Origin of the sequence: Pseudarthrobacter defluvii, assembly GCF_030816725.1 — a bacterium.
GTDB classification, from domain to species: Bacteria; Actinomycetota; Actinomycetes; order Actinomycetales; family Micrococcaceae; genus Arthrobacter; species Arthrobacter defluvii_A.
The window spans coordinates 2,397,826-2,455,496 of sequence record NZ_JAUSYG010000001.1 but is presented as its reverse complement, the minus strand read 5'-3'; the positions used below and the strand labels follow the sequence as shown (position 1 = coordinate 2,455,496).

The following is a 57,671-nucleotide window of genomic DNA, read 5'->3' as shown; positions in this document are numbered from 1 at the left end:
TGGTGGCGCTGTCCTTCGTGCGGGATGCTTCGGACATCACCCGCGTGCACGAGATCATGGACGAGGAAGGCCGCCGCGTGCCGGTCATCGCCAAGATCGAAAAGCCGCAGGCCGTGGAGCAGCTGCCGGAGATCATCGACGCGTTCGACGCAATCATGGTGGCCCGTGGCGACCTCGGCGTGGAACTGCCGCTGGAGGAAGTGCCGATCGTGCAGAAGCGCGCCGTGGAACTGGCACGCCGCTGGGCCAAGCCGGTCATCGTGGCCACCCAGGTCCTCGAGTCCATGATCGACAACCCGCGCCCCACCCGGGCCGAGGCCTCAGACTGCGCCAACGCCGTCCTCGACGGTGCGGACGCCGTCATGCTGTCCGGTGAGACCAGCGTGGGCAAGTACCCGGTCGAGACCGTCAAGGTCATGGCCCGGATCATCGAATCCACCGAGGTCCACGGGCTGGAGCGCGTCCCCCCGCTGGGCACAAAGCCCAGGACCCGTGGCGGCGCCATCACGCGTGCCGCCGTCGAGATTGCCGATCAGCTGGACGCCAAGTACATCTGCGCGTTCACCCAGTCCGGTGACTCCGCCCGCCGGCTTTCCCGCCTTCGCCCCATCAAACCGGTCTTCGCCTTCACCCCCGTGGAGCAGGTGTGGAATCAGATGGCACTGACCTGGGGCATCCAGCCCGTGCTGGTGCAGATGGTGGACCACACCGATGCCATGACCGCGCAGGTGGACCGCAGCCTCGAGGAGATGGGCCTGGTCCAGGATGGTGACCTGGTGGTTATCGCCGCGGGTTCGCCTCCCGGAAAGGCCGGCTCCACCAACTCCCTGAAGGTGCACAAGGTGGGTGACCTCGCCGACTCCACCCGTGCGGGAGAAGTCACCAGCAACCGCGAGAAGCTCGGCCCCTGGCCGGAAAAGAAGAAGAAGAACCAGGCTGCCGAGGCCTAGTCTTCAGACAGAAAAGGACCCCTGCCTTTCGGCGGGGGTCCTTTTTGCTGTGGCTTGGTCGCTTTGGCGACCGTTGCTGGCTGGGCGGCCGGGCCGCCGTCGTACTCTCTCCGGGGCCCGGCCGGCGCGCTAGTTGACCTGGTTGATGATGGTTTCGGCGACTTCGCGCATGCTGAGGCGGCGGTCCATGGAGGTCTTCTGGATCCAGCGGAAGGCTTCCGGTTCCGTCAGGCCCATCTTGGTGGTGAGCAGGCTCTTGGCGCGCTCCACGAGCTTGCGGGTGGCGAACTGCTCCTGCAGGTCCGAAACCTCGCCCTCCAAGGCCTTGATTTCCTCGTGGCGGGAGAGTGCGATCTCCAGAGCGGGAATGAGGTCCGCGGGCGTGAAGGGCTTGACGACGTAGGCCATGGCACCGGCGTCGCGCGCGCGCTCCACCAGTTCCTTCTGGCTGAAGGCGGTCAGCAGCACCACGGGCGCGATGCGGGCCTTGACGATCTTCTCCGCCGCGGAGATGCCGTCCATGACGGGCATCTTGACGTCCATGAGGACCAGGTCCGGCTTCAGTTCCTCGGCAAGCTGGACGGCCTTCTCGCCGTTGTCCGCCTCGCCCACAACGTCGTAACCTTCGCCGCGCAGGATCTCGATGATGTCGAGGCGGATGAGGGTTTCATCCTCTGCCACAATGACGCGGCGCGCCGGCTGGGATGTGGGCTTGGACTCCGTCTGTTCAGTCACGGGATCTCCTTGAAAAGGTACGGCGGGACATCACTATCTTAGGTGCCACCGCGGCTGTACTTGGCTTGCAGGGTTCGTTTGCGGCGACGGCGGCGCGATTCTGGAATTCAGCCTATCTGCATGTAGAGTAATTCCGCGTACGTGAAGCGATCGCGTTGCTCACAGTCAGCTGTGGGCGTAGCGTTTTACTCCGCGTATTCCGCGCCCGAGTGGCGGAATTGGCAGACGCGCCGCACTCAAAATGCGGTATCGAAAGGTGTGTGGGTTCGAGTCCCACCTCGGGCACAGTGTTTCCGCAGGTCAAACGGCACTTGCCACTTTGTGTGTTGACAAAAACGCCCAAAGTGTTGACAGCGGCGTACCGTTTTTGATGTGGCAAGCATCCGTAAACGCACTAAGAAGGACGGTTCCTCGTCCTACATGGTGCTGTGGCGGGACCCAAAGAGCCGCGAGCAGCAGGGACTGACAGTCGCTAGTCTCGTCGAGGCTGAAACCCTGAAGAGGCTGCTGGACGCTAACGGCCAGTCGTTTGAGATCGCGCAGCACGCCATCCTGACAAACGAGAAGCGCCCGCCGACTGTGGCGGAAGTCATCCAGGAACATATCGATCTGTTGGTCCGCCCGTCGAGCGGGACAGTCAAGACGTACCAGACCATGCTTGAATTCCACATCCGGCCGGTCATCGGCCACGTTCCTGTGGACAAGCTCGACTACCGCGTCATTGCCCATTGGGTGAAGTCGATGATGGCCAAGGGCAAGGCGCCGAAGACCATCCATAACGTACACGGCCTAATTTCGGCAGCCATGAATACCGCGGAGATGCTCGGCTACATTTCGCGGAACCCATGCCGCGGCGTGCAGCTTCCCGGCATTGAGAAAGCCGAGGACGAGGCAATGTTTCTGACCCACGCCGAGTTCAGCCTCATCATGGAGGGCATGGGGGAGCGGTACAAGGCTTTCACCAATTTCCTTGTCATGACTGGCACCCGCTTTGGGGAGGCCACCGCGCTGACTGTGGCCGACGTTGATCTGCTGTCCAAGCCGCCTACCGCCCGGATCAACAAGGCATGGAAGCGGGACGGCCAGAATCAGTTCTACATCGGGGCGACGAAGACAGGTGCCGGTAAGCGCACCATAGGACTTAATCCTGCCTTGGTGGAGCTGCTGATCCCGCTGGTCGCGAGCCGGCCCGGAAAGGAACTTGTGTTCACGACGCCCAACGGCGGGCGCATTATCCACAAGCTTTACTGGCACCACTACTGGGTCCCAGCCGTTCGAACGGCCCAGGGGAACGGCCTAACCAAAGATCCTCGGATCCACGACCTCCGCCATACTCACGCCTCTTGGCTGATCCAGGATGGGGTCCCCCTGTTCACCATTTCACGCCGGCTGGGTCACGCGTCCACCAGGACCACTGAGCAGGTTTACGGGCACCTGATGCCGGAGGCGCTCCAGGCTGGTGCTGATGCCACGGAGCGCTCGGTCACCGCCTTCCAGAGGTGACCGGCGTCAGGTCATGTTGGAGGGTCTTCCTGCTCGCATGAACATGGAAACAGGTCCCATTCTGTCGGAGGTTTTCCGTGGATATCGAGTTTTTTGAACCGGCCGAAGCTGCCGCTCTCATGCGCTGCACGGAGTCATGGCTTCGGGACGGCGCAACCAGCGGACGCTTCCCCCACGCGTGCTGGGGCAAAGGAAAGATCATCTTCACCTCGGAGCACATCCTCGAAATTGCCAAGCTCAGTGAGATCCTTCCCGGCGGCACTGGTTCGCCTTCTGGCAGTCTGCCCGTGACAAACGAACGGTTGATCGGTACCCGCTCTAAAGTCAGGCTGGCTACAGCCAACTGAATATGCGTGATTGATTCCTGCCAAGGATGTGCGTAGTGCTCCAAAGCGGATGCTCACGGATGGTAACGGGCGCCGGGTGTGTGGCAAGCACCACGGTGACGGTTACCCGCGGCAGGCGTGGGCCGAAGTTAGCGTGGAGCGAAAGCGACCCCTATGACCCAGAGGACTATGAAGACCACCTGCTCGCCCGCCAAAGTTCTGACCGCCGCCACCGCCTTGATGCTGGCTGCGTCATTAGTAGGTTGTGACGCCAACTCTTACGCCTTCGAAGCGGTCGGTTCTGCTCCAGGCCTCCCTGGTCGAACGACGGCAGATCCGGAAGCTGCCGGTGACGCGGCCAGTGCGCTCGTCCAACTGGAGACCATCCCGGTGAAAGGTCGAGCTCCAAAGACAGGCTATACCCGCGATGAGTTCGGGCCAGCCTGGGCGGACGTTGACCACAACGGTTGTGATACCCGCAATGACATTCTTGCCCGGGACCTAACCGACAAGACCTTCAAAGCTGGCACCAACAACTGTGTAGTCGCTGGAGGCACCTTGGCCGACAAATACACCGGCACAACGATCACCTTCGTCCGTGGCCAGGACACGAGCTTAAAGGTCCAGATCGACCATGTTGTGCCCCTGAGTGATGCTTGGCAGAAGGGTGCACAGCAACTCAGCGACGAGCGGCGTAAGGAACTAGCCAACGACCCGCTGAACCTCATGGCTGCTGATGGACCCACCAACGCCGCCAAGGGCGATAGTGACGCGGCGACGTGGCTACCGCCGGACATAGCCTTCCGGTGCGAATACGTCGCCCGCCAAACTTCCGTCAAGGTCAAATACAGTCTCTGGGTCACCCAGGCCGAGCATGATTCTATTGCTGGCATCCTCGAGGGCTGTAAGTAGAGGAAGAACGCTCATCTTCAACGGGGCCTATCTAATGAGGACAAACCGCCACGCTTTGCCACTACAGATATTTGCTACCGCCGATGGGATGCGTACGAAAAAGCGTGTACCGGGTGGACGAAGCCGCCGGCGACACCGACCGGCGAGGGTATATCTGAACATGGACAGCTTCGGGCCGAGTCTGCGGTGGAGGTCGGTCAGCCGCCGAGGCGGGTGGGCGAGCTGAAAGCGTCGGCACCGCAGGCGACCGAACTGGCCCCGCGCACCTGGAGGGCCACAGACGAGAGGCCTTGCAGACGCCCCGCAGACGCATCGGCCCCCAGCTACCCGGGTCAGAGTCTTAGGCCTGTGCGCACCCCGGCGTATATCCGCCGCAGGGCCAGAGGGCTGCCGTCCCGGGGAAGCCCGCGTCCCTTGGCTATCGGATCTTTGGTTCCGGGTAGGATGCGTCCTGGAAAAGTCCCTATGACGAGAGAAGGGTCATGCCGGATTCGCCTGGCGCCATGAAGGAGTCCCTGCGCGACGATGAGTCCGCTTTCCGGCAGGACATCGAAAAATGGGCACTAGCAGCCGTGCCGGTGCTCCAGGAAGTTGCCGGATCGTACGGAGGCTTCATCACCTACAAGGCACTTGCCACCCGGGTCTTCGAGGAAACAAAGACCAGCACACGGATGCTCGTTCCGAACTTTAGCTCAAGGCTGTTGAACCGGGTCATCCGCCTTTGCCTGAAGAACAATCTGCCGGCCTTGACGTCGCTGGTGGTCAGTGCAACGGACGGGACGGTCGGAACCGGTTTCGACGCAGTGTTGCGGGCCTCCGGACGGGAGGTCCCGGATACCGCACTGGAACGGGAACGTATTGCCGCGGCCGAGCGACTGGAATGCTACAAGAAGTTCGGCGCTGACGTGCCTATTGACGCCAAACCTCAGCTGACACCCAAGTATGAGGCCCGGGTGAACCCGCCGAAGCAGGAAGCACCCAGACCGAAGCCGGTGTGCAGCGTTCACGGGATCCAACTGCCGGCCACGGGAGTCTGCGACGACTGCGCGTAAACGGGGTGAACGCCCGGGGAAATGATGCTGGCCGGGACGCTCAAGGCGGCTCTACCCAATAGGCCGTGTCGCGGTCTGCGATTCGCACCGCCCGGTCGCCCATGGTGCCCACGGCTGGTACGTGCGCGGCGTCCAAGCGGCCCTCGCACTTGAGGAAGTAGGCCTCCAGGTCGAAGCGGCACCAATCCGCCGGTCTGTCCTTGTCAGCCTGGGCGGCTACCGCGTCGGTGACCTCGCCGAGGTCACCCGGCACCGGTAATTGGTCGAAACGCCAGCATTCCTTGGGAGAAATTGCGGGATCCTTGAGCCGGGTTGCCCGGCGGTGGACGTAGCCTCTTGTGACGCACACCGATCACTGGGGGAGACCGATGTTGAAGCTGCGCTTTGCGACATTCGTGCTGGGATTACTCACCGCAGCGGCCGGCGCCGCGGGCGGCTTCCTGCTGCCCGTGGCCCAGTCCTGCCCTTCCGCGTTCAACTACGCGCAGGAAGTGCTCACGGGCCCGAACGCCATGGCCGTCCGAACGAGCTGCCGGGCCAGCGCCCAGCAGTACGCCCCAGTCTGGACGGCTGTCATTATCGTAGGAAGTGTCGTCCTCCTGGTCGGCATCATCTGGATTCTCAGCTCGAGAAAGAAGGCGACAGCGGCCACAGGATCTGGGGCGAAAACCGAAGCCAGCGTTCAGCCCGCATCGGCTAGGCGGAAGGCCGCGCCTCGACCGGCACCCGCTTCAGCGGCCGAACGCGTACGTTCTGGGCCCGCGTGGCCGCTATTCCTTGGCGTAGCGATCATCGCCGTGGGCATCTTCCTCGGCTATACGGTCAGTGTCGGCCCGTACTGCGACGGAGCCTTCACCAGCCAGACTTCGGCCGCCGGAGCGGACATCGCTAACGCCATGCACGGGCGGACAGCCAATTACTCGGGCGCCTGCCGGGCAGCTGCCGGCCAACAGTCGGCGATCTACTGGGGCATCATCGGTTTCGGGGCCGCGGTCATCATCCTCGGGCTTGTTCTGAGAACTGTCCTTGGCCGCAGGCCGCAGGTAAACCCCAGTCGCAACGTAACCGCTGAGCTTGAACAGCTCGCCAAACTGCTCGACCGCGGCCTGCTCACTCAAGACGAATTCAACCAACAGAAGGGAAAGCTCCTCGCCCAGAGCTGACGAAGCCTCGGGACGGCCACTGTACCCGTACGACTTGGCGGATTCAGTTGGGGCCCCACGCAGGCAGGCTGACCCCGACCTTCAGAAGAGACGTTCCAGCTCGCCACAAGCCCGCCGGTCCGGGCGGTGGCCAGTTCACCAACGCGGAGTGGCGTCGAGGCAACCGTCGCGCTGGGCGCCCTATGGCCGGTCGAGACCCAGTGGAAACGCCGCGGCCACGACTCTTACCCGCCGGCCGAGGAGGTGACCTCCTGGCCCGCGCTCTACGCCACGGACAACGACGGACCCATCGGGGACAAGCCCATCCGGGCGCACTACTTCCAGGCGGCATGGACCGGTACATCGCCGAATACGACCCCAAGGAAAACGAGGCGTTCGGGTACTCCGACCTCGGCTTGGGCCACGGCGAGTGGGGCTACATCCCGATCGGCGACGTCGAGGAGCTCCGCGGACAGTTCGGGCTGCCGATCGAGTGCGACCTGGACTTCAAGCCCGGCACGCCGGCCAAGGAATGCATCCCACGGCACATCGCCGACGACGCCGCAGCGGACGGCGACAAGGCAGCCATTGAGACTGCGCAGGACCAGACGGTCGATACCATGATCCGGAACGCCGTCGATGGTGAAGCCGTAGCTGCCCTGGCCGCCACGTCCGCGGAAGCCGATGAGGGTAAGACAGGGAAGCCGGTTTAGTACGGGGCGCCACCGGGCAGTATTCTTCCTAGATCGCTAGCTGCAGTTACCTGGGGGGACAAGCATGACCAGCACGCAGATCGAGGATCGCAAGGACATATCTGAGCGAAGCACGCATGCAAGACCGTCTGGAATCATCGATTTCTGGCGGTCCGCATTCGTTCGTTGGTTCCTGCTCGTGGCCGCCATGTTTTTTGCCACGGCATGGTTTGCCAGCCTCGTACCGTACAAGCCCGAATGGGGTGACATCGCAACTTGGATTGGCGCCATTGCAACTGGTAGCGGCCTGATCTTCACTGGAAGCCAGATCCGTCACCAGATCCAGCAGCGCCACGAGCAGATTGAGAAACGCCAAGAGGATGACAAGCTGCTCCGCGAAAAAGATGCGCGGGCAATCGGGGTCAGATCGACGTGGGTTTCTTCGAATTCATCCCAGCCATACGTACTGGGTCAGACGACGCACACTGTTAAAGTGACTATCCAGAACAAAAGCGCTAATCCGATTACCAGGCTCAGCATCGCTGTCTGGGATCTCAGGGAAGGTAGCGACTGGCGGGACCTGGCACCGGAGGGGTTCGAGCAGGAACTGGCAGGAGCAACCGCTAATGGGCTCATCACCGCCCAGAACGACGTTTGCGTCGATCGCTACGTCGGCACCTTCATGGCCGACGACAAGGAGACTTTCTATCTGTCGATAAGTCACCCACTGGCCGGCCCGAGCGGAAGCGTTGGCGCCAACCCTCTGGTGCTCGTCTCCTTCACCGACACCTGGGGGCAGGCCTGGGTGAACAGTGACGTCGATGGATGGCGAATGTAGAGCTCGTAAGCACGGCTGCCGCCTCGCCTGGCTTTTGCGCTGCGGCGGGTTCAGATACCGGGTCCGCGGGCCATCGTCAGGGCCTGAAAGGGTTCTGACCAAGAATGTCGGACGTAGCCAGCCGGTGTAGGAGTTGGCGGTGGCGCTGCTGCAGTTCCGTTAATTTCCTTGGTCGAAAGGCCGGTGAAGATGAGGTACGTTTCCGGCGGACCGCGAGCCCGTCCGGTTTGAAAACTTCCTGAGGCCAAGTCCTTCGTCCACAACAGCTTTACGGTCCGCACGAAGCTCGGACCGACCCTACCGCCTTGCGATTGGTCCTTGAAGTTAAACGGGCTGCCTTGGATATTTCGAGATTGGCTGCGACTATGCCTTCTTGCTGAAAGCGGCTCCATTTGACCCCAAAGAAGGCCCAGTGTCGGCGGTGGGCCGTTTGTTCGCATCAACGGTGGCCAATGTGGTTATGATGACCGAGCAACGGAACTGGTAGTCGGTCAAAGTCATAAGATGAAATTCACAATAAACTTAGCGATCGATACTTAACACCGGCTCCGGCTCACGGGGTGACGTCATCGAGGCCGGGGAGCAGCACAAGCGGGGTTGGGCTGTGTAGGCTCCTGCCCGTGGGCATTCAATCAGAGGAGTCAAAGTGAGCCGTAGCGACCAAGGCGATGAGTGGGTCAATAAGGATGTCCGAGTCCCAGAGGGAGCGTATCTGGCGTCATCGCATGAGACTCCAGGTGCAGAACGTGCGCTCCTTTTCGACCGTGAATCCGGCAATAACTTGGGCCCGGCGGAAGTCAGGGATTCAGAGCGCCTGACCGATGAAGAACTACGGCAGCTTATGGCTATTTGCCTTGCGGTGGGCGTAGCGGTTGGCTCTGCGGTGACCTTTGTTGTTGCCAAGGCCCCGGACATCAAGCGCGGGTGGAACGAAAAGGTGCTGCCGGCCGTGAAGGCGAAGTGGAACGGTGTCCGGAGTCACGGGGCCGACAGTCAAGTGGGTGGAAGTGGAGACGAGCCTGCAGATGAACCCGGTCAGGAGATTTCCGCCAGACCGCGGCTGACCTTGGTGAACCCCGAAGCTGACAAGCCAACTTCGGGATCCGCCGCGCCTGCAGCCTGAGTAGCGGGTCGGAGCGCCGCAGGAAGCCTGGCCGTGGAGTGTGACTGGGGAGCCACTGCGGTCCGTCGACTGGCGCAAGTCAGGCGACGGAAGCATCGGGCACTTGCACCCCTGCAAAAGCCAGCGGACCCTGCACTGCAGTGCCTGCCGCCCCGGGAACTGCTGACACCCCCGGAAGGGGGCTGCTCTTCCGGCCGACATCCCCGGTTCCGTCGATTCCTCGCCGCCGCAGGCCACAGCGCTCTTCTACAGCGTCACGAAGGACCTGACGGGGCTCAGTGACCCCGAGGTGGCCGAAGCCGGTATGAGCTAGTGCCACCAGCGGGAGTCGGAACGTGTATCCTCTATCTGAGGTTACGAGCAACCGTAGACACCAGCCCCCCGACCGGGGTTGTCTGCCTAAAAAGGGCCCCAGTGGCTAACGCTCGACTTTTCCTTAGCGGTTTCCATGGTTGTGTGCATCTTCTGATTCCTGGGTCGGCAGGACAAATCGGAGGATTTCCGTGGCCATTCCAAAAAACCTTAAGAAGACAACGCGCCTTGTGGCTCGAGCTACGGGGCAGACATATCTGCAAGCACTCAGACTCCGCACCGCCCATGGCTTTCCAATCGTCTGCGCCCCTACCCCTCCTCAGGAGGAGTTGGAAGGGGCCTTGCTTTCCAGAATTGGCGACCTTCTTCCGAATGAGATGGACGGGTCGGATCACCTCTTCGGGTTTGGAAAGGTTTTGCCGACCCCAAATAGTCTGATTCTCGGGCCCGTTGCTTCCGCTTTGCCTCCCAAGTTATCCCTCGACCTAATGCCCGTACTCGATTCCTCGCGGGTGTCGCCGCAGCTCTACGGGGTTCCTGGCCTGAGAGTGCGACCACATCCCCTTGGCCTTAGCCTCTTCCGGCCTGAACTGGACGCCGAAATCATCATCACGGGCACCACTGCCCAGGAATGGGAACTGGACCACCAGTCTGGGCTCGCTGAGGAACATCGGCTCGGTACATGCCTGGCCACCCGCTATCCTGCAAGCTGGACGAGCCTGGAGTTGGAACATTACAAGGACGGCCTTCCACAGGATCCTGTGTGGCAAAGCGCTCTACTGCGTCGGATCGGTCTGATAGGTGCACTGCGTCCTCGTGTGATAAGCACCTATTGGTCACACGGACAGGGCGTCGTCGTCGAGGTTCAGCAGCCACGTTTTGATGCCCCCGCCTTAGATCAGTTCATTCGGGACTTCACCTGGCCAATGCTGTCGCCCGAAGTTGCTTACGTCCCCGAGGGCGATATTACGAGCCGTGGAGGCTTGAGCCATTCGATCCACTTCAGGACGCCACGGAGCCTGCACCTCCTGACGATACGCTTCGTTCAATTGCCGCGCTCTTAGCCTCGGGAGCAAGGAGGTCAGCCGCCGCGGCCATGCCTGCATAGATAACAAGCATGATCAATCGTCGAGAGGGTGAAAACGCCCGCGCCGCCATCTACACCCGGATTTCCAAGGACCTGGCACTGGAAGGTTTGGGCGTTGCCCGGCAACTAAAGGACTGCCGGGAACTGGCAGAAAAGTATGGCTGGACCGTCGTTGCGGAGTTTGAAGATAACGACATCTCCGCTTCCGGCGGGAAGAACCGTCCCGGTTACGAGCAGCTAAAGGCGCTGATGGAAGCGAAGGCTGTCGACGTGGTCGTCGTATACGCGGCGGATCGATTGCACCGAAACCCAAGAGAGCTCGAAGATTGGATCGACCTGGCCGCACGGACGGGAATAAACGTCCACTCGGTCACGAGTGGAACAATCGATCTCAGTTCTCCTGACGGCAAGACCATTGCACGTGTGGTCACGGCCTTCGCAGCTGGCGAGGTAGCGAAAACCAAAGCCAGGATAGCCAGGAAACATCTTGAGCTGGCAGAGTCGGGTGCATGGCCCGGGCGGGCCTGTTACGGATACACCGCAGAAGGCGAGATAGTCGAGGAGGAAGCCGCAGTCATTCGAGAGATGGCTGCTCGTGTCCTGCATGGTGAGAGCTATAACGACATAGCGCGAGATCTGACAGCGCGTGGAATACCTACTGCTCGTGGAGCAAAGTGGCGGGCAGCGAGCATTCAAGGCATCCTCAGAGCACCCCGCATAGCGGGACTCCGCGTTCACCACGGAAAGATCTCAGCCAAGGGTCAGTGGGATGCCATCATCTCTGAAGAAACACTAGCGATGCTTAGAGCTAAACTCGCCCCGGGCCGTTCCGAAGGCAAAAAGAGGGGAGGTGCCAGAAAGCATCTGCTCACAGGATTGCTGGTGTGCTCTAAGTGCGGCACTGGAATGGTGAAATCCATCAATGGGAAGTCAAAGAAGCCTTCCTACAGATGTCCTCGCAACGCCGGAGCAGCGGCGTGCGGCGGAACGACTATCGTCGCAGCAGAGACTGAAGCTTGGTTAGCCGAGGCTGCCTTTCAGTTTCAAGACGCCCGAGTCGTGGACGAGGAAGAGATGACGGGGGAGTGGTTGGAGAAGGTCGGCGCCCTGGATGCCCGACTGGAAGAGCTCGCAGCGGATTACGGTACCGGTATCATCTCGCGGAACGAATGGCTGGCTGCGAGGGCCGCCGTGGAGCGACAGAAAGCCCAATACCCTGTCCCTATAGTGAGGCCCCGGGAGCTTACGACAGGCGCCATGCTGAGGCGATGCCTGGCCCGATATGCCAACAAGTGCCCGCCGAGCCGTTCTGGACGACATCTTCGTCAGAGTCGTGGTCACGCCAAGACGCCAGGTGACCGGCTTGAAGACCTTCGATTCCGATCGACTCGTCCCCGAATGGAGGGCTTAAACCTCCGCCGACCGCTGTGGCGGGCGTCCTTGCATAGAGAGCAAGCATGGACGTAAACCAGCAAAGCATCACCAAGTGGATCGCAACTACCAGGACCGCACAAGGCCTGACCGGAACAGTTTCGCTCGACCCAGCACTCCACGCTAGGACTCTCGGCGCCGTAGACCGCGTGGCTGGAGAAAAAGCACGGGGAGACGCCGCTCAAGGAGGTCCCGCGGCGTGAGTACGCGACAGCCCTGCTCGTCGTGGCCCGGCATACCCGCCAACCGCAGTCGCATCACCGTCCGCAAAGAACTTAGCCGGACCTCCTCGATGAGGACTGCCGCCGGAACGAGTAGAGGGCTTCCTCACCAACTGTTGATGGATTTTCGGCGAAGATGGTTGTTCGGCTTTAGACGGTTAAGGCAGCCGATCCTTCTAGCTGGTGAATCCGTAACCTAGATCCGCCACGAGCCCCTCAAGATTTTAGGACATGCAGAAGATCCGTGCTTGTGGCCTCAGCCACCTGCCTCCGCATTCCGGAAGCGGCCCAGCAATCCGGCCGCGCCTGTCTTCCTTGGCTGGATCCCCGCCGGGAGATTCCGGTTCAGGTCCCAGGACTTCACTTCCTCTGCCTCCCAGATGTCGAAAAGGTCGTCGGACCGGTTGCCGTGCCTGTACTGGGCCTCCTCCCAGAAGACCGGCAGGGCGTCGAGGAAGACCACGTGCAGCCCATCGGGCAGGTCCAGTTGCGGGATCAGGTCATCGAAACGTTCGGTCAGGACCCAGCCCGTGAACTCTCTGCCTTTGATGACCTTCCAGTCGCCGGCGACGAAGACTCCATGCTGCGGCACGGTACCGCTCTTGAGGACACTGAGGGCCATGTCCGCGAAGCCTTCCAGGACGGCGTCATCCCCGGGCCTTACTCCGACGAACAGCTCCACAGCGTGGTGGCGGGCATCTGGTCCGTAGTGGCTGGCGCCTGCTGAGGCGTAGAAGTGGACACCGAGGCGGGTGGTTCCTGCCGGCCATTCGAAGACGCCTATGGCGCGGCCGTCACGGGTGCGCATCTCCCGCAAGACTGGCTCAGCCCCGACGACCTTGGTGTAGTGCTCGCGCAGCTGCTCAACGATCACCGGAGACCTCCCCCTCCATGTCCCGGCACTGGATGTGGACGCGCTCCGGCTGCCCCGGGTCATCGCCCCAGATGCAAATATCGGCGCCATCCGAGGTGGTCCGGAAGCGCGCGACGCAGTCGAGGTACACGGTTTGGACTTCGATCAGTCTGCGGCTCGTGTGCAGCACGCCTTCATGCAGCATAACCAGGGCAGGGTCGTCCGGCTTCCCGTGCCCCGATAGTCACCCTCACCGGGCCATCGACGTCGTGCTGGACGGCCACGCCCCATGCGTTGTAGCTGGTCCAGAAGTTGGCAATCCCGTCGATGTCGGGGATGACCAACTCCTTGTCCGCTTCGGACATCAGCCACATCAGGGCATTGGGGAACGGGACGGTAGCGCTGAAGACTGTGCTCATTCGGCCGGCTCGATCAGTTCGGGGCCGTTGTTCCGGACACTGTTGACCCGCGGGCTGACAATCCTCGGCACCAGGGTCGGCTCGGGAAGGGAATCGAGCAGGTGCTGGACGTCCCTTCTATCTGACAGCTCTGGGTCCAGCCACTCCTGAAAGCGGTCACGCGGAATGATGACCGGCGACCGGTCGTGGACATGACTTATCTGGGGGTAGCCAGAGGGTGAGACACATGGGCGTGGCGCCCCAAAAGGGCCGTGCCTTCCTTTTATCCTCGGGGTGTGAGCGACGTTGCTCAAGCTTCTTTGATTGGCCGGTTCCGAGCCGAACGGGCCGTGGCGTCCCCTGAGGAAACGGCATGGGTCATCATCGACGCTGACTGGAACTTGCACGTAGAGGCCTGCTCGTACCTGGCTTCACTACGGGCTGCGGACCGCTCGCCAAACACGGAACGAGTTTATGCAGGCCGGGTAGCGCTCTTTCTGAACTACTGCGAGCTGGCCGGGGTCGACTGGCATGACCCGGAGTTCGCACAGCTGCACGCCTTTCTTCGCTGGCTGGTGACTGAGCCTGTTCAACGGCCGGGCGCTGCAGGTCCAGGGCGGCTGAGGTCAAAGGGCACAGCGAACGCGATCGTGACCACTACCAGTGAGTTCCTCAAATTCGGCGCGAGGCTCGGGTGGGTTGCAGTCCGTGTGCCGGGCATGCTGTCACAACCGAAGTACCTGCACTTCGTCCCTCCCGGGTTCGATACCGGAGAGCGGGATCAGTTCCGCACGGTTCAGGAACGAACGCTAAAGTTTCGCGAGGGCACGGCCGAGCCGCAGTTGCTTATGGAGGACGAGATGGCGGCCGTGGTGGCGGCTGCGTCGAACGCTCGCGACCGTTTCCTGGTCACCGCCCTGTTGGCTACAGGGATGCGGATCGGCGAGGCGCTCGGGCTGAGGCGTTCAGATGTGCATTTCCTGGCACGCTCGGAAGCACTGGGCTGCGGGATCCCGGGGCCGCATCTGCACGTGATCAGACGGATCAATGAGAATAGTGCACTCGCCAAGTCACGCTATCCGCGGACGATCCCAGTCACCGAACGGCTCGTGGAGGCGTACTCCGACTACCAGTTTGAGCGGGACCGCTTCGGCCCCGGGGTCGACAATGATGCCGTTTTCGTGAACTTGTTCCGGGAACCGCGCGGAAGGTCCATGAGCTACTCCAATGCCAAGGAGATGGTCGACCGTTTGGCGCGTGACTGCGGCTTCACTGTTCGACCACACATGTTGCGACACACTGCCGCGACGAGATGGATCGAAGCCGGAGTCGACCCCGACGTCGTGCAGGCACTGCTGGGCCACGTTTCCTTCACGTCAACTGAGCGCTATATCCATGCGTCGAAAAAACGGATGCGGGAAGCCGTCGAGACTACTGCCAGCGCTAGGAGGGACACTTCACGGTGAGCGAATCAACCATCACCAGGTCTGCAATCAACGAGCCCTCCCCACCCCGGCTTCCACCGGTCCTTGACCACGAAACGTGGCTGCGATGGCTGGAAGAGCGAATAGACCCCACTTGGCGGCTTGAAGAATGGGACGGGGACAACTGGTTCTTCGGCGGTGACCCGGAACGCGAAGGCAGCACGGTCACCCGCTGCGCCGTCCAACAATGCGGAACGAAGCTCGAAGAAGAAACTCTTTGCACCGTGTGTTGGAAGGCCTGGCGGGGCTCAGGTCTGGCAATGGAAGTCTTCACGGCAGAGTATTCGCCGGCGCGTAAGAAGATCCGCCCAGGGACAGAAGCCTACGGATGCCTGGTCAGACGCGGTGCAGTTTCATGTGCACGGCGGGCGATCTGTCGAGGTCTATGCCGCAGCCACTACAGCCTGTTGCGCCTACATCAGGCCCGGGACAGTTCTCTTAGCCTCGAGGCCTGGCTTTCCGCGGGGCAGGAACCATACCCTGCCGATCATCGCAGGTGCTCGGTGCCCCTGTGCGATCAGCAGCCGGATCTGGGCGATGGGCTGTGCCGCTATCACCACGGGCTCTACCGGCGAGAAGGACACGAAACATCCGCCCCGGAGTGGGCGGCCACGGCCCACCCACACCTAACCGCTGGTCAGTTCTCGATGCTCCCGCTAGAGCCTCTCGTCCGCGCGGAGCTGCTATATGCCCTCCAATGCCGCGACAGGTCAGGCGGCCGAATCGTGCCGAAAATGCTCCGGAGGCTGATCAGGGACATTAAGCGTCATGAGCACCTGGTTGGTCTGGGCCCCGACCAGCTCTGCCCTAGCAGCGGTAGCAGCAAAGACCTGGACAGCCACCGGCGCGACATCATTCACTGGCTGCAGGTCGGCTACGAGGAGATGACCGGCGCCGACCCCACCCGTCGCCTTATCTGGGACTTCCGGACCCTCGACCTGCGCGGGAGCACCCGGTCCACGCACCGCCGAACCCATGGCGGCAGGGCCGATTTCACTTCAATCAGCCAAGCCTGGCTGAGGGACCTCGCGATGGAAAAATGCCGAACCTTCACGACTAGCACCAAAATCCTCGAACTCCTCAACGCAGTCGAGGTGGCATCACGGGCCCTTGAAGCCACCGCAGACGGCGGCCACCACATCAAGGACCTCGGCCCACAGCACCTGGACGCCATCACCCAGGCCTTCCGGAACTGGACCCACCCTGACGGGCAACCGCGCAGCACCACCCGCCGCTATGTCGGACTCGAAGCAGTGTTCGCCCTGGTCGACTTCGGCCGCCGCTCCCGCAAGTTGGAAGGTGTCACCGACGCCTTCCTGCGGGACCCCGAGGCCCATCGCCTCCAACTGGACCCACCGGCACGAGAGGAAGTCGGCAAAGCCATTCCAGAGGCTGTCATCACCCAGCTCGATCAGAACCTGGCCCAATTGGAATGCAATGCCAAATACCCCGATATGGCCGAGGACCATCAGCGCCTCATGATCCGCACCCTGTACATCGTCTTGCGTGACACCGGACGTCGGCCACGAGAAGTCTGCGCACTCCGCACCGACTGTGTTAAGTTCGATGCCGACGGACCCGTACTGATCTGGGACAACACCAAAGCCGGCCGGAACCGACGCCACCTGCCAATCCCTTCAGAGACCGCCGAATCCATCGCCGCCTGGCGGGCAGTCAGAGACACACTAACCACCGGCGATCCCCGCGACGGCTACCTCTTCCCCTCCGGAACTCCCGATCGAATCGACCCTTACTTCCGGCCGGCAAGCCTTGCCCGGTCGCTGAAAATCTGGCTCGATGCGATACCGGATCTGCTCAGCGACGCCACCGATGCCCGCGGTGACCGCATCCCCTTCGACCGGTTGAAGGTCTATCCCTACGCATTCCGCCACTCGTACGCCCAGCGTCACGCCGACGCCGGGGTACCAGTCGATGTCTTGTGCGAGCTGATGGACCACCGGAGTATCTCGACTACCCAGGGCTACTACCGGGTGAACCAAAAACGGAAGCGCGAAGCAATCCGGACCCTGAGCATGCACGTCACAGACCGCCGCGGTCACCCCGCGCCGACCGCTTCGAGCACAGCTTATGAAATGCGCTCGGTGGCAGCCCCGTTCGGCAACTGCATCGAGCCGTCCAACGTCAAAGCCGGCGGAGGAAGCTGCCCCATCCGGTTCCAATGCTCAGGCTGCGGCTTTTACCGCCCGGACCCGTCCTACCTGCCCGTGATCGAGGACCACATCCGCTCGCTCAAGGCTGACCGCGAGACAGCAGCCGCCATGGACGTCGACAGCTACGTGCTGCGCAACCTCGATGACCAGATCGACAGCTACCGGCGCGTCCTGAGCGCCATGAAGGATCGCCTGGACGCCCTTCCGCACGAGGAGCAACAGGAGGTCGAGCAGGCCGCCATTCTGCTCCGCCGCCTACGCGCCGGCAGCGGCAGCCGCACACAGCTACCCCTCACCGTCAAAGTCCGGGCACGCACCCCATGACGACGGACACGACGCGGGACCCCGCGCCCAGAACTCCCGCCCAAGTGCTCCTGGAATCCCGGCAGAAAGAAAGCCGCAATAAACGGGCAGCTGTCACACGGGAACTCAACACAATGCTCGAAGACGGCGATCCGATCACCTTCGTCAAAGTCGCACGCAGGGCCAACGTCTCCACGTGGCTCGTCTACTCGCCCGGCACACGAGAACAGGTCCAAGAGGCCATCACCAAGCAACGTCAGCCCGACACGGCTACCAGCCAGCCGGCAGGAATCGAGTCTCTCCGAACCGACCTGGCACTGGCCCGTCAGGAAATCACCGTCCTCCGCCGCGAACGCGAGGACCTGCGGGCAAAGCTCAGGCAGGCGCTCGGCCGCCAACTAAACAACCTCAGCACTGCCCCTCTGGTCGACCGTCTCAACCGCCTCGCCGGCGAACTGGCGGAGACCCGCGCATCAAATACTGAACTAAAGCTCCAGGTTGCGGCCCTGCAGGACGACCTCACCGCGGCCCGAACCAGCCTCCGGCGCATGATCCGAGAGCGAAACACTGACACTCCCGGATAGCGTTTGACTCAAGCAAACCGTGAAGAGTGGCACGTTCGGCCGCGTTTCTGTGTCTGCCGCTTGCCGCGAAACTCTAAGATTTGAGACCATCTGGCGTGTAGCGTTTAGGGCACCCCGGATTCTGTTGGTCGAAGCAACACCTTCTTTCAAGGTGGTCCGACATGTATCTCAGCTCCTCGTCAGCAGCAGGCATCCGGTTTCTTGCCTCGGTCAAGCTCGGGCACGGTCTCAAAGCGTCCGCCCGACATGCTGGCATCGATAAAGAGGTCGGCTACCGCTGGCTGCGTGAGGAGTACTTGCGCCTGCGCCGTAACGGCAAGACTCCGAGCGAGACGACAGCGGAACTGGGGTTCAGCACGTCCCGGCTGGCGGCGTGGGAAGCTGACGTCGGCCAAGTCAAAGACCGCCATCATCTTCGGATGAATATTGACGAGGAGGTCAGCTTTTGGGCGGCGTTTGATCGCGGGGAAAGCCTTGGGGAGGCAGCCACGGCAGCGGGAGTGAGCCGTTCGACCGCTTATCGGTGGATGCACCGTCGTTTCGACCAGCTACGTCAGTCCAAGGTGACCGTTAGGCGGTGCCAGGACCAATTGCGTCTGACGGATCGTCTCAGCCTGAACTTCGAACGCGACCGATTATCCCGACTATCGAACGGGCGAAATGCCGCCACGGCGGCGCAGCACGCCGCTGTCTTCTCCTCCGGTCGTTATGCAGACCAGACCACATGCTCGGTGCGGTGCTCTCAGAGGCGCAGCAGTACCGTGCTGCGCGGGCCCAGAAGTATTGGCAGCTGATGCGCAACGGGGTGAGCAATGCAGAAGCATGCAGACTTCTCGGTATGCACCGAAGAACGGGGACGCAGCTGCGTCAAGCCAGCAATTTCCAGATCCCGCCCATCACAGCGCCGGCCGTAACTGCCGGCCGCTACCTAGACGCGCGGGAGCGGTTGCGGATCGCGGACCTGCTTCGGCTGGGGCACTCGATGCGGCGCATCGCGGTGGAACTGGGCCGTCACGCTTCCACGATCAAACGGGAACTCGACCGTCATCGTGACGCTCAGGGCGTCTACCTGCCCCGTACCGCCGATCATGACGCCCGGCTGCAACGGGCCCGACCGAAAGTGCATAAGCTCGCTGCCAACACGCGGCTGCGCACCCTTGTGCAACGCAAGCTCAACCGTTTCTGGTCGCCGGACGAAATCTGCGGGTGGATGAAGAAGACATACCCCGATGACCAGACGATGCGGTTGTGCCCGGAAACGATCTACCGGGCACTGCTGCTGCGTGAGGACCACGGCCTGCACCAACGGTATGCCACGAAGCTGCGCACCGGTCGTCGGATCCGCAAGACGCGCTGGCGCACCCGCATCGGGCAGGGATCCCGGATCCGCAACATGACCATGATCGGCCAGCGGCCGGCAGAGGCGGAAACCCGTCTAGAGGCTGGCCACTGGGAGGGTGACCTCATCGTCGGCGTCGGGTCAGTCTCGGCGATGATGACACTCAGGGAAAGGAAAACCCAGTACGGCATCATCGTGAATCTTCCCCTGGATCACACCGCTGCGAGCGTCACCGCGGCCGCCATCAGCGCGTTCGCAAAGCTGCCAACACACCTGAAGCGAACACTCACCTGGGACCAGGGCGTGGAAATGGCCAGCCACGAGGAACTAACAAAGAAGACCGGGGTTCCGGTCTACTTTGCCGAACGCTCAAGCCCCTGGCAGCGCGGGGCTAACGAGAACTTCAACGGGCTGGCCCGCCAGTATTTCCCCAAAGGCACCAACCTGGCCGTTCACAGCGTTGAGCACGTCTCGCACGTGATGCGCGAACTTAATGAACGGCCAAGGAAGACCCTCGACTACGACACCCCGGCAGCACGATTCAAAGCCGAACACACCGGGCAGGCCCCCGCTTTGCGATAGCCTCAAAGCACCGGGTAACGACCCGGAAATCACGCATCTGTTGCGTCGACCCCCAGAAACCGCCGCACCTTCACCGGGCAATTTCTCGGGCGGGTCATACGGGAATCAGCCATCCCGCCTGGAGAGTAGACGTCGGTTGAATTTTCCTGCTCCACCGCATCCTCCTCGGCTGAGCAGCGCCCCGCCCACCTCCGAAAGTGCGACAGAGCCGAAAACTTGGCACCCCCGAGCACGCCGCGATGGCGGTCACCATTCCTGCAACGATCAGTGTCACGGCGGCGCGAAATGCATGACGCATCCGTTACACAGCTTCGTTCGCGGCGAGGAACACTGAAACCACACATGCAGAACTCGGAGTCGAGCTTCGGAGTTCTCGCTGAACTGCGAGAATCACCGGACGGATCTCGTCGTATCCACCGGGGATCCGTGCGGGGGTATTCCGTGACAGCACCTCCGCTTCGTCGGCGGCCTTCCGTGCAGCATCGAACTTTCCGTTCGCGCCAAGGGCTACGGCCCGCACGGTGAGCGCGATCGGCAGGAAGTGTCGATCTCCTCCGATTCGGAAGGAGTTCACGGCACCGAGCGACACTCCTTCGGCCTGGGTGTAGGCGCCGCGGCGAATCAGGTCGATCGTCTGGGGCACGGAGCCGATTGACTCGCGGCCCATGTCGCTAATCCCGTTCACTGCCTTTGTAGCGCGGACGCCAACCAGCCCGATAACGAATGCCGTCGTCCATGCACCGACCATCGCCAGCCATTGCCCATTGAAAAGTGCGATTACCCCGCCGATGCCGCAAGCAATTTGCAGAAACCCCAGAAAAGCCCGCATTCGTCTCCCCAGACCGAATATGTGTCCCCTACTTTGGGAACCCTGGTCGAATCATGCCATGAGCCATGGCCACTCCCATTCACCGCCGCACCGCACCGCTTTGACGAAGGTCAGCCGCGAGATCCATCAGTACGAAGACGTCGCGTCGCGGGCCCCCTGCCTGATGCTGAGCGCCTGCCGCCGTTCCCCTTATGGGACAAGTCAAGGGTCAAGCAAACTCTCAGCAGTCTTCCGGAGATAGTACCTCCGCCTGCCGCGAGGATGCTGGTGCCAGCTCAGCCGCCGGTGCCCATCCGATCACGCGCGCAACTCACCACGGCGGACAAATCGAGCCCGTAGGTTGGCCCTTCACCGGAACCGTACTCCTCGAGCCGGGCCGCGCCGCGATCGAAGAGCCGGAGCGCGCCAACGCTGTTCCCCCGGGCAGCGTGGGTGAGCCCGACGCAGACCTGGGCGAGACCTTGCCAAAGGTCACGTTCTTGGGCCGGCCCGGCTTTCCAGCGGGCCTCCAGTACCTCATGCGCGGCGAAGGGCCGGCCCGCTTCCACCAGGTTCCGGGCCGAGACCAACGTCTCCGCCGGCGGCAGCGGCTCCTCGGAGACCGGCTCCACACCGGCGCTTCCATACGGCAGGGGCCGTCCAAGAGCGTCACGTGGCCGGGCCTGCCGCGGGCGCCTTAAAGCATCCTGGTCCCGGTCACCGGTCATTGCAGTTTCCGCTCTGAGCGTCCATGGACCTTAGCAACCTTCATCCGCCCAATGCTAAGGCTCGGCCCTTCGAAATGAGCCATGCACTTCCCTTGGACCCCATGCTTTGATTCTTGGTGCGCGGTCAAGGATTCCCTTGCGGGCCGCACTGTGCGCCAAATAGCGGTGCCAAAAAACGTCATATCGATGAAAGTCACATGTCGCGGCGTGTCGCCATTTTCCGAAGTGCTGGCCCTGGCTGTTCCAGTTCCTAGGAACTGAGACGCTAAATGTTCCTACCCAAGCGCTGACCAATAAAATTCAGGAATGATTTCTGACTCTATTCCTTGGCGGGACGAGCTACTCCGAGTTGCAGATCGGCTCGAACAAAAGTCATCGCAGAGGCGCTGGACCGAACGAAGCAGCTTCATTGTCGAACGGGACATCATGACGAGTGCCTATGCAATTAGGCGGCTGCTAGAAGCCGGTAAGGTCTCCAGGAAAACGTATGCCGCTACCGTGCCTGTTCTGAGACACGAGGCGAGAGGCGTGAGGCCAGACATGTGGAACCGTCATGAGCTCGAGGATCTTTACGACCTGGATGCTCCACAGGCGAGCCAACTGGCTCTGCGGAAGTACTGCAATCAGCTCATCCACAGTTATGTCTGGGGAATCAATGCATGTGAGCGTACCGGCCTGTTTGACGGAGTGTTCGCGGCCTCCGAGAAAGACTGCCACGAACAGGTTTTCTTCGTACCAGTCAAAAGCATGGTTGATGTATGCAGGCGGATTGGCGGGGAAGAAATATGGGGCAGCAATCTGCTCAGAGATAAAAGCGGGGCTGCCTACTGGGTTTCCCTGACCCGAGAAGAGGTGGAGGCGGAAAGGCGAGGGGATCTCATGGATGATCCGGTGGGGTGATGCACAGAGCGGACACCCACCCAGCAGCGCTGTCATCGCTGCAAACCCCTCCGGGGGCGACGCTATGACAGAGCTACGACACAACTATTAATGTCGGACCCTCGCCCCTATGCTGTGAACATGAAAATGCATATTGGGGGCGCCACGTTGGCGGCATGTCCGATTCTCAGCGGTTGCGCGGAACCGCAGGCCGTTTCTTCGACTCCAACAGCCACGCCCACGCCGACACCCACGGCTACCGTTGCCCAGTTCGCTAGCATCATCACTGAGAACGAACAGGAATGGCGGGAATACGAGGAGAACATAGGGGAATGCGCATTTGCCTCTATTGGTACGACTGCGACTGACTTCGCTAAACGTACGACCTGCCGGTTCACTGCACAAACGGTCACCTTGACTGCAAAGACAGCAGCCCGGCAGATACGCGCCCTGCCCAAGCCCCCGTCTGAGATAAGCACCCTAGTCAACCGCACGCTAGGCACGCTCGACACGATAGCCTTGAACGACGCTTCCGCCGCCTGCAAAGAAACCGAAAGCGCGAGCTGTGACGCGGCCGAAACGCGGGCAAACGGTGACATCCGCCCACTCATCCCCATCTTGGACGCATGGAAGCCCTACACGAGGTAATTAGATGCGGGAATTTCACACGAAGCCCTCGGTCGAAGCCGGGCAAAACCAATCAGCCGACGCAATCGAGGCGTGGAAACAGCAACGTGAAGCCTCTGGGTCGGCGGAAGCTCATACCTCCCTGGCTTTTGAACAGTTACGGAACACTCTTTCGAACCTTCCGGTTCCCGATTTCGAGCTGAGCGTGTCTGAACCGCATGCAACGCAAAAGCAGGCCGCAGAGCAAACCGAGCATTTATACGAGATGCGCGTTCTCGTGGAAGCGGTGAGTCAGACAATGAAGAACGCGGAAGCAGACCGTGCTAGATCTGAGCACGAGCAGGCTCAGCAAAAGACCTTCAACAAGCGCATGACCATCGCAGCCATCACTTTGTCCTTTGCTGCTGTCGTAGTACCGTTCCTGATCTTCTATTTGGAGCACGGCTGGTGGTGGGAACCGTACCGTCCCTGATCTTTAAGTTGTAGTTACCGTGCCGGCGCAACGCTGCGGGGCTACTCGGGATACAGGTACCTCACCGAGGTCGACCGCGAGAACAGCGTTCGCCGCGCGAAGGGTGTAATCGGCACTTGCCAGGTAACCAGGACGCTCACGCTTGGATTGGCGCTCTTTCTTCGCTCTACTGCCGCTCATGGCATCACTCTAACCACGGTCTATGCCGGGTAAGGGACCACTTCCGGGCTGCACCATGCGCCAAATAGCGCTGTGAAAACGCCGCCATTTACCGCCGAAAGTCACACGTCGCGCCACTGCGATGAGCGGTCGTCCCCTGGATTCTCGATTCAAGCTGTTCTTGCAATCCTTCGTTTTCGAGAACAGCCGGCAGCCCGCAGCCCGCCATTGAGAAACCTCCCCGGGCGTCAACCGCGTCCCCGGCAGGCGCGCGGGACGACAGCGGGCCCGGGTGGTGCAGGCGACTTCTGTGAATGCTGGCGGCAAACGGCGGTGTTTTCTCGACGCCGAATGTCACGTCGGCGCGTAAGTAGGTCGGAGGCAGGGACCTTGGTCTCCAGAGCTTCAATGGGACGGGCTAGTAAGTCTCCAGACGCTGGTATTGCCCTGGGAGGCGATAGTGGTTAGTCTGGAGAACACAAGATTAGACCCCGAAAGGATAAAGAAATGTCTCCCAGTGAATTTCATTCTGTACCGGTTCCCGCCGAGGACCTCGAGGCGGTGTACCAGCTGCTTGCGGAGCGATCGCGAGCTCGCAGCGCCGTTTCATCTGCTTCCGCGTCCGCCGCAGACACGCCCCCTCACGAGGGCGTGTCTGAACGGTCCGATGCTAAGGACGAACGGGCCGACGCCAAAGACGAAGTGTGGACGGAAGAGCGACTGGCACGCGTCGCTCAGGGTGACACGATCATCACCCAAGTTCTCACCGACATCATGGACGTCATAGCACGCGACCCTCGTGGCACGCGCGAGTACAACCGGAAGGACCTCGTTGAGGAGACTGGGCACTCTGCGGGTCGCGTCACAAACACGTTCACCAAGCTCACCCCCCACTTCCGGAAGCATTACGAGACCGACTGGTGGCCGATTGTGGTCGATTCGGGTGCCAGCTTAACGCCGGCGCGCTCAGGCGCGCATTACTGGATGACTCCGGCGATCACCGATCGGTGGAAACGAATCCGCAACCTCTGAAATCCCCGAAACGAGGCACCCGAGCAGTTCGATCACTCCGGTGCCTCTGCATGTGAGCCGATTGCCCGGGCGGCACGTGGACGAACGGGCGTCGCCAGGAGCCGGCGACGTCCGCCGAGCGGCCCTCTTGTACGGCCAGATCTTCCGCTGTGCAGTCGACTTCTGACATTTCGTGCAGACGACTTCGGAAAACGACAGCAGGCTTTTGGACCGCCGCGAGGCGTCTCATCGAAGTGGCGAGCGACTCGGTGACGAGGACATCTACATGGTTTCCGTATGCACCTGAGTGAGACCCGTGAGGAGCTACGTAGCTTCCTCCTATAGAGATGTCCCCCAGCAGCACCAGCAAAGAGAGGCGGATCTCGTCTGGGACGTCGCCAGCCGCAACTGCTGCAATGAAGGGCACTGCATAGGCTGTTGCTTCATATACCGTGCCCTGGTGACAAACGTTGGAGTAGAGCCCCTCACCGATTGCGGAGGAAGGGTCGTCCCGAAGCGCGGCTAATGATCGCGCTACGTCGCCGGCAATGCCGCGTGACATGTCGGCGGCCCCCAGCGAGACGAAGCCTCTTCCATACGCGTGTTGCAGTCGACTCCAATCAACCCGGTCGAGTTCGTCCAAGGCATCGAAGCCCGTCCTGTTCGATACGGAGTATCCATACAAGTGAGGCTACCCAACCGAACACGGAAGGATCCCAATCGGACGTGCGCAGATACTGGGGATGAATCAGAAAAGCGCCTCCCCGCGGAGAACGCGCTGACTGCCCGGAAAGGGATCCCTCAGCGGGCGCTTTGAGCGCCAATGGCCGATTGAATACTGGTCCGGGAAGTGTATTTCTGCAGGCGAAACAACTTATCCAGCGCAGCCTGTGACAGCATCTGATCATGACTCCAACACGATCTGCGGATGAGCTTCTGAGCGTCGATTCTCCAGCGTGGCCCCGGCTAAACGCGCTCTTGGCCAGCTCATCCGTCGATTTCAAAGTGGTGCCAGCTGACGAAACCGCCAAAGGGAACGTGCTATTCCGGTTGCAGGTGACCGCCGCGTCGACGCTTGGAGCGATTGCATCGAACTGCGGAGCTCTCGTCGTCGATCACGGGTGGGTGCGGATTCTCGGCGCCGGCGCTAAGGGAATGGAGGACATCGCTACAGCCAACGCTCTGGGTGATCCCGACCATCGCGAGGCGCCCCCAGGCCATCTTGTGATCGCCTACGACGTCCTGGGTGGAGTCTTCGCTATCAATCACGATGATCTCCCCGCCGAACCCGGAGAAGTTTGCTACTGGCGGCCGGACACTCTGGAGTCGACTCCTTTGGGGGCCGGCCACACTGCATTCGTTGAGTGGCTGCTGAATGCAGGAGCCGCGGAGTTTTACCGGGAACTGCGCTGGCCGGGATGGGAAGAAGAAGTCGCAGCTCTGTCCATTGACGAAGGCATCAGCGTCTACCCGTTCCTCTTCACAGAAGAGGGCCGCAACATTACGACGGCGGCAAGAAAGGCAGTTCCCTTTCGGGAACTGCTCTATCTGAATGCACAAATGGCCAACAGCCTCAGACCAGAGTCAAACTAAACTTCTGCCCGCCCGGTGGAGGATCCTTCAGCGGGCACTCTCACTGTCAGGATTGTAGTCCGTACGCTACTCGATTGTGAGTTTTGCCGGGACGACTGTCCGAAGGTTCAAAGCGGCTAGAAAGGCCACCACTTGGTATTCGCCAGCACCCAAGCTCCGGAGTTCGGGATTATTTCGAAACGCTGGAAGCGTTGTTTCCTGTCCTGGTTGCAGGCTAGGTAACCGTGGGGTGCTTCCTGTGGCGTACCAGCCGTTTCCGATTTGCTCGCCGTGTTGATTCAGCACTAGGCCCTGGACATGGGAAGTGTCTTCCTCAGTGGGCATCCACTCCCGCAATGATTCGTTGACAAGGACGACGGTGATCTCAGGCATAGATCCCATCGCCATTGAATAGGTTGCTTTTGCCCAGTCCAGACGCAGTCCAGACCGGCGTTCCTCTTTGGTGGGAATCGGCCCACAGCTGGAGAAGGGCATGGCAAACTGCCAACCCTTGTCGTCTCGGGACAGTTGAACAAGCACCCACCTATCGGGTTCCCCCTGGGATGGGGCGCCCAGGATCATGGCTTCGTGGGCCCATTCCGGGTGGAAGGTGTGAACGATTCTCCAGCCATTCGGCGGAAAGTCATACGGAGCTCTCGGTGGAAGCCTGTTCTCTGCCGGCAACCAGGCGGACACGATGTCGTCCCAAGCAGCGCCCGGCCCTTCCAGGAGCGAGAGCTCAACGTCCCAATTCCTGAGCTGAACTTGTCTTGGCGCTGCGTCATCATTCCCCATGGCCATCATTCTGCCTCGTAACCACGACGTGCACCGACCTTAAGCCGATCCTTTACCGCACTCCGGACATGCAGTGGCTGTGCAGACGACTGTGGACATCTTGTGTAGACGACTTCGGAAAATGACATTTTGACCGGCGCTCCACAGGAGCGAATAGCGGCCGGTGGAGGACCGGCTTACGGGCAGGAACGAAGGGGCACGTTTCGGCTCGCCCGGTACGCTGTGGCCATGCAGATTCGTGAAGCCACCCTGGATGACCTGGGAGATGTGACTGAGGTCTGTGATGCCAGCGGCAGAACACGCTGGACCAGCGAGATGATCGCCACCAGGAACGACCGAGTCGTATTGGTGGCCGTCGCACAGGGCGAGGTCGTCGGCGTGGCCAAGACACATCTCCACCCGGATCCCGAAGGCAGCTCTCCTGCGGGCCACTATCTTGGGGGCGTGGTGGTCGCTCCGGGATTCCGCCGGCGAGGAGTCGGTTCTGCCCTCACCCGGGCGAGATTGGAATGGATCTGGTCTCGGGCTTCAATCGCTTACTACTTCACGAACGAACACAACACGGCATCCATCAGGATGCACGAGACTCTCAATTTCCGGCCGGTCGCTCGATTCTTGGAGATCCGCGGAGTGACCGCGGACGACGGCCGGTCTGAGCTCATTCTCTTTGCGGCATCCCGATAGCAGATCCTCAATCGCGCGCGTTTGCGTCAGAGTTGAAATATCACCTCGGCGTTCTCGGATTTGAGTGTCAGCGGAGTGCCTAGATCGAACTGGTCATCTGACGGGAAGGCCAGGTAGAGGATTCCTCCGAAGGGTCCGTCTGAAAGCGAGTTCATATGCGCGGTCATCAGCGTCATGCCGTTTCCATCGGTGAGCGTAAATCGGTCATGCGCCGCTGCAAGAGTTATCGCGGCCCTATGCCTGGCTGGAATTCGGGCCTCTGATCTGAGGCGAATGAGGAGATTGGTCTCTGTGGTCTCCAAAGTCTGGACCGTGAGATCCATGCCGCTCTGACGGACGATGGTCAAGTTGGACGTGAACATGGTTGCATTCTAGGCACTGGGGAATGAGCCCGTGCTGGCCCCGTAGTCACTCTTCCAACAGCTGCCCGGGACGGCCCGACCAACCCTAATGGCAAGGGAGTACCAGCACACGTCCGGTAAAGGATCCGCAAACTGGACGAAAAATGCTTCGAGGCTTCTGCCCGTGCAAGAATCGCGGCATGGATGAGGATGAGCGGCATACGAGGGACGAGTTAGCAACACTTGAGGCTCTTTTGCAGGCCCTGGACCGGCGCGATTAGGTGTTCCAGGTGGTTGACGATTCGGAGAACGTGGATGAAGCAATACGTCGTGTAGGTGAGCTGTTGGGCATCGGAGCCGTGGCCAGTCGGGCGGTCATCGACCTACAGGTGAGAAGGTTCACCCTAAGCCAGCGCCGGACCATGGCTTCCCGTGCAGGAGAACTTAGATCGATGTTGCTTGATGGGCACTAATGTCCGCTGAAGGATCCCTTGACGTGCGGGTTGCAGACGCGGGCCGAAAGCGTGGTCAGTCCGTCTCTACGGCCCCTCGCAGCGGCGGTCGAACAACGACCACCCACACCTCAGCAGTCGGTACGAGGCCAGAAACGACTCCGCGACATGCTCCGGGCTACGTGGGGCTGACCCCTCGCCAACGCCCGTGCGTCGGTCAGCCGGCCCGAAGGTTGTCCGTTGAAAGAGCGACCAGCCGAGAACGTGAGCGTCGGCGCTCATCTCGCGCCACATTCGTCGGACCGCGTCGCGAGACGTAGTATCCGCGAAAGCGTGATCAGCCGCGACGCCTGTGACCTCAGTGAGGTTCAGGGTCGCCTTGGTGCTCCTGATCGAGGCGACGTCATCACGGCGCTCGCTCAGCCACACTCGTTGATCTTCGAGGCTCGCGCGATCGACGGTTTTGAGCTGCGTGCTGTCGAGAAAGCCGTAGTACTTGTCCATTTGGACGTACATCTCTGTGAGGACGGTCAGACCTCGCTCCCGGCGCACATCGCGATCCTGGGGTCCCAAGATCCATACGGCTTGAGATGCGCCGACCAGGGCTCCTCGCAGCACCGTGAAATGTGACGAGGTGTACAGCTGCTTCGCCTGGATGGCGTCGAGTGCGAGGCGAAGGTGTTCGCCCGCGGCGATAAGAGATAGCCGTGCAAGCTGGCTGATTGCCATGCGCTGGAAGATCCCATCGTCGACCGCGAGCTCGCTTCCGGGCTCAGGTTCTTCCACTCGGTGAGCCCTGAGTCGCCAACGGTCGAGGTCGGCCGCTGTGTCGAGCATCTGGGTCAGAGCTGCGCGCTGTGTTTCGGTGATCCCCATGATTGGCACCATAGCAACGTTTGTCGACTCCCCGGATGGGTCCTCTCAATCACCGCCGATGGTCTTGAAGCTGCTTCCCTCAGGAAAGGTTTTCGCTAGAGGATCGGTTACCGGGCGCTGCTGAGCGCCGTAGTGGTCATGGGGCTTGGGCGGTCACCGAAACTTGTCCAAGCCACAATTACTGCAACCACGATAATCACCAGCACTAGAGCAGCGATAAGAGTTCCGCGAGGCTTCATACACGCAGACTAACCGGCGTCGCAGCATATCGGGCGTGGTTTGGGCAGAATATGGCAGCGTCCGGTAAAGGATCCCTTTGCGGGCTGCTCAGCTCATGCGCCAAATAGCGCCGCCAGAACGCCGCCACTTATCGCCGAAAGTCACATGCAGGACGTCGTGCCACTTCGATGAGTCATCGAGCCGGGGATTCTCGATTCGATGCCTTCTCGGAATCCTTCATTTGTGAGAGCACCGCAACTCCGACTCTTCATGGTGCTCCCGCTCTCATCGTTGTGTGCTTAAGCGCCGAGGTGGCGGCGGGGACGGACGTCAAATCTCGACGCTGGACGTCTTACGGCGTCGCCGGACGCGACGGGACTCTATGAGCGAACAGCGACGTCCGCGGCAAATGCGATCTCGATGCTGTCCATGATGAGCCGCAGCCCGAACTGGAACTCGTTCCCGTAGGCGTAACCCGGCTGCAGGATGTGTTTGACCGCCATCGGGGCGAGATGCGGGAATGCATTGGACATCATCTGTTGCTGGCCCATGATGGTATCGCTTGGCGCGCCGATGTCCCCAGACTCATCGAGTAGGAGGGAGGCCTCCTGCAGCGCGAAATTTCTTACCGGGGGACCCGGACACGGCACAGCACCGTCATCGAAAGGGCAAGCCCGGCGAAGACCCTAACACAACCGCCTAAGCCGGAACGTCCGGGTGGCAGGAGAACCAACCTGCCACCCCGGCGCGGACTTAGCTAGGCCAGGTGCCAGTCGTATTCAATGACGTACTTGGCGCCGCGTTCTTCGATGTCGAGAGTCTGTAGCGTGCCGACGACTGGATGATTGCCGAGATCCTCCGCAGCGGGTACCTCCAAAATGATCGTGCGTGGAGTGAATACCTCGTTGTCCAGCCCCTCCCTTATGGTATCGATGATGCCGTCGAAGGCCGCGCCGGCGAGAGCGCCGACAGCGGCGCCGATCGCGGTGCCAATTCCGGGGAGCATGATCACACTGCCGATCGCTCCTCCGGCAATTCCTCCGACGGTAGCCGCGACAGCAGTGACGGCCGCCTGCCTGACTTCTCCGCCGACCTGCTCGTACAGCCTATTGAACGCCTTGGCCAAGTCTTCGCTATCCTCCTCGACGATGAGCCACGTGACGCTGAATGTACGTGGCCGGCTGGCGGGCCGGTTGAGGTTGAACTCAACCAGTACGTAGGGATTTTGCTGCCACGGGCCGCGGACCTCGTCGTCCGAGACGTCTCCGATCCTCCCGCTTTGGATTACGTCAATGGAAGGCTTGCCGTCAGGCCCGACGACCGCTGCCGCTGAGTCCGTGCTGATCGCACTCAGGTATACCTCGTCACTGGCGCCCTGTAGAAAATTGTCCGTCGATTCGATCTCACTAAACCCGCGAAGACGAAGCTGCAGCCGATTCCACTTCCACGTCCAAAAGGTGCTCCAGATGTGGTGGTCGTAGCCGATCACGAACAGGTCCAGATTCCCCGGTGCACGGGATACCGCCGCGACCTGCTGCTGTTCCCCGAAGACCGCTTGGCCTGGCAGGGGGAACCAGTCCGCGTTCCAGCCGCCGCCCTCGGTCCAGAAGGTGCTCCAGATGTGGTGGTCGTAGCCGATCACGAACAGGTCCAGATTCCCCGGTGCACGGGATACCGCCGCGACCTGCTGCTGTTCACCGAAGACCGCTTGGCCTGGCAGGGGGAACCAGTCCGCGTTCCAGCCGCCGCCCTCGGTCCAGAAGGTGCTCCAGATGTGGTGGTCGTAGCCGATCACGAACAGGTCCAGATTCCCCGGTGCACGGGATACCGCTGCGACCTGCTGCTGTTCCCCGAAGACCGCTTGGCCTGGCAGGGGGAACCAGTCCGCGTTCCAGCCGCCGCCCTCGGTCCAGAAGGTGCTCCAGATGTGGTGGTCGTAGCCGATCACGAACAGGTCCAGATTCCCCGGTGCACGGGGTACCGCCGCGACCTGCTGCTGTTCCCCGAAGACCGCTTGGCCTGGCAGGGGGAACCAGTCCGCGTTCCAGCCGCCGCCCTCGGTCCAGAAGGTGCTCCAGATGTGGTGGTCGTAGCCGATCACGAACAGGTCCAGATTCCCCGGTGCACGGGATACCGCTGCGACCTGCTGCTGTTCACCGAAGACCGCTTGGCCTGGCAGGGGGAACCAGTCCGCGTTCCAGCCGCCGCCCTCGGTCCAGAAGGTGCTCCAGATGTGGTGGTCGTAGCCGATCACGAACAGGTCCAGATTCCCCGGTGCACGGGATACCGCCGCGACCTGCTGCTGTTCCCCGAAGACCGCTTGGCCTGGCAGGGGGAACCAGTCCGCGTTCCAGCCGCCGCCCTCGGTCCAGAAGGTGCTCCAGATGTGGTGGTCGTAGCCGATCACGAACAGGTCCAGATTCCCCGGTGCCCGGGAAAGAGCCGCGACCTGCTGCTGTTCCCCGAAGACCGCTTGGCCTGGCAGGGGGAACCAGTCCCCGTTCCAATCACTCATGACATACCTCCGTGAACCCAATTCAAGCCCGATTGGGGGGCGGTCTGGACGGGGGCGGCCAGGCTCCCGGACAGGGCGGCGGCGAGGGCAGGGGCAAGGCGTAGCACAACGGTCCGTTTGGTGCGTTTCATGGGTTTCTCGTTTCATTGCAAAGCGGTCAGATCGGGAGGCGCCATCCTCATGAAAGGAAGCGAGTTCCTGCGGTTACGGGACGAGCCCTGACAGCGGCCGCCAGTGACGGCCGCTCACGTTGAGCCTTTGAATCAAACGCCCCGCGAGCCTGCTTTCCATCTCCTGCGCCGACGTCAGTCCGTCGCCGTTCAGCAGGTCCAGTACGAAGCGGGCCATATGCACGCGTCCGGCCACGAGCGTGCGCAGTTCCTCAGAGTCGGTCTCGGCCAGGCGCTGAGTGGCTACCGCCGACAGCCCCGTGAAGAGGGCCATGGATGCGGCATGGCCGCGACGCACATAATCACACCAATCTCTTGTGGATGAAACCCAATTCTTCTAAAGCGGGAGTGGCCGGTGGGCGGTACCTAGGCATTGCTCTTTATTCGTTAATCCGCGAAACTTCGATCACAGTCATCATTCGCCCGCACCGCCTGTCTTGCCTAGTAAATAAGCGACAGGCTGTGCGACCACGGGGGAGGTGTAGCCGCGATGCACCTAGTGCAGTCTGCCCCCGCCCCGCCGGTGCTACGGCCGTTCGTTCGCGCGTTCGCTCAGCGCACCGTAACCGGAGTCGTTGAGGTCCAGCCGATGCCGGCCTTTTTGGAGACTGTCATCAACTTCGAGTTCGCCGGCCCCCTAATCCTGGGTTCGGCCGCGGCGGGTTTTCAGCCCGGCCGCCCGCTTGGGCTCATGGGCCCCCACACGCAGGCCGGCAACAGCCTCAGATTCGAGGGAAGCATCGATTCGTTCGCCATTTTTCTGCAGCCGGCGGCGCTGTGGACTCTCTTCCGGGTGCCGACCAGGGCGGTGATGGAAACGGATTACGACGCGGAGGATGTGCTCGGAGCGCCCATAGTGGAACTCTGGCACATTCTGGCCGAACTGCCTGGCTTCGCCGAGCGGACAAGGGCTGCAGCGAAATTCATCTATCGTGCTGCGGCATTGGGTCACGGGGAGACGCCCACCACAGCGGCAGCGTCATGGCTGGCACGGCACGGCGGGCAGATCGCCATCCCCGACTTGGCTATGCACATGAACGTCAGCGTGCGGCAGCTGGAGCGATCCTTCCTGCGCGAGATGGGGATGCAGCCCAAGCGTTTCGCTCGAGTTGCCCGCTTCCAAGCTGCCCTCGACGCGCGGGTAGGAAGACCCGACCGGTCGTGGCTCGACATAGCAGCTGAGTGCGGATACCACGATCAGATGCACCTCGTCCACGACTTTCAAGCGTTCAGCGGCCTGTCACCGACGTTCACCATCGAACGTCTCGGCGATTCCCGCCCGTCAGCACTGGCAGCCTCCCACAGCCGGGACCAGGAGTAGTCAACTCAGCTCAAGGGCACGACCACCGGTGGCAACGTGCATATTCATAGCGGCCGCGCCACGAATACGCGGCTGAGGGCCACTACCGACCTGGAATCCGATCACTGGAGACGCCTCGCGCCCACACGGAAACAAGAACGCTGCGAGCCAGATCGACCAGGCGGACGGGATTGCAGTGCAGACGACTTCTGACACGCACTGCAGGCGACTTCTGAAAATGACAGCAGATGCGGAGCGCGTCTCTGCCGCCGTCTCACAAAGACTAGCTTGATAAGACCTGACCCCAACCCCGGAAAACCGGGTATTTAGGGGCCAGAAGTGTCTCACCAAACCTGTCTCACCGCAGCGTCTCACAAAGTCTCGAGGCTTTTTGACACACCCCAGCACTAGCATGTGCGCATGGGACTGCTACTGGGATACGTGAGGGTGTCAACGACCGACCAGCACGGCGCCGCACAGCGGGACGCGCTGCTCGAAGCCGGCGTCGAGGAGAAGTACATCTACTTCGATCAGCTCTCGGGCGCGAAGGCGGCCAAGGAGCGGCCCGGCCTGTCCGCGCTGCTGGCGTTCGCCCGCGAAGGGGACACGGTGATCGTCTACAGGATTGACCGACTCGGCCGGTCCCTGATTGACGTCCTTAATACTGTCGCCGAGATGCAGGAGCGCGGCATCGGGCTGCGTTCCCTGGTCGACGGGATCGACCCGAGTACAGCTTCGGGTCGCCTCCAGCTCGGCCTCTTTGCCACGCTGGCTGAATACGAGCGGGAACTCATCAACGAGCGGGTGCGGGCCGAGGTCATGGCGGCCAAAGCCCGCGGGGTGAAGTTCGGCCAGCAGCCGGTGGACGAAACCACGGTCGAGGACAAGATCGAGACAGCGCGCCGACTGCTCTCCGAGGGCAAGACTGCAGACCGGGCCGCCAAGACGGTCGGCTGGTCCAGGGCCACCCTGTACCGCTACCTGAAGATGTACGGCACCGAGCCGCCGACGCCGAACGAAACGGAGCTGGCAGTCGGCCCAGGGAAGTCCGGCTACGCGAAGAAGAAGCGGGTGCCCGCCCGCAGGTAGGCCTACGCATCTGCACTCCCGCCTGGATGCATGTCGTCTAAAACGTCGCGCTGCTGTCGAATGCCTGAGCGGTTCTCCCATTTAGGTCCCCGCAGCGCCGGTCTTGTACCCCTCGACTGATCCGGAACACAAAAGCTGCGACACGGCCCCTTCACGGAGAAACCGCAATATGATGGCGACAAATCTGCGACTGGCATGAGTCCGTGGAAGGCTTCAAGGGGGATCAGATGGCAGAACAGGTGTTCAAACTTGGCTTCGGAAACGGAAGCCTCATCGACAACGGCGATGGTACGGCCTCCTACAGGAACATCACACCGGAGTTCCTTGTGGCGATAGCGGACATCACGGGATTCTCTTACACCAGGGACGCCGACTATCACCTGACGCTGAAACTTCTTGGTCACGGCACAGAATTGGCGTCGGCACGTGTGGGCAAGTCCACTGCCAGGAAAATCGAAGAATGGTTCCGGGCCCACCCTGATTTCGGGCAGCGCGACCACGATGTTCCTGATGCGGCGCCGGCGTTGTTAGACCCAAGGCTGATTGCGGACGAACTGACCAAGCTGGCAGGACTTCGAGATGCCGGCGTGCTGACCGATACCGAGTTCGCGACGCAAAAGGCGCGTCTTCTGGGCTGAGCGGCCCCGACCGACTGATACGCCAGTGGCAAAGTAACAGTCAGGGAGCGGCAGGGCGTGCAAGGCTGCCGCGAGGCCGGTACGAATGGGGGTGGGTGAAGGGGGTGCCGGTACCCGCGGACATGGGCGTTGCTTGTGCCGAGAGTCCAACTACTCCGGCTGAGTTTCCCGCCGGACTTCGTGCGGGCTTCTGGGATCCGGTGGAATGACGACACTCACCTTCAGGAGGGCTTCGACTATGGCGTCGACAATATCGATGAGACTGCCGTCGCGTGACGCGGTGAGGGAAAATGAGCGGCGGCCATGTCCGGATAAGATCACGAAGGGCAGTTTGTCCCGCCCTGCCGTGTAAGGAGTAGCAACTTGTGTGAACCGTGGTCGTCCGCAGACTGCAATTTAGCCAGACTCAAGGACAGGCGCATGTGTGCCAAACGCCGTGTGACCGTTGACGGAGTCGCATACGCACAAGGGATAAGTACGTGGCAAGGCTAAATCTGAAAGCCATCGAAGAGCGCGTCGCGCCGCTCGCCGGCGGTCAGACGTACGACCGCGAGTTCATTTTCGATTTGCTCCTCGCCTACGGAAAGCCTCAGAGCAGCGTCACTCGCCTGCGCACCGGCGATCTGAACGTCGCAGCCAACCCTGCGACCGAGGTCGCGCAGAAGAAGGTCGTCTACTTCAAGGAGACGACAGGGGACCCCCTCGAGGTCTTGGAGGAGCTGAAGTCGTCTCCTGACGTCGTGCGCTTCAGCACGCGCTTCGTGATAGTCACCGACTATGACGAGCTCGTGGCCATGGACACCAAGACGGGAGAGACAATCGGGTTCCCGATCAGGGACATCGACCAGCACTTCACCTTCTTCCTGCCCTGGGCGGGGATGGAGAAGGCGCAGTACGTCGCCGAAACACATGCGGACGTCAAGGCTGCCGAACGCATGGGCAAGCTGTTCGATGAGCTGCTTCAGGCGAACCCTGATCTTCTTAAGCAACCACGTGGACGCCACGCGCTTAATCTGTTCTTCACTCGTCTGCTGTTCTGCTACTTCGCCGAAGACACGGGTATCTTTGCCGAGAGCCAGTTCACCAATGCCGTCGGGTCCCACACCCAGGACGACGGCTCGGACACCGCGGACTTCCTCACAGACCTGTTCACGGCGTTGGACACAGCAGACGCCTCCGACAAGCCCAAACATCTCGCGGCGTTTCCCTACGTCAACGGCCGACTGTTCACGATGTCCGAGGAACACGTGGTGCCGATGTTCACCAAGAAGGCGCGAGAAGAGCTCATCAACGCCGGCAAACTCATATGGCGCGAGATCAACCCGGACATCTTCGGCTCGATGTTTCAGGCAATTGTCACTCCCGGAAAGCGCAGCGATCTCGGCCAGCACTACACCTCGGTGCCTAACATCCTCAAGACAATCGAGCCACTCTTCCTCAACGCCTTGAAGGACGACCTCGACGAGAGCTTCGACTCCGTGAAAAAGCTCGAAGCCTTGCTCGACCGGATCAGCGCCATCAAGGTCTTCGACCCAGCCTGTGGCTCCGGCAACTTCCTGATCATCGCTTACAAGGAACTGCGCAAGCTCGAGCACGCGATTCTGGAACGGCTGGCCGAACTGGATAATAAGCACCTCGTGCTGTTCGCCGAGTCGAGGATCAATATCGAGAACTTCTACGGGATCGAGATCGACGACTTCGCTGTCGAGGTCGCTATCCTCTCCCTCTGGATCGCCAAGCACCAGATGAACACTGAGTTCAAGGAGAAGTTCAACATCTCGATCCCGCTGATCCCGCTCAAGGAGACCGGCCAAATAAAGCAGGGTAACGCAACCCGCGTCGACTGGAACGATGTCTGTCCCAACGACGGCGAGGAGATCTATCTGATCGGCAACCCGCCGTACAAAGGGGCGAAGTATCAGACCACCGAGATGAAGGCCGACTTCCCGTTTGTATTCGGGAATCGCCCTTTCAACAAGAACCTCGATTACATTGCGCTCTGGTTCGTCAAAGGTGCCGATTACATTGCCGGGACACAAGCAGAGCTCGCATTTGTGACCACTAATTCAGTATCTCAAGGCGAACACGTCGGGTTGATGTTCCCGACTATCTTCGATAAAGGCATTGAGATCGGCTTCGCGCACACGTCCTTTAAATGGGAAAACAACGCCAAGAGGAATGCTGGCGTTACGGTCGCTGTAATCAACCTTCGAGCGGGGCGGATGGGAGAGAAGTTCATCTTCACCGATGGGCTTCAGATCGCGGCCCAGAACATAAATGGGTACCTGGTTGACGCCGCCACGATCTATGTGTCCAAATCGACGAAGCCGCGAAATGGCCTCCCGGTGATGCGCTCGGGAAGCATGCCGCTTGACGGCGGCAATCTTGTGCTAAGCCCTGCCGAAGCAGACAGCATCCGAAGCGACGCGAGCGCCGCAAAATTCGTCAAGTCATTCCTGGGTTCGGACGAGTTCATTAAGGGTAAGGATCGATATGCCTTGTGGATTTCGGATCGGGACCAGACTACAGCGCGAGCTAATGCCGACATCGCCTCGCGAATCGAGCGTGGTTGGGTCCCCAGATAGAAGTCCAGTGTTTGTGTGAGTTTCGTGTCCGAGAATGGACGCAGGAGGAAATTCACGAATCATGGCACGCAGACACACCCCTGAGCAGGTCATCGCCAAGGTCCGGCAGGGCCAGAAGATGCTCAATGACGGGCGCCCGATGGTCGAGGTAATCAAGGAGCTCCAGGTTACCGAGGCGACCTGGTATCGGTGGTTGAACCAGTACGGGTCCGAGAAGAACGCCGAGGCGTCCAAACGGACCAAGGAGCTGGAGAAAGAGAACGCCCGGCTTAAGCGGCTGCTGGCGGAGAAGGAACTGGCCATCGACATCCTGAACGAGGTGGCCAAGGGAAAATTCTGAGCCCCGAACCCCGCCGTCGTGCCGTGCGCATGGCGGTGGAGAAGTTCGGGGCGTCCGAGCGTTTCGCGTGCGCGGTGCTGGGGCAGAACCGGTCCGCGTTCCGCAAGAAGAAGCCCGATATGGGCTTTGAGGAAGCCCGGCTCCGTGCAGCCTTGCGCGCCGTCGCCGGGCAGCACCCCGCGTGGGGCTGGCGGAAGGTGCGCTGGCACCTGCTGGCTCAGCCTGAGTGGGACGGCGTGGTGCTGAACAGGAAGCGGGTGCGACGGCTCTGGCGCGATGAAGGCCTGGTCTGTAAACCCCGGGCGAGGAAGAAGCGCCGGACCGGGCCCGGCGCCGGTGAACAGAAGCGCCTAACTGCCCAGTACCCGATGCATGTGGTCAGTTTCGACTTCCAGTCCGATGTGACCTCTTGCGGACGGCACATCCGGTTCTTTAACGTCATCGACGAATACACCCGCACGGCGCTGGCGGTCATTCCGCGCCGGTCGTTCAAGGCCGCCGACGTGGTCGCTGTGTTGGAGAACATCATCGCCGAGACCGGCACCGCCCCGACCTACGTGAGGTGTGACAACGGGCCCGAATTCACCGCCGCCGCACTTGGTTGGGTCCCCAGATAGAAGTCCAGTGTTTGTGTGAGTTTCGTGTCCGAGAATGGACGCAGGAGGAAATTCACGAATCATGGCACGCAGACACACCCCTGAGCAGGTCATCGCCAAGGTCCGGCAGGGCCAGAAGATGCTCAATGACGGGCGCCCGATGGTCGAGGTAATCAAGGAGCTCCAGGTTACCGAGGCGACCTGGTATCGGTGGTTGAACCAGTACGGGTCCGAGAAGAACGCCGAGGCGTCCAAACGGACCAAGGAGCTGGAGAAAGAGAACGCCCGGCTTAAGCGGCTGCTGGCGGAGAAGGAACTGGCCATCGACATCCTGAACGAGGTGGCCAAGGGAAAATTCTGAGCCCCGAACCCCGCCGTCGTGCCGTGCGCATGGCGGTGGAGAAGTTCGGGGCGTCCGAGCGTTTCGCGTGCGCGGTGCTGGGGCAGAACCGGTCCGCGTTCCGCAAGAAGAAGCCCGATATGGGCTTTGAGGAAGCCCGGCTCCGTGCAGCCTTGCGCGCCGTCGCCGGGCAGCACCCCGCGTGGGGCTGGCGGAAGGTGCGCTGGCACCTGCTGGCTCAGCCTGAGTGGGACGGCGTGGTGCTGAACAGGAAGCGGGTGCGACGGCTCTGGCGCGATGAAGGCCTGGTCTGTAAACCCCGGGCGAGGAAGAAGCGCCGGACCGGGCCCGGCGCCGGTGAACAGAAGCGCCTAACTGCCCAGTACCCGATGCATGTGGTCAGTTTCGACTTCCAGTCCGATGTGACCTCTTGCGGACGGCACATCCGGTTCTTTAACGTCATCGACGAATACACCCGCACGGCGCTGGCGGTCATTCCGCGCCGGTCGTTCAAGGCCGCCGACGTGGTCGCTGTGTTGGAGAACATCATCGCCGAGACCGGCACCGCCCCGACCTACGTGAGGTGTGACAACGGGCCCGAATTCACCGCCGCCGCACTGATTGAGTGGTGCAACACCGCCGGCGTGGATACCGCCTTCATTGACCCGGGATCACCCTGGCAGAACGGCTTCATCGAGTCCTTCAACGCCCAGTTCAGAAGGGAACAACTCTCCGGAGAAATCATGGACACCATGGCCGAAGCCAAGTATTTGGCCGACGAATGGAAAGCTATCTACAATCATGAACGGCCCCATGGATCCCTGAACGGCATGACGCCGAAGCGCTACTGGGAAAACTGGACGCAAGAAAACCAATTAGCTATCGCATAGGCGCTGGACTGCTAACGGGGGTCCAACCAGGCTCCTCGGCAGGCAAGGTCGACGCGTTTATCAGCTTCCTCGAGGGGCCGGAGGCAACGCTCGTGTGCACTCACGCGACGCTCCGCTTCGCGTTCGAGAGGTTGGCACCGGAGTCTTTTAACGGCACGGTGCTCGCTATCGATGAGTTCCACCACGTCTCCGCGGACACCGAGTCGAGCCGGCTCGGCGCTCTCCTGCGCGACGTGATGAACGGCAGCGATGTCCACATCGTCGCGATGACGGGATCCTACTTCCGCGGGGACTCAGTCCCGGTGCTCTCGCCAGAGGACGAAGCAAAGTTCACGCCGGTCACCTTCAACTACTACGACCAGCTCAACGGATACGAGCACCTGCACTCGCTCGGCATCGGCCACCACTTCTACCAGGGCCGCTACACCGACGCGATCGGTGAAGTGCTGGACCTCGACAAGAAGACCATCGTGCACATTCCGAGCGTCAACTCAGGGGAGTCCACAAAGGACAAGCTCGAGGAAGTCGGTCGCATCATCGACGTCATCGGCCACGTCGATGGAACCGATCCGGATACCGGCATCATCCGCGTGCACCGGCAGGACACTGGAGCCATCCTCCGCGTGGCCGACCTCGTCGACGACACCGACCAGAAGAAGCGCGGCGACACGCTTCACTACCTGGCCCACGCAGCGTCCAAGGACCGCGATGCGGTCGACATCATCATCGCGCTGGGCATGGCCAAGGAGGGCTTCGACTGGCCCTTCGCCGAGCACGCTCTCACTGTCGGCTACCGAGCTTCGCTCACCGAGGTCATCCAGATCATCGGCCGGGTCACCCGTGACAGCCCCGGCAAATCCCACGCGCAGTTCACGAACCTCATCGCCGAGCCCGACGCCTCGCAGGGCGAAGTGAAGGTCTCGGTCAACAACATGCTCAAGGCCATCACCGCATCGCTCCTCATGGAGCAGGTGCTCGCGCAGAACTTCACCTTCAAGACGAAGAAGTTTGACGGCGATGATTGAGCCTCGTGGCTGGAGCACCTTCTGCACCGGGTGTTCGCCGAGGTGCGTCTGGACCTAACGCAGGTCGACCGGAAAGGACGCGACTACGACCCCTCGGAGTGGTTCGTGGTGCCGATGGAGATCATCAACAAGGCCGTCGCAATGATCATGTCCGGCGAGATCACCGACTACGTCTACGACGCTCAGCTCAAGAAGCTTATCGAACGCACATAAGCTGAGTTCGAGGTGGGGCAAGTCTCGCATGCCAGGACTCCGCCTCTGCGGCCTTTTCTCCGAAGCAAAACCGAAGTCCACTCCTGAACCTCGAGGGCCGCTGCTTCTTGAATTTCACATGGGAAGCAAAGACAACGATCGCCTCGGCATCAACAGGAGTCAAGGAATTGAGTCGCCTCGGGTTCGCGGTGCTGCCAAAGCCTCTGAAAGCCGCCAGGCGCGGCAGCACCCTGTGGTTCCGGAGCTTCAGGTACCAAGCTCTTCAGCCGCACCGCCGGCCGCATACCTCGGGAGAAGCGGTTCGTAGTGGCAGCGGATTTACTAGGACGAAAGACGGCATTACGAGCGGATCACCGATTATTCCAGGCAAGGTAAGTGCTCTGCAGACTTGCCACGGTGTACGCCATAGAGGTCAGAACGGACGACGATGACTAAAGAGTCGCGAGAAGCAGCGGGATTTGCTCCGGCTGGAATTCGCCCTGATTGAGCTCTCCCCGCCCGATGGACTCCCTAACCAAAGGGAGCATGCTCAGGGAAACCTTGCCCGTGTAAAGGAGCGGTAGGTCGTCCGGGTGTTCTTTCAAGTGGTCGGAAACGAGCTTCAGGCCTTCGAAATAGACTTTGTCCTTCACGTGAGCGCCGGGTTGCGACGTGTCTGCTATCCCCCGTTTTGAGCGAGCTGCGGTCTCAAAGGCTTGTGTGTGATCTGCATGTGCTCTCAGCTCCTTATAGACGTCAAAGAACCCGTGCTCGAGGGCGCACGACGCGGCCAAATATCGCAGAGCAAACCTCCGCGAGTCGACCGCATCGTAGAGACCACTTTTATCTTCGAGATAGGCAGCTAGCCCCTCCTCCGTGGACAAGTAGTCGCCCAGCCCAAATCCGGCGAGTCGCATCGGTTGGCGCTGGCCCGACGCCGACCGGAATACATGACAGCCAATTTCGTGCACGAGGAGACGGGTGACCATGGTGCGGCCGAACAACGACCCCCCTCTAATGCGGATCTCGCGACGCTCGCTGCTTACATCCAACATGGCGTTCATGCGGGGCTCGACGGTTATTGACCAGTCTGTAAGCGATACTGCCGACAACGCGCGACGAAAGACATCCGCTAGGCCTTTCGCGTCCAAGTTCGATTCCTCAGTAGTTGCCGCGTAGGGCGCTTCAAGTTCTGTCTCGGCCACGCCCAGAGTGGCAGCCGAAACATCGCCGAACATTGCAACGGTTCGCGTCGTGATTGCCGTCGAGTTGTGGGCGCGGCAGTCCATGAGTGTTTGAATCATGTAGTCCACTGTGGTGGCCAACAGAAGAACCCAGGGGTTGTCGAATGCAGTCATGGTGATCCGGAATTGCAGGAGTTCATCAATCGCCTGTTCCGAGACCGGCGTGAACTGGAACTCAGGATTATGACTCAACCCAGATTGATAGGCTTTCTCAACGAGCCTGCCCTCGTCTGCCAGGTTCAAAGGCACCTCGTACTGGTCGACTTTCAGCCTCGCCACTAGCTCACTGTATGTTTTAGCCAGCTGGTTGATTGAGCTGTTCACGGTGCTCCTTCGTACTTATTGACGAGGCTACATCTCGGGTGGTATTGACACTGGAAGCACTTCACTTGGCCGTCTTCAGAATCGCGTAGGTCATAAAACTGGTTGAATTTTCTCCAGTCTTTGGGTCCTCCGAGACGATCCTGCACGTTGACGGGAACGCCGCAGATTATGTCGCTGTACCTGTACTCGTGGAATGCGTGGACTGCACCCGCATTGGTGCCGCCCGCGACGTCGATGGTAACGATTGCGTCATTTTTAATGCTCTTTTTTTTGAACCCCTTGAAGTGCTCCGGATCCAAGAAGACTTCTTCAATATCTTTCGGAAATCGCGCGAAGGCGTCTCTGTTGGGGTCTGTGTAGACGATGAATGGCGTCTCTGGGCGTATGTTGCCAAATCGATGCTTCGACTCCACAGAAGATCGCACCTGCACCGGGAGATTGTTCCAAGCCCCACTATTCGGCTTTGGGATCCGCGCCCAGACGGTGAGGTTGGTGTTAAAAATCAACAAGCGGGAGAAGCTAACATATCGGATAGCGAATTGGCCGGTATCTGGATTGAAGGCCATTTTGTGGGCGAAATATAGGCTGCGTGTGTCCGGGTTGGTTAAGCGAATAAGGATAATGGCAGGAAGGAAGGCAGCCCACGAAAATCCAATTAACACCTGAGTAGCAACTAATGAACGACCCAAAGGTCCGGACGTCGTAATGTCCAAGAATCCTCCGCTCGCCTGGATTATCAGACTGAAGAAGAGAGCTTGACCGTAGTTTTGAATGGGGCTTCCGTTGTCGCGCAGAAGGTCCAGCCATTCGTAGAGGATCGCGAACAAAACGATTGGCACTGCGTAGAGACCAGCTATCCAAGCAATCAGACGACCGCGACTTTTCGTGGTTAAGAGCTTCAAAAGCCCGTCTGGCTTTTTCTTCCAGTTCGGCTCGCGCCTTCGCTCAGAGGCCGGCATTGCAACTCGGCTCTGAACGATGGCGTGGAGCGCGCATGTTTATGATGCGCATACCATCGTATGGGCTTTTCCCAACCTGGACGGCTGACATGCGTTGATCGTACGCGTTCGATTCGGTATGTGCACCACCACAGCGTGGTCCAATGAAGGTTCAGACCGGGATTAGGAGCCGAGCTCGGCATCGATGGGGCAGGGTTGGCTTGCCAAGCGACATCCTCCCACGGCTGAAAGAACTCCCCTCCCGACAGATTCTCGCCCACTTAGTTTGGGGGTGCTCCCTGGCGGCGAGGAGGTGGGGAGCAGGGCTTGGCAGGAAGATCCCGACTTAACACTGCCCCTGGTTGGATCGGTCCGTTCGGCTTCAGGAAGTACTCGATCTCCTGACACTCGGAGCTAGGCTCGATGAGGTCGTGTAAGGGGAAGTAATCCACGTACCCCCTGAAGGTGGTGCTTAACCATTCAAACCTCTGTGGGTGGTACTGCCTCTGCCTCTCCAAGTTGGCGCTTCCACTGAGAAGTGAAGTGGGATGCGTTCGAGCGTGAGATCCATTCGATCGGCGATGAGGACATTCCTTCCGCGTGTTCTCTTGGCGGTGTGAAATTCCCTGGTGTTTGGGCCGGCCAGATCATTGCGCTGCCGATTGTGTAGGGGATCCAGATACTTCTTCGTCTGCGCGGGAGTTGCCCCTGAATCGTGCGCAACGTGCCTATTGACCCGCCCCGCTGACATCAGGCTCAATCTGTGCGAGCCTAGGTGGATGCGTACGCCTATCGAGCTGATGCAAGAGCGAGTCTCGAATGAAGGGGACTGCCCCGGCTTTTGTTGACTCCGGGTCTTAGGCCGCTGTGAGCGCGGTCCGGTTGATTGTTTCATATTCGATGGGCGTGAGTTTTCCCAGCCGTCTTTGCCGTCGCCGGCGGTGGTAGGTTCTCTCGATCCAGGTTGTTATGGCCAGCCGGAGGTCCTGTCGGGTGAGCCACCGCTGACGGTCCAGGACGTTCTTTTGCAGCAGCGAGAAGAACGATTCCATTGCGGCGTTGTCGGCGCACGCACCGACCCTGCCCATCGAGCCGGTGAGCCCGTGGTGACGGAGTGATTCGACGAACCGGCGTGACCGGAATTGTGAACCGCGATCGGAGTGAACCACGGTCCCTTCCGGGCGCCGTGCCCGCACGGCGTTCTCCAGTGCGGCGACGGCCAGTGAGGACTTCATCCGCGAGTCCATCGAGTAGCCGACGATCCTTCCGGAATAGACGTCCTTGACCGCGCAGAGGTAGAGCTTGCCCTCGGCAGTGGGGTGCTCGGTGATGTCGGTCAGCCACAGCTGGTTCGCCGCTGCGGCGGTGAAGTCCCGCTCCACGAGATCGTCGTGGACCGGCGGCCCAGGTCTACGGTTCAGGCCCCGTTTCTTGGAGAACACCGACCAGATGCCGTGGTCCCTGCACAGGCGCTGGACCCTGTTCTCGCCCGCCACGATGCCCTTCTCCGGGAGTTCGTCGGCGATGAACCGGTACCCGAAGGCCGGGTCGTCGGTGTGGATGTCCAGGGCGGCGTTGACGAGGTGCGCATCGATCCAGTCCCGGTCTGTCACCGGGCTGGCCCTCCACCGGTAGTAGCCTTGCTTGCTGAATCCCAACACCCTGCAGGTCACCGCCACGGGAACACCGTCAGCGGCAAGATCCGTGACCAGCGGGTAGGTCATTTTGGGTTGATGTCCCTTGCCAGATAGGCAGCCGCCCGGCGCAGAATCTCATTCTCCTGCTCCAACAACCGGTTCCGCTTCTTCAGCTCCCGCATCTCGGCCGACTCCGCGGCCGCAGGGCCGGCCCCGGATTCCTTACGTTCGGCGATGGCAATCCAGCGCTTCAACGTCGTGACCGAGAGCCCGAAGTCCTTCGCGATCTGCGCCAGCGGCGCCTCGCCCTTGCGGGCCACATCAATAACATCCTGGCGGAACTCCGCCCCATAAGCCGTGGGCATGGTCAACATCCTTCCACGAGCACAAGCTCGCTAGGTTAAGGAGTCAACAAAACTGGGGGCAGTCCCAAGCGGTTGACGGAGATGTTGCGTACTTCAAGGCCTTGCTTCGTTATGGGGAAATGCTAACGAAGGTAGCGCTAGTCAACGCCCTGTCTCTGCTCGACAACGAGCGTGACCACCATTTCCGTTACGAGGCCGAGTACAGCCTTGTCCGGGCTACGGGTGTTGGTGCCTGGTCATATGAGCTACAGCGTTTGGTTACCGGTCCGGCGAAAACCGCCTTCAGAAAAGACGCGAGTTCACTCATGGCGCAAGTTACGCAGCGATTCAGTGTCGCCGCAGAGGAGTGGCAGGCCCATGTGTTAAGACTGCTTGAGACCACAGAACAATCATTGGGCGTACCAAGTGGCTCTATCCGAACGGAGAAATCGGCCATTATTTCCTTTTTTACCCGTTTTACGAACATCAGGAATAAGTATGACCATGGGGCCCAGGTTCTAGGACAAGTGTCGAGCGCGGTGACCCCACTGGCCGACGCCTTGTTTCTGCTGTCAAGAGAGTTACGACTTCTGAATCTCCCCTGGGTCCTAGCTCACGAGACACATACGGGGTCAGTAAGGTATCTCCCCCTTACTTCGCTTGATCGCGAATTGCCAGCAAATCTTCCTACAGGCGGACTTTTCATTTTGCATGGTGAAAAGGCGCTGCCGGTTAATCTAGTAGAGGCCTTGCCCGGCGGAACCGATGTATTTTTCGCGAACGGCCATTACAAGGACAAGGACCATACATTTGAGGCGCTGTCCTATGTTACTGGATCACATAAAAGATGCAATGGGCACGCTTACAGTGTTGAGCCTACATTACTGTCACCGAGTGAGTCGGAGGGCCTCGCTCAGTTGGACCTCCAAGGGGCCACCTGGGGGAATCTTCCTCCGCGTAAGTCCGACTACGTAGAAAGATCGGAACTTGAACATGAACTCCTCGATGAACTTTTGAATTCAGAGATTGATCCGATAATCACACTGGGCGGACCTGGCGGGATCGGTAAGACATCAACTGCTCTTCAAGTCCTGCATACTGTTGCGGAGCGTGGAGACTTCGATCTTATACTGTGGTTCAGCGCCAGGGATGTCGATCTCATGGATGCTGAAGGGGCAGTGCCCGTGAAGCCCAAGGTCTTGAGCTTCGGGGATGCAGCTGGCGCCTATGCCCAGCTTGTAAAGGAAATGGGCTATAACGTAGATGAGCCAGCGGAAGCGTTCAAAGCAGCCCTTCGCGGAAATATCGATGATCGGACTCTTTTTGTATTCGATAACTTTGAAACCATTCTCGAGCCGGCCGCGCTTTTTGCTTCACTCAAGTCCAATCTTCGTCTGCCTAATAAGCTTCTCATAACGACCCGATTCACCGATTTCAAAGGACAATACCCCATCGATATAGGGGGGATGGAATTTGATGAGTTCCAAGAATTGGTTGAAACAACCGCCAGTCGTCTAGGTATTGTGGCAACCCTAAATTCCAACCCAGCCTTTCCTCGTTCACTTCATCGTGAGACTTTTGGCCATCCGTATGTTGTGAAAATAGTGCTGGGCGATATTGCTAGAGAGGGCAAAATACCGAACAAGGTTGAGCGCGTTCTCGCCAAGAAGGAGGATATTCTTGATGCGTTGTTTCAGCGGTCATTCGAGCGTCTGAGTCTTCGAGCCCAGCGCACCTTCCTCCTGCTTTGCAGTTGGCGCAGCGTAGTTCCGCTTGCCGCATTGGATGCGGTGCAGCGGAGGAGCGCAAACCAGGAAAACCTTGACGTGGAAGCTGCCGTTGAAGAACTGCTCGTAAGCAGCATGGTGGAAGTTTTACGTCCGGAGGGCAGGGAAGATCCTCGCTGGGTGAATGTTCCCGCCGCTGCCTTCAACTTTGGAGCGAGCCGCGTCCGGCATCACGCGTTGAGCAGCGAGATATTGGCAGACAGGGAATATCTGCAGCTCCTGGGGCCGCTCAAGACCGCTGCTATTGATTCAGAAACGCTTGACTTGACTAATTTCTTCCTTCGAGTTGCTCAAGAACTAGAGAGGGGAGGTCTTCCCAAGGATCAATTGATGGAAATAGCAGTCCACCTCGGGGGGGCTGTCAACGGCGCATGGCGCACTGCAGCCAGGGCTATGAGAACGGCCGGTGAGCTCAAGGTTGCTCGCAAGTTGTTGAACTACGGGCCGAGTGACGTCGCGAGTTGGCAGGATCCAGACCTTCAACTTAGGTTTGACGTCCTTTATCAACTTTCTGATCCCACTCAGGTCATTCCTGCGGTGGAGCTACTCAGGAGACACCTGAAAAAGCGTGACTACTATGCGTACAACTTGCTCCTCCGGACGCTAAGTTCGACGTTCACAACTAAGGCAGTTCAGCCGACCCAAGGCCAACGCGAAAGACTCCTAACTGACGTGATCGTGGCCGCGCGCAGCCATCAGGAATTTGTCGAATTGAAGACATCCAAGGATCTTGCAGAGCTCGCAGGGGCCTTGGGGTATAGGACAGAGCAAAAGGCATGGCGGAGTGTATCTGAGTACAAATTGAACCCCGGGCGCTAATTCATGCAATGGCGGGCGCTGCACCGGCCGGGGAGTCCGGCCCTGCTGAAAGCAACGGGAATAGCTTCGTAAATGTGCCGTGGCCGCACAAGGCGTCCTGCGCGTCATTAGTGCGCACTGCAGGTAAGCCCGCGTTTGTCTCGGCGTCAACTGGATAGAGCCGCCTCGGGTTCACGAGCGGTTAGATACGCCAGCGTCGCATCGATCAATTCAGTCAAGTCGCCGGCTGAGGCCTGATCGAAGTCGATGTCGACAATAGCCTGAAAGCGGAGTGCTCCGTCACCGAAGAAGCCCGGGGTGACGGTCCTTCGGGTGTTCGACTTCCTGCCGTCGAGAGGGGCGCCTCTCATACCGTGGACGATGACCTTCTCCCAGTCACCCTTGACCTCAGGACGGCTCCGCTTGTCTCGGCTCAGGAGCTCCGCAAGGTCTGGCCGCACTGTCTGCAGGTGGGCATGGAGGCTCGCGAATTCGATGTCGGAATCCATGCTGATTGCCAGATCGTACGCGGCACGGCGCACTTCTTCATCCTCGACGTTGTCCGGCCGAGCGTCAAAATCCACGCCAAACCGGAGTTCGCCGCCGGGCTTTGTTTCCCACCAGCGGACCTCAGCCATGAAACAGCGGTCATTTCCCTCGCCACGAATTGGTGTCCATCCCTGGATGATGGGCAGTCCGCCTCCGCTTGTCACACCTGCCCAAGCCATTCGATCGCGCTCCTTCAACTCGTGCGCGATCTGGCGCGTCACTACACGCGCCAGGAACTTCTGGTTCAGAGCGCTCAGTGGCAGCCAGTTTTCCTCGGATCTTGCTTCGAACACCGCCGAGATCATCTGGTCCCAGGTGCGCAGCACGCCAGCGGCCTCGCTCGCCAAACGGCAGGCCAGTTCGTCTTCGGCGAACTCCCAGCGGTGGACGAGGTCGCTCAGACTGAGGAAGCTCCATCGCCCGGCGCTGTTTCTCAGCCTAAGCTTGTCCGAGGCCAAAGCGGCCAAGTAGAGGTCTGGGCGGGACGTGAGCGCCTCGTATTTCTCCTGCTGCTGATCGCTCATCAGGTGCCCAAGCTTCACCTCGACCACCGCTGAGCGTGAGCCGGAAGTCAGCAGCAGGTCAGCGTTGTTGGCTTCCCGCACCTCGCGGGAGACCTCGTCCGGCACGAAACCGACGAGTTCGGCCCAAGGCGACGCGTCACGGTCGCTTAGGAATTGAATAAGATCGGACACGCTCGTCTCTTGGGCCAGAAGACGGCCCAAGCCTCTGTTCCGGACCCAAGGTGCTTCAGATTTCCCCATAGGGATTAGCATGACCCACGCGCCGCAGGATTTGCTGGTGCGACACCCTTGGCAAGCGTGGCCCCGCATCACCAGCCGATCCAAGTGAGATCAGAGGATGTTCTATGCCCCAGACCATTCGCTCGAACCTTTCCGATTCGTAGTCGCGCAATAATCCTCGCAAACGGACGGTGAGCTAGGCCTCGTTCTTTGCCCACCACAGAAATTCCGCAGCATGCTGCTGGTGGCGGAAGCCGTCACCGAGAAGCGCACGCAGCAAATCGTTGCTCCACAGGATCAGTCGGCCTTTAGTCCAGGTGGTCGTCTCAGGGGCGGGGAGTTCGAGGCCCCAGAGAGATCGGGCGATTTCTCGTTTACCAGCCAGGCCGGTGTACATGAGGATTGTCAGGTACTCCTTGGGGTAAACGATGCAGAGGACCTTCGTGAGCAGCGATTCCTTGAAACCCTTCATCGCGTTAGGGGTAGCGTCGTTAATAAGCGCAGTAAGGCGGTCCTCCAACGCGGATGGTGAAGTGCCGCGAAGCAGATACTCGATTGTCCTGCGAACTTGTGCAGCCGCGGCGTGTGCGCCCATTTCGTTCCAAGCTTCATTAAAGACAGACATGTTTCCCGGGTTCGCGCCGACGTTGGAGTTGGCGAAGTCCTTCAGATCCTGCGGGTTCGCCTTCGACAGGCCTTCGGCGCTGAACACCTGCTGGTACTTGCTCCAGTAAGGGGCAACGTTCGGCACAGGTTCAGGTTCACGCCGTAGAAACTCAGCCTTGAGTTCATTGGCCCGTGCCAATTTCACCGGATCCACATCACCGGGCTTAGGGAACTGCTTCTTAATCTCCTCCAACGTAGGCAGCGGTCGCGTCCTCCGGGCCGCCTTACCGCGGAGCCACTCGTGTCCGCAATTTGTGCACTTGACCTTCTTCTGCGTCCCGGTCAGCCGTTCGACGAGCTCCACGTGCTCGTCTGTCTGGCATCTGGCGCACTCGAGGAGATCAATTGCCATGGGGACTTACCTTCCGGGAACGAGGAGATTTGTGGGCCACCCAAAGGCTAGCAGTGCCTACCCGCCCAGTGTGGCGGCTACGTCAACGGCCTGCCTGAAGATTTGTCTCAGTCCCTGCAGTGGACCCAGCGAGCATGGTTTCACACCGTGGTATGACTCGGCCTTGTCCTCGAATGCCCTGCGTGCCGCAGCCCATAGGGTGCGGGTGCCGCTGATGTGATGACTGCATCATTCCGGTCCCCAAAATGAAGGAACAGCCACAGGGGAGTGGCGTCAGAGGAGTACGGAGGGCTTGATAAGGCGGGCTACATCTTTGGCAGTTAGTACCAGGGGTTCGTTCAAATCTTCAGAGAAGTAAGCGTTCCAGCTTAAAAGACGACGGGTACGGCAATCGTCGTTTTCCTAGTACACGTCATAGATGCACTACCCCTGATGCCGTCGAGAATACTTGCAGCTACCCCCGCTGTTGGCGATTGATGGCAAGCCGACAACCCCGCCCGTTTTGATGCGTTTTGGGGGGACCTCGGTCAGATCTGGTTCACCCGCGTCACTGCGATGTGCCGGCTCAATTTTCGGAGGGGAATTGCGACATTGAATTGTGAGAAACTTCGGCGGCGCCATTCTTGCCGTCCGTGCCCGAAGGTTGAAGCTCAGCTGCAAGGCACGCGTGCTGCCTTTGAATCTCCTCAACCTCGGCCTCATACCGTTCTGACGCAAGTGTCAGGATGCCCGCTTCACGAAGGAGGGCAAAGTGACTGTGCAAGGAAGGCGGAGGAACATTCAGAGCGGCAGCCACGTCGTGGCAAGTTGCCGGCCCATGGGCAATCAAGAAGCGAATGATCTGGCTTCGCGTCCGATGCATCATGATGTTCGCCATGGAGACCATAACCCTGGTGATGAAAACTCACTTCTGAGGAACGTGGTGTAGACGGGTCTACAGCAGAACAATACGCCCCTGAGTGAGCCCGCGGAAGAGGTTGAAGGAACGCGTTGCACAAGAGGTAGAGCAACGGAATACTGAGCATCACGTGAAGTCTCAGAGCGGGTATCACTGTGGAGGGGAGGAGGACGATGTTCGGCGACGACGAACGCCCTTCTGGTACCGCCTTGTCTCCTCAGGCTGAGCTGGCCCGGCGCCTGAACCTGCTTCTCGACGTCGCCGTGGCAGAACGAGGGCAGCCAATTACGTTCCGCGAGGTTCACGAGAAGCTGGCGGCCAGAGGAATCAAGCTCTCCAGGGCGCGCTGGTTCTACATGAAGGACGGGACCGGGCGATTGGTGAGCGACCCCACCTTACTGCACGCATTATGCGAAATTTTCGGCGTGGATCCTGCGTATCTCTTGGACTCGGATTCTGGGGAGTTGCCCCAGCGCATCGATTCGCAGCTGGAGTTCGTCCGGTCCCTTCGGGCTGCGAGGGTGAAGACTTTTGCGACCCGAACCCTTGGGGACGTATCGCCGGAGACGCTGCGAGCTATCACGGAGTACCTGAACAAGGACATCCGCCGGCGGCCGGAGGGCGAGCGTGCAGCGGCTTCGTCACAGTCCGAACCGTCACAGCCGCCCGAGCAGTCCGGTTAATCCTTTTCGGCTACTGGTGTTCCTCCAGCAAGTACTTTAGGTGTGCGTCAAGCAGCTCCTTGATCCGGGCAGGGTTTGCGGAGTACCGAGGCGACCGTCCGTGCCTGCGCCCGGGTTCGACGTCGACCATCACCACACCCGCCTCCTCCAGCGCTGCGAGATGTTTGGCCACGCTGGGATCGCCCGCGCTGACAGCGGCGACAATGTCGCCGCGCGTTGCAGGCCCGCTGGCGGTAAGGAATCGTAGGATCTCGTTGCGCGATCTGTTGCCGAAAGTCGCGACGGCAGCCTCGACGTCGGCCGACCAAGCTGCGTCGTGCGGTTGCGTAATTCTCGGCATAGCGCCATTCTTCCCGAAGAAATCCGAAAAAGTAAGAACAGCACTCTTGACGATACTTTAAGTATCTTTGACAATAAATTCCATAGCTTCTGCTGATCGTTGTTGGATCTACGAATCCACGCACCGGAGCCGCCTGCACGGCGCCGCCCATACTCGATCTGAATATCTAAGCGGTGAAGCCATGGAAATTGAATCCGAGGCGCATCCAGTCAAGAGTCGCCCAACGGCTCCTGCCGGAGTGGATATCGCGTTGCGAGGTGCTCCTCCAGCGGGGGAGCCCGTCGTCCCAATCGACCGGATTCTGGTCGCCGTGGATGGAGTGAACCGCTACGTCATTTCCCGTCTGGGACGAATCGGACGATCCTGCGATGTTGACGACGTCATGCAGGACATCCGCGTCGCTGTCTGGGACGGAGTAGCAAAGGGAAAATACCGGGAACTTCCCGGAATTCCGTTTGAAGCCTGGGTTCAGGGGGTCTGCAACAAGATCTGTGCTGCGCACATCCGGCGAGAACTAAGTCACCGGACCTTGCCATTGCTCATAGATTTCACAACCACGGAAACCTCGCCCGAGGTTCTCGCTGTCATCGATACGGGCTCGCTTTTGGGCAGCACCGAAGGCTGTGTCGACCAGGCGTGGGCGCAGGCGATGTTGGACCTGGTCCACCGGAGCGTGACTGAGGAAACATGGAAGCTTGCTGTGTCCAGTCTTGTCGGGCCGCGCTACCATGGACCTCCTACTCCCCAGGACCGACGCCGGTGGCACGCCGTAACGGTTGTCCGGCAGACCGCCCAGACAATTAACGCGGCCTTGAACTGCCGTCCCAACCCTGAGATTGACCTTGATGACCTTTGCCAAATGGCCGCGGACTGCCTTCCCACCGCTGTGCTTCGGCGAGTTGCTGCCTCCATCGTGCGTCCCGGATTGCGGGGACCAAACCGATCCGTGCAAGTGGCCGATCTGGCGGCTGAGCTGGGCGTCACCGAGAGATACATCGCGGTGAATATCGGTTTTGCCCGGCAGCTATACCGTGCCGCTTGGCGTGTCCTCCAGCACGAAGCAAACAGACCCGCGGTGTAAGCCATGATCATCATCGGAGCTAGGCGATGAATTCTATTCGAGAGTTTGGCCGTCAAGCTTGGTTCGCAGTGGGGATCACTGCCTTGCTTGCAGGCGGCGCCCTCTTTCTGCTCTGGCCGTCTGATCACTCTGGCAGGGAGGCGGCACCGTTGACGTCGGCAACTGCGCCCGCAGTAGGGACGCCATCAGCTACGCCGCCAGTTCACGTCCAATCCTCAGCTGCTCCGATCGAAGGGAAATCATCGGCTGCCGCGACGGATGGCAGGCTGCCGAGCACAAGGGATTACCGGTCACTCGCTTTGGCGGCAGCCCAGGAAATCTACACCTGGGATAGTCGCTCGTCGTCGTATTCCGAGGTTTATGCGCGCGTGCGGTCCTGGTGGGAGCTTCTCCCTGATGGGTCCAATCCTTTGTCCGCACTGGTGCGGGAGTTCGAGGGGACTGGCGTGACAGCAGGGAGCTTCACCGTGCTGACTGAACAGTCTGCCCGGCGAAGCGGTACCGCTGAAGCCGTCCGTTGCGACCTTGAATTGGCCAAAGTCAAGGATTACCCGGTCCCCTGGGAGGGCTTTCACGTGTGCACGGTGACTGTACGGGTATTGGACGAGTCGATCGCTGGCAAGAACGCTTACGCAACGCCGGTTACTGTGATGGTTAACTGCCCGCCAGCAGTCACGGCTCCGGGTGGTCGATGCGCATTGGTTGGTTTCTATGCGACTGCGGAGCGGATCGTCTACTGATGGCCGCTTTGGCAGCCATTGCAGTCCTGGCAAGGCGACGGGCTTTGCTGAAGAGCGCGTCCGCCGTTGTCGCAGCCGCAATACTTTGCGGGCTGATGGCTTTTGTTGGCGGCGTGGCTGTGCTTGCCGGAACGACTGGAGAGCGTGTTGTTGCTTGTGCTCCGGGAAGCGACACTCGTGCAGCGACCGCGGGCGCTACCGGGGGTTTGGAAATCCGTAACGCTGGCAAGCTGCTCTACGTCTTGACGCCGCGTCAAGAGGGCGTCGCGCGGGCTTACATTTCGGTGGGCAAGCAACTTCATGTGCCGCGTTCCGGACAAATCATCGCGATCATGATGGCGCTTCAGGAATCGGGCCTTCGCATGCTTGCGAACCCGGGAGTGCCTGGTTCCCTTGACCTCCCCAATGACGGTAGCGGAACAGACCACGATTCAATCGGGTCGGCGCAACAACGCCCAGCAGCGGGGTGGGGCACTGTACCCGAGCTAATGGACGCCTCATACAATGCCCGCGCGTTCTACGGCGGACCGACAGGTCCCAACCATGGAAGCCCACGTGGACTGTTGGATGTCCCCGGGTGGCAGGCCATGGATAAGGGGCCGGCTGCACAGGCGGTCCAGGTCTCTGCTTTTCCGGAGTTGTATGCACAGTGGGAGCCGACAGCGACAGCAATTTTTGCTGTCTTGGAAACCGACACAGCTCCTGCATCTTGTTTGAGTCCTACTGCAGGAAATCAAAATGGCGGACAGGTGCGGAACCTAAGCCAGCTGCGCCAGGACATCTTGCGGTTCACACAGGAGGGACTCGGCGGCAAATATGTCTGGGGCGGCACGGCCTTCAAGGCTTGGGACTGCTCTGGGTATGTTCAGTGGATCTACAGGCAGGCCGGCATCGAGTTGCCAAGAGTAGAGCAGTGGCGGGTAGGCGCGCGAACCGATAACCCGCAGCCGGGTGATCTGGTGGTTCAGAATCCGCAAGGCCCCGATAATTGGGGCCACGTCGGCATTTATGCCGGGGACGGAATGATGTGGAGTGCCCTCAACCCGGCGGTAGGAACGTTGCTGCATCCAGTCAGTTGGAACTCAGGCACGGCCTACTACAACTTGTTAGAGCGCTGAATACCTCTAACCTCTTCCGCCGACGCCCGCCGGAGCCCGTGTCCTACAACGTCTTGACGTGACATCGTACGCTTAGCCACTTGTGGGACATAGACGCGAGGCAAATGACGGGGCGGCCGGACCGAATGGCTTAGCTCCAAGAGAAGAGGCCGTCCAATATCTCATGGGTCGTAAGACTGCCCTTCACAGGTTCTTGTTCAGGACGCTGCTGAGCTTCTTTGAGTAACGGCCTGCAACCTTTATCATCTCCTGTTCAGACTTCCGACTCTGCTTCTTGGCCTTGCGGATATCGCGCTCGATTTTTAGCCTCTCAATCGGTATCTCTGCCCTGACTTTCCGCAACTGAGCAGTACCAGCATCGAAAGACTCCTTCGCCCAAATTGTCCTCAGGTCCACCTGGGGCATCGTATTGCTTTGCGCTTCGCGCTTGATGATCAGCCGGTCAGCGGCACGTCCGATCTTTTCGTTCTTCTGGATCTGGCGCTCGGACTTCCTGAGCAAACGGCGATGGATTGCCTGAAGACGGGAGAATTTCCAGTACTCGAAGTACACCTGGGGGCTGGTCCCATATACAGCAATGAGCAGGAGCCGTGTGGCTGGAGTCCAAAGAATAACGCCCAATGCGGCTACCGATCCGTTGAGCGCGATGTAGGCGGCCCAATCCGCCTGAGGTCTCCCGGACAAGTGGTTAAGGGCAGCCACCTCACTGAAAAGCAAGACCGCGATTGTTAGCGCATGTGCCCATGATGTCACAAGCCGGCGAAACGGGCCCATCTTGTGGAGCTTCACGTACCGCACCTCTACGACGAATGCCAAAGCGATTACGGGTATGACGGTTGCCATGATTTCCCAGAACTTGCTTGAGTCGCCCACTGATCCCCCGAGTAATGCCCTTGCCCCAAGGGCTCTTCATTCCGTCGCCACAACTGTAGTCGGCTTTGGCTAGCCTTGAAGGAGGGGGTATGACCCCTTTGAGCGAGACCCGCTCCCCGGTCGTTGTCAGCGCCCTTTTTCGTGAACGGGTTAAAGGTTCCCTCAGGGCCATCCAGTTGTTCCTGAACCCAAGCCGATGCGGTTGATTCAACAATGCGCGTCTTGAACACGTAAGTCATGTCGTTATGTCCGCCAGCTTCCATGAACCACTGAGCTCATCTGCTCACTCCATGGATTACGACGGACGGAGCACCCATGTACATTGCAGCGGTGGACCCGGGGATCACCCCAAACGCGAGTTTCCCCTTCCTTGAATCACTCAAACAGATCGGCGGCGGCATCCTTGTCGGTGCGTTCATCATCATTGCCATCGTGGCCATTATTGGGGCCGCGATGCTGTTGGCCGGCAAACTGAGCCAGTCCTCGCGTCTTGCCTCCAGCGGGGGAGTGATCCTTCTGTGGACAGGACCGGTGGCCGCCATTCTCGGCGGTATCAACGGCTACATCCTTTGGTCGCAGACCGCCTTTCCCCTCGGGTTTTAGGTCATGCCCGTTGAGTGCGACCTCAATGGATGGTGGCCACCAGGCTGCGGCCTCGTGTCACAAGCGAACGACGACGCCCTCGGTGCAGTTACGGCACTGTTTGCAAACATTCTCCAGAACATGGCGTCCTGGCTTTGGGCCTTCATCACCGGCGCGTTCACGGTGTCGAACGTGGATGAATCCCAGTGGTTGTCTATTCAGGGGCTGACCAGCTGGTGGGTGGTCGTGATGCTGACGCCACTCGTCGTCGTGATGATCCTTCAGATCCTGTCGGGGTTGATAAGCCAGCAACCGAGACGCATCGGAAGGGCGATGATCGGAGGTGCAGTCGCTATTCCCCTTGTTGGCGGGGCCGTATATCTCGTCCGGCAGCTTACGCGGGCGACTGACCTAGCCTCCGCTGCTCTGCTCCAATCCATCGGGTCGGATCCCTACCTGGTGTTCATGAGGCTCTTCGGCTTTGAGCGGGCGCCAGCCGGAAGTGGCCGGGAATGGAACCTGGTCTCGCTTGCTCCTGGAAACACCGGAGGACCGGCGGGCGCGGTCATCGTGACCATGATGGCTGTCGTTGTCGTCTGGATACTGGCATTCATTCTGATGTGCTCGATGGTC

At 60.4% G+C, this 57,671-nt stretch carries 55 protein-coding genes, 1 tRNA gene and 1 pseudogene (2 of these 57 only partly in view); 35 read left to right on the top strand and 22 right to left on the bottom strand.

The window, feature by feature from the left end:
* Nucleotides 1-950, top strand: the 3' portion of a protein-coding gene (gene pyk, locus QF031_RS11585) for a pyruvate kinase (protein WP_307427961.1). 556 nt of this gene lie to the left of the window's left edge; the window shows 950 of its 1,506 coding nt (coding positions 557-1,506); its start codon lies beyond the left edge, outside the window; its stop codon occupies nt 948-950.
* A gap of 129 nt (nt 951-1,079) precedes the next feature.
* Here the strand turns inward: pyk and QF031_RS11580 are convergent, their stop codons facing one another.
* Nucleotides 1,080-1,685, bottom strand: coding sequence for an ANTAR domain-containing response regulator (locus QF031_RS11580; protein WP_141940978.1), 606 nt, complete (start codon nt 1,683-1,685; stop codon nt 1,080-1,082).
* Between the two features lie 203 nt (nt 1,686-1,888).
* Between QF031_RS11580 and QF031_RS11575 the strand changes: the two genes are divergently transcribed.
* From QF031_RS11575 to QF031_RS11555, 5 genes are all read left to right on the top strand, one after another.
* Nucleotides 1,889-1,970, top strand: a tRNA-Leu gene (locus QF031_RS11575).
* An 87-nt stretch (nt 1,971-2,057) separates the two neighbouring features.
* The gene (locus QF031_RS11570; RefSeq protein WP_307427957.1) at nt 2,058-3,188 is read left to right on the top strand and encodes a tyrosine-type recombinase/integrase; all 1,131 of its coding nucleotides are present in this window, start codon (nt 2,058-2,060) and stop codon (nt 3,186-3,188) included.
* Between the two features lie 77 nt (nt 3,189-3,265).
* The gene (locus QF031_RS11565; protein WP_307427955.1) at nt 3,266-3,535 is read left to right on the top strand and encodes a hypothetical protein; all 270 of its coding nucleotides are present in this window, start codon (nt 3,266-3,268) and stop codon (nt 3,533-3,535) included.
* A 153-nt stretch (nt 3,536-3,688) separates the two neighbouring features.
* Entirely contained in the window at nt 3,689-4,426 is a 738-nt protein-coding gene (locus QF031_RS11560) for an HNH endonuclease family protein (RefSeq protein WP_307427954.1), read from the top strand.
* A 482-nt stretch (nt 4,427-4,908) separates the two neighbouring features.
* Nucleotides 4,909-5,478, top strand: a complete 570-nt coding sequence (locus QF031_RS11555; protein WP_307427952.1) for a hypothetical protein — start codon at nt 4,909-4,911, stop codon at nt 5,476-5,478.
* A gap of 40 nt (nt 5,479-5,518) precedes the next feature.
* On the opposite strand, the gene QF031_RS11550 is transcribed toward QF031_RS11555, so the two are convergent.
* A complete protein-coding gene (locus QF031_RS11550; protein ID WP_307427951.1) occupies nt 5,519-5,731 on the bottom strand; it encodes a hypothetical protein in 213 nt (70 codons plus the stop codon).
* Nucleotides 5,732-5,846: 115 nt separating this feature from the next.
* Between QF031_RS11550 and QF031_RS11545 the strand changes: the two genes are divergently transcribed.
* The 5 genes from QF031_RS11545 to QF031_RS11525 all read left to right on the top strand — a co-directional run bounded on the left by QF031_RS11545 (nt 5,847) and on the right by QF031_RS11525 (nt 12,139).
* Entirely contained in the window at nt 5,847-6,641 is a 795-nt protein-coding gene (locus QF031_RS11545; RefSeq protein ID WP_307427947.1) for an SHOCT domain-containing protein, read from the top strand.
* Nucleotides 6,642-6,970: 329 nt separating this feature from the next.
* Nucleotides 6,971-7,333, top strand: coding sequence for a DUF2958 domain-containing protein (locus tag QF031_RS11540; RefSeq protein WP_307427946.1), 363 nt, complete (start codon nt 6,971-6,973; stop codon nt 7,331-7,333).
* Nucleotides 7,334-7,397: 64 nt separating this feature from the next.
* The gene (locus QF031_RS11535) at nt 7,398-8,150 is read left to right on the top strand and encodes a hypothetical protein (protein ID WP_307427945.1); all 753 of its coding nucleotides are present in this window, start codon (nt 7,398-7,400) and stop codon (nt 8,148-8,150) included.
* Between the two features lie 646 nt (nt 8,151-8,796).
* The gene (locus QF031_RS11530; protein WP_307427943.1) at nt 8,797-9,273 is read left to right on the top strand and encodes a hypothetical protein; all 477 of its coding nucleotides are present in this window, start codon (nt 8,797-8,799) and stop codon (nt 9,271-9,273) included.
* 1,429 nt (nt 9,274-10,702) lie between these two features.
* On the top strand, nt 10,703-12,139 hold the full coding sequence (locus QF031_RS11525) for a recombinase family protein (RefSeq protein ID WP_307427942.1): 1,437 nt from the start codon (nt 10,703-10,705) through the stop codon (nt 12,137-12,139).
* A 441-nt stretch (nt 12,140-12,580) separates the two neighbouring features.
* Here the strand turns inward: QF031_RS11525 and QF031_RS11520 are convergent, their stop codons facing one another.
* The 3 genes from QF031_RS11520 to QF031_RS11510 all read right to left on the bottom strand — a co-directional run bounded on the left by QF031_RS11520 (nt 12,581) and on the right by QF031_RS11510 (nt 13,982).
* On the bottom strand, nt 12,581-13,198 hold the full coding sequence (locus QF031_RS11520) for a suppressor of fused domain protein (protein WP_307427941.1): 618 nt from the start codon (nt 13,196-13,198) through the stop codon (nt 12,581-12,583).
* A gap of 173 nt (nt 13,199-13,371) precedes the next feature.
* Nucleotides 13,372-13,596, bottom strand: coding sequence for a hypothetical protein (locus tag QF031_RS11515; protein ID WP_307427940.1), 225 nt, complete (start codon nt 13,594-13,596; stop codon nt 13,372-13,374).
* Nucleotides 13,593-13,982 (bottom strand): SOS response-associated peptidase family protein, encoded by a 390-nt coding sequence (locus tag QF031_RS11510; RefSeq protein ID WP_307427939.1) that lies wholly within the window; start codon nt 13,980-13,982, stop codon nt 13,593-13,595. The genes QF031_RS11515 and QF031_RS11510 overlap by 4 nt, the downstream gene beginning before the upstream one ends.
* Here QF031_RS11510 and QF031_RS11505 point away from each other — a divergent pair.
* Nucleotides 13,872-15,041, top strand: a complete 1,170-nt coding sequence (locus QF031_RS11505) for a tyrosine-type recombinase/integrase (protein ID WP_307427938.1) — start codon at nt 13,872-13,874, stop codon at nt 15,039-15,041. The genes QF031_RS11510 and QF031_RS11505 overlap by 111 nt on opposite strands.
* Nucleotides 15,042-15,472: 431 nt before the next feature.
* Here the strand turns inward: QF031_RS11505 and QF031_RS11500 are convergent, their stop codons facing one another.
* The gene (locus tag QF031_RS11500; protein WP_307427937.1) at nt 15,473-15,643 is read right to left on the bottom strand and encodes a hypothetical protein; all 171 of its coding nucleotides are present in this window, start codon (nt 15,641-15,643) and stop codon (nt 15,473-15,475) included.
* 150 nt (nt 15,644-15,793) lie between these two features.
* Between QF031_RS11500 and QF031_RS11495 the strand changes: the two genes are divergently transcribed.
* The 4 genes from QF031_RS11495 to QF031_RS11480 all read left to right on the top strand — a co-directional run bounded on the left by QF031_RS11495 (nt 15,794) and on the right by QF031_RS11480 (nt 20,038).
* Nucleotides 15,794-17,554, top strand: coding sequence for a tyrosine-type recombinase/integrase (locus QF031_RS11495; RefSeq protein ID WP_307433310.1), 1,761 nt, complete (start codon nt 15,794-15,796; stop codon nt 17,552-17,554).
* Nucleotides 17,551-18,117, top strand: a complete 567-nt coding sequence (locus tag QF031_RS11490; RefSeq protein ID WP_307427935.1) for a DUF6262 family protein — start codon at nt 17,551-17,553, stop codon at nt 18,115-18,117. The genes QF031_RS11495 and QF031_RS11490 overlap by 4 nt, the downstream gene beginning before the upstream one ends.
* Before the next feature lie 161 nt (nt 18,118-18,278).
* Complete coding sequence (locus QF031_RS11485) at nt 18,279-18,911, top strand: hypothetical protein (protein ID WP_307427933.1); 633 nt, start codon at nt 18,279-18,281, stop codon at nt 18,909-18,911.
* Nucleotides 18,842-20,038, top strand: a complete 1,197-nt coding sequence (locus QF031_RS11480; protein ID WP_307427931.1) for an IS30 family transposase — start codon at nt 18,842-18,844, stop codon at nt 20,036-20,038. Before QF031_RS11485 ends, QF031_RS11480 begins: the two co-directional genes overlap by 70 nt.
* Before the next feature lie 301 nt (nt 20,039-20,339).
* On the opposite strand, the gene QF031_RS11475 is transcribed toward QF031_RS11480, so the two are convergent.
* Both QF031_RS11475 and QF031_RS11470 read right to left on the bottom strand, forming a co-directional pair.
* On the bottom strand, nt 20,340-20,867 hold the full coding sequence (locus QF031_RS11475) for a hypothetical protein (RefSeq protein WP_307427930.1): 528 nt from the start codon (nt 20,865-20,867) through the stop codon (nt 20,340-20,342).
* A gap of 275 nt (nt 20,868-21,142) precedes the next feature.
* Complete coding sequence (locus QF031_RS11470; protein ID WP_307427927.1) at nt 21,143-21,574, bottom strand: DUF309 domain-containing protein; 432 nt, start codon at nt 21,572-21,574, stop codon at nt 21,143-21,145.
* A 306-nt stretch (nt 21,575-21,880) separates the two neighbouring features.
* Between QF031_RS11470 and QF031_RS11465 the strand changes: the two genes are divergently transcribed.
* The 4 genes from QF031_RS11465 to QF031_RS11450 all read left to right on the top strand — a co-directional run bounded on the left by QF031_RS11465 (nt 21,881) and on the right by QF031_RS11450 (nt 26,315).
* Entirely contained in the window at nt 21,881-22,474 is a 594-nt protein-coding gene (locus QF031_RS11465) for a hypothetical protein (RefSeq protein ID WP_307427925.1), read from the top strand.
* A gap of 631 nt (nt 22,475-23,105) precedes the next feature.
* Entirely contained in the window at nt 23,106-23,552 is a 447-nt protein-coding gene (locus QF031_RS11460; RefSeq protein ID WP_307427923.1) for a hypothetical protein, read from the top strand.
* Between the two features lie 666 nt (nt 23,553-24,218).
* Entirely contained in the window at nt 24,219-24,743 is a 525-nt protein-coding gene (locus QF031_RS11455; RefSeq protein ID WP_307427921.1) for a hypothetical protein, read from the top strand.
* A gap of 885 nt (nt 24,744-25,628) precedes the next feature.
* On the top strand, nt 25,629-26,315 hold the full coding sequence (locus tag QF031_RS11450) for a DUF2625 family protein (RefSeq protein ID WP_307427919.1): 687 nt from the start codon (nt 25,629-25,631) through the stop codon (nt 26,313-26,315).
* 66 nt (nt 26,316-26,381) lie between these two features.
* Here the strand turns inward: QF031_RS11450 and QF031_RS11445 are convergent, their stop codons facing one another.
* Nucleotides 26,382-27,089, bottom strand: coding sequence for a hypothetical protein (locus QF031_RS11445; RefSeq protein ID WP_307427917.1), 708 nt, complete (start codon nt 27,087-27,089; stop codon nt 26,382-26,384).
* Between the two features lie 228 nt (nt 27,090-27,317).
* On the opposite strand from QF031_RS11445, the gene QF031_RS11440 reads away from it, so the two are divergent.
* On the top strand, nt 27,318-27,773 hold the full coding sequence (locus QF031_RS11440; RefSeq protein WP_307427915.1) for a GNAT family N-acetyltransferase: 456 nt from the start codon (nt 27,318-27,320) through the stop codon (nt 27,771-27,773).
* A 26-nt stretch (nt 27,774-27,799) separates the two neighbouring features.
* Here the strand turns inward: QF031_RS11440 and QF031_RS11435 are convergent, their stop codons facing one another.
* The 5 genes from QF031_RS11435 to QF031_RS11415 all read right to left on the bottom strand — a co-directional run bounded on the left by QF031_RS11435 (nt 27,800) and on the right by QF031_RS11415 (nt 32,620).
* A complete protein-coding gene (locus tag QF031_RS11435; protein ID WP_307427912.1) occupies nt 27,800-28,135 on the bottom strand; it encodes a hypothetical protein in 336 nt (111 codons plus the stop codon).
* Nucleotides 28,136-28,653: 518 nt separating this feature from the next.
* A complete protein-coding gene (locus tag QF031_RS11430) occupies nt 28,654-29,442 on the bottom strand; it encodes a hypothetical protein (protein ID WP_307427909.1) in 789 nt (262 codons plus the stop codon).
* A 599-nt stretch (nt 29,443-30,041) separates the two neighbouring features.
* Nucleotides 30,042-30,212, bottom strand: coding sequence for a hypothetical protein (locus tag QF031_RS11425; RefSeq protein ID WP_307427907.1), 171 nt, complete (start codon nt 30,210-30,212; stop codon nt 30,042-30,044).
* Between the two features lie 206 nt (nt 30,213-30,418).
* Nucleotides 30,419-32,176 (bottom strand): hypothetical protein, encoded by a 1,758-nt coding sequence (locus QF031_RS11420; protein ID WP_307427905.1) that lies wholly within the window; start codon nt 32,174-32,176, stop codon nt 30,419-30,421.
* Nucleotides 32,177-32,380: 204 nt separating this feature from the next.
* The gene (locus QF031_RS11415; protein ID WP_307427903.1) at nt 32,381-32,620 is read right to left on the bottom strand and encodes a hypothetical protein; all 240 of its coding nucleotides are present in this window, start codon (nt 32,618-32,620) and stop codon (nt 32,381-32,383) included.
* A gap of 315 nt (nt 32,621-32,935) precedes the next feature.
* Between QF031_RS11415 and QF031_RS11410 the strand changes: the two genes are divergently transcribed.
* From QF031_RS11410 to QF031_RS11375, 8 genes and pseudogenes are all read left to right on the top strand, one after another.
* Nucleotides 32,936-33,667: an AraC family transcriptional regulator gene (locus tag QF031_RS11410; RefSeq protein ID WP_307427900.1), complete on the top strand. Its 732-nt coding sequence runs from the start codon at nt 32,936-32,938 to the stop codon at nt 33,665-33,667.
* Between the two features lie 399 nt (nt 33,668-34,066).
* A complete protein-coding gene (locus QF031_RS11405) occupies nt 34,067-34,735 on the top strand; it encodes a recombinase family protein (RefSeq protein WP_307427898.1) in 669 nt (222 codons plus the stop codon).
* Nucleotides 34,736-34,938: 203 nt separating this feature from the next.
* Nucleotides 34,939-35,373: an SHOCT domain-containing protein gene (locus QF031_RS11400; protein ID WP_307427896.1), complete on the top strand. Its 435-nt coding sequence runs from the start codon at nt 34,939-34,941 to the stop codon at nt 35,371-35,373.
* Nucleotides 35,374-35,852: 479 nt separating this feature from the next.
* Entirely contained in the window at nt 35,853-37,958 is a 2,106-nt protein-coding gene (locus QF031_RS11395) for a DNA methyltransferase (protein WP_307427894.1), read from the top strand.
* A gap of 61 nt (nt 37,959-38,019) precedes the next feature.
* Nucleotides 38,020-38,897, top strand: a pseudogene (locus tag QF031_RS11390) (IS3 family transposase); the annotation flags it as partial.
* 79 nt (nt 38,898-38,976) lie between these two features.
* A protein-coding gene (locus QF031_RS11385) for an IS3 family transposase (protein WP_307422438.1) occupies nt 38,977-40,124 on the top strand; the annotation gives its coding sequence in 2 pieces (ribosomal slippage) (nt 38,977-39,250 and nt 39,250-40,124; 1,149 coding nt in all).
* Nucleotides 40,125-40,216: 92 nt separating this feature from the next.
* Entirely contained in the window at nt 40,217-41,149 is a 933-nt protein-coding gene (locus tag QF031_RS11380) for a DEAD/DEAH box helicase (RefSeq protein ID WP_307427892.1), read from the top strand.
* Between the two features lie 42 nt (nt 41,150-41,191).
* On the top strand, nt 41,192-41,362 hold the full coding sequence (locus QF031_RS11375) for a hypothetical protein (RefSeq protein WP_307427890.1): 171 nt from the start codon (nt 41,192-41,194) through the stop codon (nt 41,360-41,362).
* Nucleotides 41,363-41,793: 431 nt separating this feature from the next.
* On the opposite strand, the gene QF031_RS11370 is transcribed toward QF031_RS11375, so the two are convergent.
* The 3 genes from QF031_RS11370 to QF031_RS11360 all read right to left on the bottom strand — a co-directional run bounded on the left by QF031_RS11370 (nt 41,794) and on the right by QF031_RS11360 (nt 45,849).
* Nucleotides 41,794-42,909: a tyrosine/phenylalanine carboxypeptidase domain-containing protein gene (locus QF031_RS11370; RefSeq protein WP_307427889.1), complete on the bottom strand. Its 1,116-nt coding sequence runs from the start codon at nt 42,907-42,909 to the stop codon at nt 41,794-41,796.
* Nucleotides 42,906-43,748 (bottom strand): hypothetical protein, encoded by an 843-nt coding sequence (locus QF031_RS11365; RefSeq protein ID WP_307427887.1) that lies wholly within the window; start codon nt 43,746-43,748, stop codon nt 42,906-42,908. The genes QF031_RS11370 and QF031_RS11365 overlap by 4 nt, the downstream gene beginning before the upstream one ends.
* A gap of 956 nt (nt 43,749-44,704) precedes the next feature.
* Nucleotides 44,705-45,849, bottom strand: a protein-coding gene (locus QF031_RS11360) for an IS3 family transposase (RefSeq protein WP_307427455.1) whose coding sequence is annotated in 2 segments (ribosomal slippage) — nt 44,705-45,573 and nt 45,573-45,849 — 1,146 coding nt in all. Because the reading frame shifts where the segments join, the coding sequence is not laid out codon by codon here.
* Between the two features lie 119 nt (nt 45,850-45,968).
* Between QF031_RS11360 and QF031_RS11355 the strand changes: the two genes are divergently transcribed.
* Nucleotides 45,969-48,434, top strand: coding sequence for a hypothetical protein (locus tag QF031_RS11355; protein ID WP_307427885.1), 2,466 nt, complete (start codon nt 45,969-45,971; stop codon nt 48,432-48,434).
* A 146-nt stretch (nt 48,435-48,580) separates the two neighbouring features.
* On the opposite strand, the gene QF031_RS11350 is transcribed toward QF031_RS11355, so the two are convergent.
* The 3 genes from QF031_RS11350 to QF031_RS11340 form a co-directional block, all read right to left on the bottom strand.
* The gene (locus QF031_RS11350) at nt 48,581-49,657 is read right to left on the bottom strand and encodes a hypothetical protein (RefSeq protein WP_307427883.1); all 1,077 of its coding nucleotides are present in this window, start codon (nt 49,655-49,657) and stop codon (nt 48,581-48,583) included.
* 244 nt (nt 49,658-49,901) lie between these two features.
* Entirely contained in the window at nt 49,902-50,723 is an 822-nt protein-coding gene (locus QF031_RS11345; protein WP_307427882.1) for a hypothetical protein, read from the bottom strand.
* Nucleotides 50,724-51,288: 565 nt separating this feature from the next.
* Nucleotides 51,289-51,600 (bottom strand): winged helix-turn-helix domain-containing protein, encoded by a 312-nt coding sequence (locus QF031_RS11340; RefSeq protein WP_307427880.1) that lies wholly within the window; start codon nt 51,598-51,600, stop codon nt 51,289-51,291.
* A 194-nt stretch (nt 51,601-51,794) separates the two neighbouring features.
* Between QF031_RS11340 and QF031_RS11335 the strand changes: the two genes are divergently transcribed.
* Nucleotides 51,795-52,304 (top strand): hypothetical protein, encoded by a 510-nt coding sequence (locus QF031_RS11335; RefSeq protein ID WP_307427878.1) that lies wholly within the window; start codon nt 51,795-51,797, stop codon nt 52,302-52,304.
* Nucleotides 52,305-52,314: 10 nt separating this feature from the next.
* Here QF031_RS11335 and QF031_RS11330 read toward each other — a convergent pair whose 3' ends face one another.
* Nucleotides 52,315-52,644, bottom strand: a complete 330-nt coding sequence (locus QF031_RS11330; RefSeq protein WP_307427876.1) for an ArsR/SmtB family transcription factor — start codon at nt 52,642-52,644, stop codon at nt 52,315-52,317.
* A 181-nt stretch (nt 52,645-52,825) separates the two neighbouring features.
* Between QF031_RS11330 and QF031_RS11325 the strand changes: the two genes are divergently transcribed.
* Entirely contained in the window at nt 52,826-53,725 is a 900-nt protein-coding gene (locus QF031_RS11325) for a hypothetical protein (RefSeq protein ID WP_307427875.1), read from the top strand.
* 739 nt (nt 53,726-54,464) lie between these two features.
* Nucleotides 54,465-55,583: a C40 family peptidase gene (locus QF031_RS11320; protein ID WP_307427873.1), complete on the top strand. Its 1,119-nt coding sequence runs from the start codon at nt 54,465-54,467 to the stop codon at nt 55,581-55,583.
* 183 nt (nt 55,584-55,766) lie between these two features.
* Here the strand turns inward: QF031_RS11320 and QF031_RS11315 are convergent, their stop codons facing one another.
* On the bottom strand, nt 55,767-56,372 hold the full coding sequence (locus tag QF031_RS11315; protein WP_307427871.1) for a hypothetical protein: 606 nt from the start codon (nt 56,370-56,372) through the stop codon (nt 55,767-55,769).
* Nucleotides 56,373-56,771: 399 nt separating this feature from the next.
* Here QF031_RS11315 and QF031_RS11310 point away from each other — a divergent pair, with 399 nt between their 5' ends.
* A complete protein-coding gene (locus tag QF031_RS11310; protein ID WP_307427869.1) occupies nt 56,772-57,059 on the top strand; it encodes a hypothetical protein in 288 nt (95 codons plus the stop codon).
* Between the two features lie 54 nt (nt 57,060-57,113).
* On the top strand, nt 57,114-57,671 hold the 5' end (the start) of the coding sequence (locus QF031_RS11305; protein WP_307427867.1) for a type IV secretion system protein. Its footprint extends 759 nt past the window's final position; only the first 558 of its 1,317 coding nucleotides appear in the window; its start codon is at nt 57,114-57,116; its stop codon lies off the right edge, out of view.

Bases quoted from the DNA above. Each gene is read 5' to 3' on its own strand.
- QF031_RS11560 (WP_307427954.1), top strand. From the start codon at position 3,689: ATGACCCAGAGGACTATGAAGACCACCTGCTCGCCCGCCAAAGTTCTG.
- QF031_RS11465 (WP_307427925.1), top strand. From the start codon at position 21,881: ATGATTTCTGACTCTATTCCTTGGCGGGACGAGCTACTCCGAGTTGCA.
- QF031_RS11460 (WP_307427923.1), top strand. From the start codon at position 23,106: ATGCGGGAATTTCACACGAAGCCCTCGGTCGAAGCCGGGCAAAACCAA.
- QF031_RS11545 (WP_307427947.1), top strand. From the start codon at position 5,847: ATGTTGAAGCTGCGCTTTGCGACATTCGTGCTGGGATTACTCACCGCA.
- QF031_RS11490 (WP_307427935.1), top strand. From the start codon at position 17,551: ATGACGACGGACACGACGCGGGACCCCGCGCCCAGAACTCCCGCCCAA.
- QF031_RS11405 (WP_307427898.1), top strand. From the start codon at position 34,067: ATGGGACTGCTACTGGGATACGTGAGGGTGTCAACGACCGACCAGCAC.
- QF031_RS11535 (WP_307427945.1), top strand. From the start codon at position 7,398: ATGACCAGCACGCAGATCGAGGATCGCAAGGACATATCTGAGCGAAGC.
- QF031_RS11435 (WP_307427912.1), bottom strand. From the start codon at position 28,135: ATGTTCACGTCCAACTTGACCATCGTCCGTCAGAGCGGCATGGATCTC.
- QF031_RS11480 (WP_307427931.1), top strand. From the start codon at position 18,842: ATGCTCGGTGCGGTGCTCTCAGAGGCGCAGCAGTACCGTGCTGCGCGG.
- QF031_RS11335 (WP_307427878.1), top strand. From the start codon at position 51,795: ATGTTCGGCGACGACGAACGCCCTTCTGGTACCGCCTTGTCTCCTCAG.
- QF031_RS11420 (WP_307427905.1), bottom strand. From the start codon at position 32,176: ATGAGTGATTGGAACGGGGACTGGTTCCCCCTGCCAGGCCAAGCGGTC.
- QF031_RS11320 (WP_307427873.1), top strand. From the start codon at position 54,465: ATGGCCGCTTTGGCAGCCATTGCAGTCCTGGCAAGGCGACGGGCTTTG.
- QF031_RS11310 (WP_307427869.1), top strand. From the start codon at position 56,772: ATGTACATTGCAGCGGTGGACCCGGGGATCACCCCAAACGCGAGTTTC.
- QF031_RS11345 (WP_307427882.1), bottom strand. From the start codon at position 50,723: ATGGCAATTGATCTCCTCGAGTGCGCCAGATGCCAGACAGACGAGCAC.
- QF031_RS11525 (WP_307427942.1), top strand. From the start codon at position 10,703: ATGATCAATCGTCGAGAGGGTGAAAACGCCCGCGCCGCCATCTACACC.
- QF031_RS11415 (WP_307427903.1), bottom strand. From the start codon at position 32,620: ATGGCCCTCTTCACGGGGCTGTCGGCGGTAGCCACTCAGCGCCTGGCC.
- QF031_RS11355 (WP_307427885.1), top strand. From the start codon at position 45,969: ATGCTAACGAAGGTAGCGCTAGTCAACGCCCTGTCTCTGCTCGACAAC.
- QF031_RS11450 (WP_307427919.1), top strand. From the start codon at position 25,629: ATGACTCCAACACGATCTGCGGATGAGCTTCTGAGCGTCGATTCTCCA.
- QF031_RS11445 (WP_307427917.1), bottom strand. From the start codon at position 27,089: ATGGGGAATGATGACGCAGCGCCAAGACAAGTTCAGCTCAGGAATTGG.
- QF031_RS11440 (WP_307427915.1), top strand. From the start codon at position 27,318: ATGCAGATTCGTGAAGCCACCCTGGATGACCTGGGAGATGTGACTGAG.
- QF031_RS11475 (WP_307427930.1), bottom strand. From the start codon at position 20,867: ATGCGGGCTTTTCTGGGGTTTCTGCAAATTGCTTGCGGCATCGGCGGG.
- QF031_RS11515 (WP_307427940.1), bottom strand. From the start codon at position 13,596: ATGAGCACAGTCTTCAGCGCTACCGTCCCGTTCCCCAATGCCCTGATG.
- QF031_RS11555 (WP_307427952.1), top strand. From the start codon at position 4,909: ATGCCGGATTCGCCTGGCGCCATGAAGGAGTCCCTGCGCGACGATGAG.
- QF031_RS11540 (WP_307427946.1), top strand. From the start codon at position 6,971: ATGGACCGGTACATCGCCGAATACGACCCCAAGGAAAACGAGGCGTTC.
- QF031_RS11485 (WP_307427933.1), top strand. From the start codon at position 18,279: ATGTATCTCAGCTCCTCGTCAGCAGCAGGCATCCGGTTTCTTGCCTCG.
- QF031_RS11330 (WP_307427876.1), bottom strand. From the start codon at position 52,644: ATGCCGAGAATTACGCAACCGCACGACGCAGCTTGGTCGGCCGACGTC.
- QF031_RS11340 (WP_307427880.1), bottom strand. From the start codon at position 51,600: ATGGCGAACATCATGATGCATCGGACGCGAAGCCAGATCATTCGCTTC.
- QF031_RS11410 (WP_307427900.1), top strand. From the start codon at position 32,936: ATGCCGGCCTTTTTGGAGACTGTCATCAACTTCGAGTTCGCCGGCCCC.
- QF031_RS11455 (WP_307427921.1), top strand. From the start codon at position 24,219: ATGTCTCCCAGTGAATTTCATTCTGTACCGGTTCCCGCCGAGGACCTC.
- QF031_RS11470 (WP_307427927.1), bottom strand. From the start codon at position 21,574: ATGACCGGTGACCGGGACCAGGATGCTTTAAGGCGCCCGCGGCAGGCC.
- QF031_RS11425 (WP_307427907.1), bottom strand. From the start codon at position 30,212: ATGGGCCAGCAACAGATGATGTCCAATGCATTCCCGCATCTCGCCCCG.
- QF031_RS11325 (WP_307427875.1), top strand. From the start codon at position 52,826: ATGGAAATTGAATCCGAGGCGCATCCAGTCAAGAGTCGCCCAACGGCT.
- QF031_RS11495 (WP_307433310.1), top strand. From the start codon at position 15,794: ATGCTCCGGAGGCTGATCAGGGACATTAAGCGTCATGAGCACCTGGTT.
- QF031_RS11430 (WP_307427909.1), bottom strand. From the start codon at position 29,442: ATGGGGATCACCGAAACACAGCGCGCAGCTCTGACCCAGATGCTCGAC.